Source organism: Micromonospora sp. NPDC004551, from assembly GCF_040609975.1.
GTDB lineage: Bacteria > Actinomycetota > Actinomycetes > Mycobacteriales > Micromonosporaceae > Micromonospora.
This window is the reverse complement of sequence record NZ_JBEXLM010000030.1, coordinates 1-55,582: the sequence shown is the minus strand read 5'-3', so window position 1 is coordinate 55,582 and position 55,582 is coordinate 1. Positions and strand designations below refer to the sequence as shown.

Below are 55,582 nucleotides of genomic sequence, written 5' to 3'. Positions count from 1 at the left end.
AGTGGGCGCTCGGCGTGCTCGACTTGGTCGACGGCCGGCACGCCGACGCGACCACCCGGCTGGCCTCGCTGGCCCGCACCGGCACCGGCCGCGGCCAGGTTCTCGTGCAGGTGATGGCCACGCCGCACCTCGTGGAGGCCGCCGCCCACGACGGCCGGCGGCCCACCGCCGCGCTCGCCGTCTTCGACCGCTGGGCCAGCAGCACGGCGAGCCCGTCGCGCCGGGCCCTCTCGGCCCGCTGCCACGCGCTGCTGGCGCCCCGCGGCAGTGCCGAGGCCGAACGGGAGTTCCGCACGGCGCTGCGGCTGCACCCCACCGACACCGACCGATTCGAGCGGGCCCGCACCGAACTGCTGTTCGGCCGCGAACTGCGCCGGGCCCGCCGGCCGCGGGACGCCCGGGCGTACCTGCACCGGGCGCGGGAGACGTTCACCCTGCTCGGGGCCACCGTCTGGGCCGAGCGGGCGGGCGCGGAGCTGCGCGCGGCGGGGGAGTCGGTCGGCACGCCGCAACGGCCGGCGGCGCAGCTGCTGACCGGCCAGCAGCTGCACATCGCCCAGCTGGTCGCCGAGGGGGCCACAAACCGGGAGATCGCCATCCGGCTGTCGCTCTCCACCCGGACGATCGACCACCACCTGCGCAACATCTTCCACCGGCTCGGCGTCCGCTCCCGCACCGAACTGGCCCGGCTCTTCGCCTGAGCGCGCGCCGGCCCGTCGCGGGGTAGGGTGCTGGTCGAGCCCGGGTTCCTGCCGCCGAGCCGGTCGTCCAGGGGGTGTGGTGGCACACGACGTCGAAGCGCACCGCGACGAGCCCGTCCACGGTGACCACGACTACGACGAGGTCTACCGCGACACCGCCGACTCGGGCGGGCCGCCCTGGGACATCGGCGGCCCGCAGCCGGCCCTCGCCGAGGTGCTCGACCACGAGGTCCGGGGCCCCAAGGTGCTCGACATCGGCTGCGGCACCGGCGATCTCGCGATCGCCCTGGCCCGGCGCGGGCACCAGGTGACGGCGGTCGACATCTCCGGGGTGGCGATCGACGTGGCCCGCGCCAAGGCCGCCCGCGAGGGCCTGGCCGTGCACTTCGAGGTCCAGGACGCCACGAACCTGTCGCTGCCCTCGGCGCCGTTCGACTCGGTGTTCGACTCCGGCCTGCTGCACAGCATCCACCGCAACGGCGGCGCCGTGGACCGCTATCTCGCGTCGCTGCCGGGCCTCGCCGCGCCGGGCGCGACCGTCTTCGTGCTGGTCGTGTCACCGGCGGCGGGCCACGGCTGGGGCGTGACCGAGCCGGAGCTGCGGGCGGGCTTCCCCGAGCCGGCGTGGACCGGCACGCGGGTCACGGAGATCGACGTGGTCGCGGAGACCGGCGACGAGCGCCTCGTCCTGGCCGGCTTCCTGCTCCGTACGGTCCGGGCCGCCGGCGCCTGAGCGGCGCCGGTCAGCCGCTCTCCACCACGCGGTTCTCCCACGCCCAGGCGGCGACCTCGACCCGGTTGCGCAGCCCCAGCTTCGTCTGGATGCCGGAGAGGTGGCTCTTGACGGTGCTCAGCGAGATGAACAGCTCGGCGGCGATCTCCCGGTTGGTACGCCCCCGCGCGATCGCCCGGACCACCTCGATCTCCCGGTCCGACAGCTGCGGCGCCGGCCTGTCGCGGGGCGGCCCACCGGTCGCGGTGACGTGCCGGAGCAGCCGAAGGGTCACCGACGGCGAGACCAGCGCGTCGCCGTTGTGGGCGGCGCGCACCGCCTCCACCAGCAGCGCCGGCCCGGCGTCCTTGAGGAGGAAGCCGACCGCACCGTTGCGCAGCGCGCCGTAGACGTACTCGTCGAGGTCGAAGGTGGTCACCACGATGACCCGCATCGGGTGGGGTACCCCCGGGCCGGCCAGCGCGCGGGTCACCTCGATGCCGTCCAGCCGGGGCATCCGGATGTCGACCAGGCAGACGTCCGGCCGCAGCCGGCGGGCCTCGGCCACGGCATCGACGCCGTCGGACACCTCGGCCACCACGTCGATGTCCGGCTGGTCCTCGAGAATCAGCCGCAGGCCGCCGCGGACCATCGCCTGGTCGTCGGCGAGCAGCACCCGGATGGTCATCGTGGCGTCCTGGTGGGGAGGGGGAGGGTGGCCAGCACGGCCCAGCCTCCGTCGGGGCGGGGACCGGCGCGCAGCGTGCCGCCGAGGGTCTGGACGCGCTCGCGCATCCCGATGAGACCGTACCCGCCGCGGTGGCCCTTCCGGACGGGGGTCGGCGGCGCGTCGTCCACCACCTCCACCGAGATCCCGTCCGCGTCCCGGCCCACGGTGACGGTGACCGACCGCGCCTGCGGGGCGTGCCGGGACACGTTGGTCAGTGCCTCCTGGACGATCCGGTGGACGGTGGTGGTCACCTCCGGAGGCCACTCCGTGGGCGGTCCGGCCAGGTGCAGCCGCACCGGCGGGCCGTGCCGGTTGAAGCGCTCGACCAGGGCGTCGAGCTGCTCCGGGCCGGGCGAGGCAGGTGCGGCGTCGGCGGTGTCGCGCAGCAGCCCGACCACCCGGCGCATGGCCGCGAGGGCGTCCGAGCCGGCCAGCTCGATCCCGGCCAAGGTGGCCGGGAGCTTCTCCGGGTGCCGGCCGGCGACCAACCGGGCGGCCTGGGCCTGCACCACGATCCCGGTGACGTGGTGGGCCACCACGTCGTGCAGCTCGCGGGCCAGCTCCAGCCGCTCGTCCTGGCGTACCTTCTCGGCGGTGGCCTGGTTGCGGGCGTCGACCAGGCGCAGCGAGAGCCCGACCGCGACGGCGGCCAGCCAGGCCGGCCCGGCCAGGGCGGCCACCGACGAGATCCCGGACGGGGACGGGCGGGCGGCGAGCTGGCCGCCCACCACGAGGGCGAGGCCCGCGGCGCCCACCGCACCGGCCGGCACCGGCGGAAGGGTACGCACCGCCGCGCCGACGAGCACCGCCAGCGCGAGCGCCAGGGCCGGACCCGGCTCGGCCGGCAGGTGGGCCAGCCGGGCGACCAGCACGGTCACCGCCGCGACGACGAGCCCGGCGACGGCCAGCCGGCCCCGGTGCCACCGGCGCAGCAGCGCGAGCACGCCGGTCACCACGGCGGCGAGCCCGCCGAACACCCAGTACCGGGCGCCCCAGCTCTGCGCGACGGCGACCGCCTCCACTGCGAGCGCGACCAGGAACGCCACGGCGAACCCGAGGTCGGGGGCGGCGCCGGCGAGCCGGTTCCAGATCCTCACCCCGCCCACGGTACGGAGGTCCACCGACGACGGCCCGCGCCGCGCGCCGTCCTAGCGGTGTCCCGTCCCCGCGGCGTCACCGGGCCGGGACGTCGCGGCGGCCGCCGGTGACGGACGGTTGACGCGACCTCCGGCAGGGTCGCAGCGCGACGACGTGATGGCCGGCCCACCCGGCCGCGACAGTTCCACCGTCTCCCGCAGGCCGTCGAAGGGGACCTCATGATCAGGACGATGCTCCGGCTGCGCGCGCATCCGGGCTGCGAGCCCGCCGTGCGGTCCGCGTGGCGGACGGTCGCGGGGCAGGTCGGTGGATCGGCCGGCAACCTCCGGCACGAGCTGCTGCTCGACGCCCTGGACCCGCGCGGGTTCGTCGTCGTCACCGAGTGGGCCGACGAGGCGGCGCTTCGCGCGTACCGGGACGGGCCGGTGGCCGCGCGGCTGGCCGAGCTGGTCCGGCCGCTCACCGAGCCGGCCGGACCGGCCGACTACCCGGTGCTGCGGGAGCACGGGACGGGCGACTCGACGGTCTACGTGGACGTGGAGCTGACCGTGCCGACGCCCCGGCTCGCCGAGTTCCACCGCGGCTACCCGGAGGTCCGGGCGCGGATGGCCGGGATACCGGGGTACCGGCGCGAGCAGTTGCTGCGCGAACCCGGGTCGGACGTGCACCACATCTTCGCCGAGTGGAACAGCGCGGGGGAGTTCCTCCGCTGGATCGCCGACCCGGCCCACGCCTCCGCGCAGGCCGGGCCGATCGCGCCGTTCCTTCTCGACATCCGGCGCCGCCTGTTCCACGTCGTGCCCGACGGGGACGGCGGGCGACAACCCACCACGGGCAGGGAGGCCGACGTGCACAGGACAACGGACGTACTCGTCGTCGGGGCGGGGCCCGCCGGGCTCACCGCCGCCGTCGAGCTGGCCCGGCGGGGTGTCGACTGCCGGGTGATCGACAAGCTGGCCACCCCGGCCGGGCAGGCCGACAAGGCGATCGGCGTGCACTGCCGCACCATGGAGATCTGGGAGGAGCAGGGCGTCGTCCGGGAGGCCATGGACGCCGGCATCTGGCTCACCGGCAACATGGTCTTCGTTAACGGGGCGGAGACGCACCGGATGAGCTGGGAGCTGCCCGGCCTGCCGTACGCCCACCTCGGCCTGCCCCAGTACGAGACCGAGCGCATCCTGACCGCCCGGCTGGCCACCCTCGGGGTACGCCCTCAGCGCGGCGCCGAGCTGGTCGACTTCACCCAGGACGACGAGGGCGTGACGGCCACCGTCACCACCGCCGACGGCGGCACCGAGACGGTCCGCGCACAGTACCTGGTGGGCTGCGACGGCGCGCACAGCCGGGTGCGGGAACTGCTCGGGCTGACCTTCACGGGCGGGCTCGGCCGGTTCCCCCAGCTGTTCATGCTCGGCGACGTCGACGTGGACTGGGACATGCCCGACGGGCACCTGCTGCGGTTCCTGCACGAGACCGACGGCCGGATGGACGGCATGCTGGTCTGCGTCCCGCTGCGCGGCGAGCGCCGCTACCGGATCGCCACCCTGGCCCCGCCCCGCTTCTTCGCGCAGACCGGCGGGCAGGACGCCCCGCCCGGGTTCAGCGCGGAGCTGGGCGCGCCCACCCTGGCGGACGTCCAGGCCGCCCTCGACCATCTCGCCCCGCCCGGCACCCGCGCCGCGAACCTGCGCTGGTCGTCGGTGTTCCGGATCAGCCACGGCATCGTGGACCGCTACCGCGACGGCCGGGTGTTCGTGGTGGGCGACGCCGCCCACCTGCACCCGCCGGCCGGCGGCCAGGGCATGAACACCGGCATCCAGGACGCCTGGAACCTGGCCTGGAAGCTGGCCCTGGCGGTCCGCGGGATCGCCGCGCCCGGCCTGCTGGACAGCTACGAGACCGAGCGGCGGCCGGAGGGCGAGGAGATCGTCGGCCGCGCCGTCCGGATGGCGTTCACCGACGAGCTGGACCGCGAGGACCTGAAGCGGCAGTTCCTCCAGGAGATGTCCATGCTGCTCAGCTACGCGGGCAGCCCGCTGGTCGGCGAGTGCCTGTCCGATCCGGACGCACTGGGCGAGGCGCCCCGCCCCGGGGACCGCGCCCCCGACGTGGACGGGTTGCTGCGCCGCGGTGTCGGCCACCCGCTGCGGCTGCGCGACCTGACCCGCGGCACCCGGCACACGCTGCTGCTCTACGCCGACGCGTCGGCCGACGAGCCGGCGCTGCGCGCGATGGCCGAACTCTGCGCCGACGTGCGGCGGCAGGCGGCCGGGGAGGTCGACGCGTACCTGCTGCTCAGCCCGGACGCCGCCGAGCCCCGGCTGCTCGACCCGCCGGTGCTGTGCGACGCCGAGGGCCGGTTCCGCGCCACGTACGGGCTGACCGGCACCGGGCTGTACCTGGTCCGCCCGGACGGGCACGTCGGGTTCCGCAGCCAGCCGGTCGACGCCGACGCGCTCCGCAAGCACCTGCACCTGGTGTTCGGTGGTGCCCGGTGACCCGGGTACGCACGGTGCTCGCGATGCGGACCCGGGAGGGCTGCGAGGAGCGCTTCGAGGCCGAGTGGCGCACCGCGGCCGAGGAGATCCGCACGCTGGACGGCTGCCTGCACCAGGACCTGGTCCGCGACGCCGACGACCCGCGCAGCTATCTGATCATCAGCGACTGGGCGGACCGCGAGCGGCTGGACGCCTTCGGCCGCAGCGAGCACCGGGACCGGCTGCTGCGCATCATCCGCGAGCTGCGCGAGTCCGCGCAGCGGCACACCTACCAGGTGCTGCACAGCGTGGGCAGCGCATCCGAGGAGGACCGATGACCGAGGACGCCGTGCCGGCGGGCGAGCTCTACACCGACGGGTTCGCCGCCGACCCCTACCCGACCTTCGCCCGGCTGCGCACCGACCGGCCGGTGTGCCCGGTCAGCTCCCCGCGCTTCGACTCCTGGCTCATCACCCGGTTCGACGACGCCCGGACGGCGCTGACCGACCCGCGGCTGTCCAAGGACCTCTACGGTCCCGGCCAGCACTACCTGCGGATCTTCGGCCCGAACTCGGAGGGGTTGAACCGCAACATGCTCAACTCCGATCCGCCCGAGCACACCCGGCTGCGCCGGGTGGTGTCCCAGGCGTTCGCGCCCCGGCGGATCGAGGCGCTGCGGCCGCGGATCGCGCAGGTCGTCGACCACCTCATCGACAAGATGCTCCCGCAGGGCCAGGCCGAGCTGATGCGCGACTTCGCCATCCCGCTGCCCATGACGGTCATCTGCGAGCTGCTCGGGGTGCCGCCGGAGGACCACGACCGGGTGCTCGACTGGACGCAGGTCATCCGCACGTCCGGCTCGACGCGGCGGCCACCGGCGGAGGAGCGGGCGGCCGTGCAGGAGGCCCAGCTGCGCCTGCACCACTACTTCGCCGACCTGGTGCGCGCCAAGCGCGGCGACCGGGCCGACGACATCATCGGCGCGCTGATCGACGCGGTCGACCGCGACGGGACGCTCTCCGAGGCGGAGCTGGTCACCACGACCTTCCTGCTGGTGTTCGCCGGGCACCAGACCACCGCGGACTTCCTCGGCAACGCGGTGCTCGCCCTGCTCACCCACCCCGAGCAGCTGGAGCTGCTGCGGGCCACGCCCCAACTGCTGCCGGCCGCCATCGAGGAGCTGCTGCGGTTCGACGGCCCGCTGCCGGTGGCCAGCCCGCGGATCGCCACCGAGGACATCGAGTACGAGGGCGTGTGCATCCCCCGCGGGTCGATCGTCGGCGTGGCGATCAACGCGGCGAACCACGATCCCGCCCACTTCACCGACCCCGACCGGCTGGACCTGCGCCGGGTCCGCGGCCCGCACCTGGGCTTCGGGCACGGCGTGCACTACTGCCTCGGCGTCTCGCTGGCCCGGATGGAGGCGCAGATCGCGCTCGCCGCGCTGCTGCGCCGGCTGCCCGGGCTACGGCTCGGCGTACCCGTCGACGAGGTGCGCCGGCTGCCGGCCGCGTCGCCGTTCCGCGGCCTGCTGGAGCTGCCCGTCACCTTTGCCGCCTGAGCCTCTCCCCGCACACCCGAACCCACCCAAGGAGCAGCCATGGTCTTCCGGAACGTGATCGTCTGCCACATGGTCCCCGGCAGCGACAAGATCGTCGGGGATGTCTTCGGCCACTACGACCAGGCCACCCGGCCCCAGGACCTCGGGGTCATCGGACGCATCCTGCTGTCCCACCACGACCTCTACATCCACGTCATCGAGCGCGAACAGGACCCGAGGATCTCGGGCCAGACCCGGGGGCTGCCCGCCTTCCAGAAGATCGCCGAGGCCATCGGCCCGTACGTGACGCCGTACCCGAGGTACTGGAAGAACCCGTCCGACTCGGTGGCCAAGGAGTTCTACCACTGGGCCCCGGAGGGAGAGCCGCCCGCGGAGACCACGCTGACCGTGATCGTCGGGCGGATCAAGCCCGGCGCCGAACCGGACGTGGCCCGGGTCTTCGCCGAGTCCGACGCCGGCTCGCTGCCGGCCGAGCTGGGCGTCACCGGGCGCTGGCTGTACTCGATCGACGACGTCTACGTCCACCTGCTCGAACAGGAGGCGTCGGCCGCCGAGGCGACCCGGAACAACCACGACGAGAAGCCGGTCTTCGCGAAGGTGATGCAGGACCTCGCGCCCTACGTCAGCCCGTACCGGCCGGAGGAGTGGCACGGGCCGCAGGACTCGGTGGCCACGGTGTTCTACCGCTGGCAGGCCGAGGACTGAGCCGTGCGGCGGGGGCGTCGGAAGGCGCCCCCGTCTACTCGTCGCCGACGGGCTCCGTCTCGCCGTCGTGCTCGTAGCGGGGTGTCAGGTGCTCGTCGGGCTGCGGCGCCTGGGCCAGGTTGTGGTGCGGGTCGCCGTCCGCCGAGTACAGGACGTCGTCGGTCTTCCTGGTCTTCTCCTGGTCCTCTTCCGGCTCCGTCACGTCCGCTCCTCGCCAGGTGCCGTCGGTGACCGCCCGCCGCGTGCGGGACGGTCCGGTCCGATTCCCACCCTAGGCGCGGCGGAGGGTGGTGGTGGGCGAATGCCGGCGAGCCCGCCGCCGGGGCGGGCCCGGGCGAAAGCCGCCCGCCTGCCGCTCCGATGCGACAGGGTGGTGCTGCGGACGGCGCGCGCGGGGCGCCGCCGGCGGCGCGGGGGTGACGGGTGCCGACGAAGGAGCTCATCCAGCACATCGGCGCGTTCCTGGACCTGGCCGGGGTGCTGGTCATCGCGGTGGGCGTCGCGACCGCCACGGTCGTCTTCGGGCTGCGCTGGTGGCGCACCCGGCAGGTCGTCGAGCACTACCGGTCCTACCGGCAGGGCGTCGGGCGGGCCATCCTGCTCGGCTTGGAGTTCCTGGTCGGCGGGGACATCATCCGGACCGTGGCCGTCTCGCCCACCTTCACCAGCGTCGGGGTGCTGGCGCTCATCGTGCTGGTCCGCACGTTCCTCAGCTTCTCGCTGGAGGTGGAGCTGGACGGCCGCTGGCCGTGGCAGGGCAAGGGACCGGTCGGCGGCTCCGGCGTCGCGGCCCGACCCCGTGAGGATTCGTAGCCGAGTTCAGATGTTGGCCGAGTCCGCGGGCACCCCGCCCGGCAGCGACGGTGCGCCGCCCGCCGGCTGCTCGCCCCGACAGCGCAGCCCGAGGGTGTACGCGGTCATCGAGAGCGACCCGTACGCGTAACCGTCGACCAGCACCTCCGGGCGGTCCGCGGTGGCGCCGGCCAGCCCGGCCAGGTAGAGCAGCGGGATGAAGTGGTCCGGTGTCGGCACCGCGAGGTCGAAGTCCCGGTGCCCGTCCAGCCGGGCCACCTCGGTCGGCGCGTCCTGGACCGTCTCCCGGGCGGCGTCGTCGAAGCGGCGCGCCCAGTCGAAGCCCTCGTCGGCCAGCCGCGGGTCGACGCCGCCCAGGTTGTGCACGACGTTGCCGCTGGCCACCACCAGCACGCCCCGCTCGCGCAGCGGGGCGAGCCGGGCGCCGAGGTCGAGGTGGTAGTCGAACGGCTTGAACGCGTTGATGCTGAGCTGCACCACCGGGATGTCGGCGTCGGGAAACGCGTGCGTCAGCACCGACCAGGTGCCGTGGTCGATGCCCCAGGAGTCCACGTCGGCGCCGACCCAGGTGGGGTGCACCACGTCGCTGATCTCCTCGGCCAGCTCCGGCAGCCCGGGCGCCGGGTAGCGCACGTCGAAGAGCTGCTGGGGGAAACCGTAGAAGTCGTGGATCGTGCGTGGCCGCGGCATCGCGGTGACCGCGGTGGCGCCGATGTACCAGTGCGCGGAGACCACCAGGATGGCCCGCGGCCGGGGCACCGAGCGGCCGAACTCCCGCCAGGCGGCGCTGTAGCGGTTGACCTCCAGCGCGTTCATCGGGTTGCCGTGCCCGAAGAACGCCGCCGGCAGCACCGTCTGGGTGTTCTGCTCGCTCATCTCGCTCCCGGGGCCGGCCCTGCCCCCGAGGCTAACCCGCGGGGCCCTCGCGTGTCCGGCCGCCGGCCGGGCCGGCACCGGCGAGTTGGCATATACCCCCCAGGGGTATATGGTGGTGGCGGAGGTGGAGTTCGATGCAACCCGAACATGGGCACCACGGCACCGGCCACGACACGCAGACCGGGCACGACGAGCACGACCCGCACGCCGGGCACGCGGGGCATGACAAGCACGCGGGGCACGACCCCGAGCAGTTCCGCCGCAAGTTCTGGCTGAGCCTGGCGCTGACCGTGCCGATCGTGCTGACCAGCCACATGGTCATGGACTGGCTCGGCTACTCGCTGGACTTCCCGGGTGTCCGCTGGGTCGGCCCGGTCCTCGGCACGATCGTCTTCTTCTACGGTGGCTGGCCGTTCCTGGTCGGCGGCGTCCGCGAGGTTCGCGACCGGGCGCCGGGCATGATGCTGCTGATCTCGATGGCCATCACGGTCGCGTACCTGGCGTCGGCGGCCACCAGCCTCGGCCTGTTCGACCTGGACTTCTGGTGGGAGCTGGCGGCCCTGGTCACCATCATGCTGCTCGGCCACTGGCAGGAGATGAAGGCGATCGGGCAGGCCCAGGGGGCCCTCGCGGCGCTGGCCGCGCTGCTGCCCGACGACGCCGAACGCCTCGACGACTCCGGCGCCACGCACCGCGTGCCGGTGGCCGACCTGCGTGTCGGCGACCTGGTGCTGGTGCGCTCCGGCGGCCGGGTGCCGGCCGACGGCCGGATCGTCGACGGCGCCGCCGAGCTTGACGAGTCGATGATCACGGGGGAGTCCCGGCCGGTGCCGCGCGCCGTCGGGGACCGGGTGGTCGCCGGCACGGTGGCCACCGACTCGGCCCTCCGGGTACGCGTCGAGGCCGTCGGCGAGGACACCGCGCTCGCCGGCATCGGCCGCCTCGTCGCCCAGGCGCAGTCCTCCGGCGGGCGTGCCCAGGTGCTTGCCGACCGGTTCGCCGCCCTGCTGTTCTACGTCGCCGCCCTCGCCGGCCTGGCCACCTTCGCGGCCTGGCTGGTGGTCGGCGACACCGACCAGGCCGTGGTACGGACCGTGACGGTGCTGGTGATCGCCTGCCCGCACGCCCTCGGGCTGGCCATCCCGCTGGTCGTGGCGCTCTCCACGGCGCTCTCCGCCCGCGCCGGCATCCTGGTGAAGGACCGGCTCGCCCTCGAACGCATGCGCACCGTCGACGCGGTGCTGTTCGACAAGACCGGCACCCTCACCAAGGGACGGCACACCCTCACCGGGGTGGCGGCCACCGGCGGGCTGGACGACGACGCAGCGCTGCGCCTGGCCGGCGCGGTCGAGGCCGACAGCGAGCACCCGCTCGCCCGGGCCCTGGTGACCGCCGCGCAGGACCGGGGCCTGCGGGCGGCGGCCCGGGACTTCCGCTCGCTGACCGGCCGGGGCGTACGCGCCACGGTGGACGGCGCCGACTGGGCGGTGGGCGGCCCGGCCCTGCTGCGCGAGCTGGGCGCCGACGTCCCCGGCGACCTGGCCCGCGCGGCGGAGGGCTGGTCACGACGGGGCGCCGCGGTGCTGCACCTGGTGCGGCTGTCCGAGGCCGGCCGCCCCGAGGTGGTCGGCGCGTTCGCCCTGGAGGACGAGGTGCGCCCGGAGGCCCGGGCGGCCATCGCGGAACTGCGCGAGCAGGGGGTGAAGAAGATCGTGATGATCACCGGGGACGCGCGGCCGGTCGCCGAGGCGGTCGCCGCCGACCTGGGCTTCCGCCCCGGCGTGGACGAGGTCTTCGCCGAGGTCCTGCCCGCCGACAAGGACAAGGCGGTCAGCGAACTCCAGTCCCGCGGGCTGACCGTGGCCATGGTCGGCGACGGGGTCAACGACGCCCCGGCGCTCGCCCGCGCCGACGTGGGCGTGGCCATCGGCGCCGGCACCGACGTGGCGATCGAGTCCGCCGGGGTGGTGCTGGCCTCCTCCGACCCGCGCGGCGTGACCGGCGTGATCCGGCTGTCCCGGGCGTCGTACCGGAAGATGCGGCAGAACCTGGCCTGGGCGGCCGGCTACAACGTGGTGGCCATCCCGCTCGCCGCCGGGGTGCTGGCCTGGGCAGGTGTCGCGCTCAGCCCGGCGGTGGGTGCGGTGCTGATGTCCGCCTCCACCATCGTGGTGGCGCTCAACGCCCAGCTGCTCCGCCGGGTCCGGCTCACACCGGCGGACGACTGACGGCAGTCGCAGCTACGACCGGCGTGGCCCCTCCATCCTGGCGGATGCGAGGGGCTGCGCCGCTTCCCACCCGCACCTGCGAAACGCTAGGGTGGCCGCGTGACGGTGTTCCGGATTGGCGAGGCCGCCGAACTGCTCGGGGTCAGCGCGGACACGGTCCGCCGCTGGATCGACGCCGGGCGCCTGCCGGCCACCCGCGACGAGCACGGCCACCGGGTGCTCGACGGCGCCGACCTGGCCGCGTTCGTCCGTGCCCCGGGCCACCCCGAGCTCAGCTCGGCCCGCAACCGCCTGCGCGGCATCGTCACGGCCGTCGTCAAGGACACCGTGATGGCCCAGGTCGACATCCAGGCCGGGCCGTTCCGGATCGTGTCCCTGATGAGCCGCGAGGCGGTCGACGACCTCGACCTCCAGGTCGGCTCGGTCGCCGTCGCGGTGATCAAGTCGACCACCGTCGTGGTGGAGCGGGCGCCCGCGCCGAAGGGAAGGACCAGCCCGTGACCGCACGGTGGATCCGCGCCGCCCTCGCCGGGCTGGCCGTGCTGGGACTGACCCTGACCGGCTGCGGCGGCGCCGACGACGACGGGTCGCGCGCCGGCACGGGCGGCACACTGACGGTGTTCGCCGCCGCCTCGCTCACCGAGACCTTCACGAAGCTCGGCAAGGACTACGAGGCCGCCCACCCCGGCACCCGGGTCGTCTTCAACTTCGCCGGCAGCTCGGCCCTCGCCACCCAGATCACCCAGGGCGCGCCCGCCGACGTGTTCGCCGCCGCCTCGCCGGCCACCATGAAGACCGTCACCGACGCGGGCGACGCCGACGGGACACCGGCCGTCCTGGTCCGCAACCAGCTCGTCGTCGCCGTACCCAAGGGCAACCCGCACCAGATCGGCGGCCTGGCCGACCTGGCCCGGCCCGGGGCGAAGGTGGCGCTCTGCGCCGAGCAGGTGCCGTGCGGCGCCGCGGCGAAGACCGCCCTCGCCGCGGCCGGCGTGCGCCTCACCCCCGCCACCCTGGAGCAGGACGTCAAGGGCGCGCTCGCGAAGGTGAAGCTCGGTGAGGTCGACGCGGCGCTGGTCTACCGCACCGACGTGCGCGGCGCCGCCGCCGAGCTGGACGCCGTCGAGTTCCCCGAGTCGGCCCGGGCGGTCAACGACTACCCGATCGTGGTCCTGAAGCACGCCGGCAACCCGGACGGGGCCCGCGCGTTCGTCGATCACGTCCGCTCCGACGCCGGCCTGGCCGTGCTCACCGCCGCCGGGTTCCAGGCGCCACCGAACCGGTGACCCGCCCCGCGCGCCGCCGGCAGCGGGTGCCGCTGGCCCTGCTCCTCCCGGCCGGGCTCGGCCTGCTCTTCCTCGTCCTGCCGCTGGCCGGGCTGCTGGTCCGGGCGCCGTGGACCACGCTGCCCCGGCGGCTCACCCAGCCCGGGGTGCTCACCGCGCTGCGGCTGTCCCTGGAGACGGCCACCGCCGCCACGCTGCTCTGCGTCGCGCTCGGCGTACCCCTGGCGTGGCTGCTGGCCCGGGTCGAGTTCCCCGGCCGGCGGCTGGTCCGCGCGCTGGTCACCGTGCCGCTGGTGCTGCCCCCGGTGGTCGGCGGGGTGGCGCTGCTGCTGGTCTTCGGCCGGCGCGGGCTGCTCGGGTCCTGGCTGGACGCCACCTTCGGGGTGAGCCTGCCGTTCACCACGGCCGGGGTGGTGCTGGCGGAGGCGTTCGTGGCCATGCCCTTCCTGGTGATCGCCGTCGAGGGCGCGCTGCGCGGCGCCGACCCCCGCTACGAGGAGGCGGCGGCCACTCTCGGCGCCGGCCGGTGGACCACCTTCACCCGGGTCACCCTGCCGCTGGTCGCCCCCGGGGTGGCGGCCGGCGCGGTGCTCTGCTGGGCCCGCGCGCTCGGCGAGTTCGGCGCCACGATCACCTTCGCCGGCAACTATCCGGGGCGGACGCAGACCATGCCGCTCGCCGTCTACCTGGCGCTGGAGACCGACGTGCAGGCCGCCATCGTGCTCAGCCTCATCCTGCTCACCGTCTCCGTGGCCATCCTGGCCGGGCTGCGCGACCGCTGGGTCGGAACGGCGTGACGGCACCCCTGCTCGACGCGCACCTGGTCGCCGGCCGGGGCGACTTCCACCTCGACGTGCGGCTGCGCATCGGCGCCGGGGAGGTGGTGGCGCTGCTCGGCCCGAACGGGGCCGGCAAGACCACCGCCCTGCGGGCCCTGGCCGGGCTGCACCCGCTCAGTGCCGGGCATCTGACCCTCGGCGGCGTCGACCTCGACCGTCCCGACCGGCGGGTGTGGACCCCGCCCGAACGGCGGCCGGTCGGCGTGGTGTTCCAGGACTACCTGCTCTTCCCGCACCTGAGCGCGCAGGACAACGTGGCGTTCGGGCCCCGCCGCCGGGGCGCCGACCGGCGGGCCGCCCGGGCCCGGGCGCAGGAGTGGCTCGACCGGGTCGGCCTCGGCGGGCAGGCCCGGCACAAGCCGCGCCAGCTCTCCGGCGGGCAGGCCCAGCGGGTCGCCCTCGCCCGCGCGCTCGCCGTCGAGCCCACCCTCCTGTTGCTCGACGAGCCGCTCGCCGCGCTCGACGCCCGGACCCGGCTCGACACCCGCGCCGAACTCCAGCGGCACCTGGGCGCGCACCCCGGCGCCACCCTGCTGGTCACCCACGACCCGCTGGACGCCCTGGTGCTCGCCGACCGGCTGGTGATCGTCGAGCAGGGGCAGGTGGTCCAGGAGGGCGACGCGGCGACCGTCACGGCCCGCCCCCGCACCGACTACGTGGCCCGGCTGGTCGGGCTCAACCTGCACCGCGGGCACGCCGACGGGCACGCCGTCACCGTCGGCGGCCTCACCCTCACCACGGCCGACACCGTGCACGGGGAGGCGTTCGTCGCGTTCCCGCCGGCCGCCGTCGCGCTGCACCCGGCGCGCCCGGACGGGAGCCCCCGCAACGTCTGGCCGGCCACCGTGACGGGGGTGCAGCGGCACGGCGACAACCTGCGGGTGCAGCTCGCCGGGCCGGTCGACGTGGCCGCCGACGTCACCCCCGCCGCGGCGGCGCACCTCGGGCTGCGCCCCGGCCAGCCGGTCTGGGCGGCGGTCAAGGCCGCGGAGACCCGCGCGTACCCGACGTGACGCACACCGCTGGTCGCTCCACCCGGGCCGGTGGGAGGTTTGAGGCCGGCCCACCCGGTCACTGAACAGGGGGAGCGATCACGAAGGGGGAACGGGGTGCCCGAGACGACACGGTTCCGGTCCAGTCAGGACGCCGCGCTGCCGGACGACGTCACCGATCCGCTGCTGTGGCGGGCCGCGTACGACGTGGCGGTCGCGCACCAGCCCGATGCGACGGGACGCTGTCCCAGCCTGCTGTGCGCCGGGCGGAGCGGGCCGTGCGAGCCCATGGTCAACGCCCGCCGGGCGATGCGGCTGGCCCGCGGCGGCGCCCGGCGCGCCGAGTTCGGCGAGACACCCGGCCGGACCGCCCGGGAGCGGCGCCGGGCGGCCTGAGCCCGAGCGGGGCGCGGGACCAGAGTCAGTGCGCCGGGGAGAACGCGGCGAGGAAGCGGTCCCGGAAGGTGTCCATCCGCCACACCGGGGCCTGCGGGCCGGGGCGCAGCCCGTCCTGCCAGCCCCAGCCGGCGACCCGGTCCAGCACGGCCGGGTCCTTCGCCACGATGGTGATCGGCACGTCCCGCCCGGCGCCCTCGCCGGTGACCGAGGCCGCCGGCTGGTGGTCGCCGAGCACGACCAGCACCAGGTCGTCCCCGCCGTGGGTCAGCACGTACGACACCAGGGTGCCGAGGCTGTACTCGATGGAGTGCGCGTAGTCGGTGCGGATCTGGGCGGCGTCCCGCTGGAGCACGTCCCGGCTGCCACCGGTGTGGGTGGCCGCGGTGTGGAAGATCGTGCCGTCGCCCACCGCCGCCCAGGGCACCGGCTTCGGGATGGCCGACCAGGGGGAGTGGCTGGACACCAGCGGGATCTCCGCCATCAGCGGGGCGTGCGGGTGGTCCCGCTCCAGCCGCTGGAAGGTGGCCAGGGTGTACTGGTCGGGCATCGGCGCGTAGCTGAACTTGGGGCCCCGGTAGGCCAGCTTCCCGGCGTCGTAGTAGCGGTCGTAGCCGAAGAACCTCCCCTCCGGCCAGGGTTCGGTGGCCGCGGGGAACACGCCGACGGTCTGCCAGCCGGCCCGGTGGAACGCGCCGTTGAGGGTGAGTCGGTCCCCGGCCAGCAGGTCCCGGTGCCGCTGGTCGTTGTCGATCCACAGCCCGGAGAGCAGGGTGGCGTGGGCCAGCCAGCTGCCGCCGCCGAAGGTGGGCGAGGTCAGGAAGCCGCTGCGGGCGTCGTAGCCGGCCGCCCGCAGCCGGCGGTAGCCGTCGTCGAGCACCGCGGTCACCCCGGGCGCGAGGGCGGGGTCCTCCACGGCGTCGCGGCCGTAGCTTTCCACGAACGTGACCAGCACGTCCTTGCCGCGCAGCCCGGTCAGCAGCCGGTCGCCGGGCACGTCCCGCCAAGCGTCGGCCGTCATCTCCCCGGCGAACGCCGCGCGGTCACGCAGGCCGGCCCGCACCTGGCCGACGTGCGACGCGACAAGGGTCGTCGCCGTCCGGTCGGCGACCGGCACGCCGGCGGTGAGGCGTACCCCGAACAGGGCGCAGCCCAGCCAGAGTACGGCCAGCGCGGCGAGCACCCGGGCCGCACCGGTGCGGTGCCGCGCCACGAGCCGGGCCAGCCGCCGCGCCGCGAGCGCCACCAGCACCGGCAGGCCCGCCACCAGCAGCACCGCACCGACCGCCGCGGCGACGGCGCCGGCCCTTCCGACCGAGTCGGTCAGGTAGCCGTAGCCGTCGTCGAACAGACCCCAGTCGAGCAGCACGTCGAACGGGCGGTCCCGGGCCACGAAGAAGCCCGTGTCCAGCAGCTTGACCACGGCCAGCAGGCCCAGCACGGCGCCGAACGCCACGGCGGCCGGCCGGCGGGCCCGGTCCGGCAGGACGAGCAGCAGCGCCACCGCGACCAGGGCCTCCACCGGGATCCGCAGCACCGCGCCCGGCCCGGCCTGGGCCAGCCGGTCCGGTGCGACCAGCGCCGCCACCACGAGCAGCGCCGCCAGCCCGGTGAGGATCGCGCCGGCCACCCGACGGGTACGCGGGGCGTCTCCCGACGGTGTGGCCTCCCCGGGCGAGGGCGGGGACGCTTCGGTGTCCGGGGCGGGGGTGGCCGGCCCGGCCGGCCGGCGGAAACGGATGCGCAGTGCCACGGCGGGGTCCTTCGGCGAGGGGGAGGGAGGGGTCAGGCCGGCTGGTGGGCGACGATCCGGACGGCCACCGGTACCGGAGGCGCGGGCGGGTCCGCCGCTCGTGCGCCGGGACCGCCCGCGCCGGCGGGCGCGAGCCGCACCGGCCCGGCCGCCGCGGGACCGGCCACGCGGGCCGGGAGGTCGGCCGGGCCGGTGCCGCCGGTCCAGGACGGGACGGCGCCCGTGCCGGGGCGAAGCGGTCCGCGGCCCAGGGCGGGCAGGGCGGTCGCGGCGGGTCGGATGCCCAGCGCGGGGAGCGCGGTCGCGGTGGGTGGACCGACGGCCGTCGCCGGGACGAGTTCGACGGCCGGGACGGGGCGGGCCGCCGGGGCGGCCGGGCGGTGCCGCCACAGCCAGGCGACGTCGCGGCCGAACGACTCGACCAGCAGGGCCAGCGCCCCGGCCACCAGCGCGGCGGTCGCCGCCGGCGGTAGCAGCCCGCTCGCCGCCGTCGCCAGCACCACGCCCTGCGCCGCCGCGACCACCTTGCGCCAGAACCGGGGCGGCAGCACGCCGTCCATCCAGGGCAGCGGCCAGCTCGCCGCCACGAAGGCGTACCGCATCCCGCCGATGAGCAGCACCCACGCGCCGGCCGAGGGGGTCAGGTGGACGCTGAGGACCAGCAGCAGGAACGAGTCGACCTCCATGTCGAAGCGCGCGCCCAGCGCGCTCACCGTGCCGGTGCGCCGGGCAACCTGGCCGTCCACCGCGTCCAGCGCGAGCGCCACCGCGGTGAGCGGGACCAGCACGGCCACCGGCGCCGGGCCGCCGTCGACGACCAGGGCGAGCACCCCGCCGACCAGCAGCGCCCGGGCCAGCGTCACCCGGTCGGCGGGGCCGAGCCGGTCCGCGCCGGCCGCCCGCAGGCCGCGCCGGAGCAGCCCGCAGAGCACGGCGGCGTACGCCAGGCCGGCCAGCCAGCCCGCCACGCCGAGGCCCACCGTGCCGGCGAGCCCGGCCAGCAGGACGAACTGCACGATCAACCCGACCAACGGGCCATTTCGAACCGTGGACACCCTGCCTCCGTGTCTATGATCGACAACCCTGCCAGTCATCACGGAAAAATCGGCCGTCCGGTTCGGTCCGGATGCGGGAAGGAGAAGATTTCGTGACCGGTGCGGCCCGCGCCTTCTGGCTCCGCGCCCCCGGCGAGGGTGAGCTCCGCCCGGTCGCGCTCGCCCCGCCCGGCCCCGGCGAGGTGCTGGTCCGTGCCCGCTACTCCGGAGTCAGCCGGGGCACCGAGACCCTTGTCTTCACCGGCCGGGTCCCCGCCGACCAGCACGACACCATGCGCGCCCCGTTTCAGGAGGGCGACTTCCCGGCCCCGGTGAAGTACGGCTACCTGAGCGTCGGCACCGTCGAGGCGGGCCCGGCGGAGCTGCGCGGGCGTACCGTCTTCTGCCTGCACCCGCACCAGACCGCGTACGTGGTGCCGGCCGACGCCGTGGTGGTCGTACCCGAGCAGGTTCCCGCGGCCCGCGCGGTGCTGGCCGGCACCGTGGAGACCGCGGTGAACGCGCTCTGGGACGCCGCGCCGCTGGTCGGCGACCGGGTCACCGTGGTCGGCGGCGGCATGGTCGGCTGCTGCGTGGCCGCCGTGCTGGCCCGCTTCCCCGGGGTCCGGGTGGAGCTGGTCGACGCCGACCCGGCCCGCGCGTCGGTGGCGGCGGCGCTCGGCGTCGACTTCGCGCTGCCCGCCGACGCGACCGGCGACCGGGACCTGGTGGTGCACGCCAGCGCCACCGCCGAGGGGTTGCAGCGGTCCCTGGAGCTGCTCCGCCCGGACCGCAGCGTGCTGGAGCTGAGCTGGTACGGCGACCGCCCGGTCACCCTCGCCCTGGGCGGGGCGTTCCACTCGAAGCGGCTGGGCATCCGCAGCAGCCAGGTCGGCACCGTGTCGCCGCGGCGCGCCGACCGTAGCTATGCCGACCGGCTGGCGGTGGCCCTGGACCTGCTCGCCGACCCGGCGTTCGACGCCCTGCTCACCGGCCGGTCCCGCTTCGCCGACCTGCCCGACGTGCTGGACCGGCTCGCCTCCGGCCGGCTCTCCGCGCTCTGCCACCTCATCACCTACGACGAGGAGTGATCTCTTGTTCAGCGTCACCGTCCGGGACCACATGATGGTCGCCCACAGCTTCCGCGGCGAGGTGTTCGGCCCGGCCCAGCGGCTGCACGGCGCGACCTTCGTCGTCGACGCCACCTTCCGTCGCCCGGAGCTGGACGCCGACGGGATCGTGGTCGACATCGGCCTGGCCACCGAGCAGCTCAGGGCCGTGCTCGGCGCGCTCACCTACCGCAACCTGGACGACGAGCCGGACTTCGCCGGGGTGAACACCACCACCGAGGTGCTGGCCCGGACGGTGGCCGACCGGCTGGCCGAGGCGGTGCACGCCGGGCGGCTCGGCGAGGGGGCGCGTGGCCTGGCGGGGATCACCGTCACCCTGCACGAGTCGCACGTCGCCTGGGCGAGCTACGAGCGGTCGCTGTGACCGGATGACGGTCGTGCACGTGGTGCTGCCGGGCGACATCGACGACCCGGCGAGCCCCAGCGGCGGCAACGGGTACGACCGCCGGGCCTGCCACGGCCTGGCCGCGCTCGGCTGGACGGTGCGGGAACACCCGGTGCCGGGCGGCTGGCCGTACCCGGATGCGGCGGACCGGGCCGCGCTGGCCGGGGTGCTGTCCGCGCTGCCCGACGGCACGGCCGTGCTGCTCGACGGGCTGGTCGCCTCGACCGTGCCCGAGGTGCTGGCCCCGCACGCCGGGCGGCTGCGCCTCGTGGTGCTGGTGCACCTGCCGCGGGAGGACGAGGCCGAGGGCCGGGCCCTCGCGGCGGCGACGGCGGTGGTCGCCACCAGCGAGTGGACCCGCCGCCGGCTGCTGGACCGCTACCGGCTCGCCGCCGGGCGGGTGCGGGTCGCCCCGCCCGGGGTGGACCCCGCGCCGGTCGTCCCCGGGTCGCCGGCCGGCCGGCGGCTGCTCTGCGTCGCGGCGGTCACCCCGCTCAAGGGGCAGGACGTGCTCGCCGCCGCCCTGGCCCGGGTCGCCGACCTGCCCTGGACCTGCGCGTGGGTCGGCCCGCTCACCCGCGACCCGGAGTTCGTGGCGCGGCTGCGCCGGCAGCTCGCCGGCAGCGGTCTCGCCGGCCGGGTCCGGCTGGCGGGCCCGCTGACCGGGGACGACCTGGCCGCCGCGTACGCCGCCGCCGACCTGCTGGTGCTGCCGTCCCGCCGGGAGACCTACGGGATGGTGGTCACCGAGGCGCTCGCGCGGGGCGTACCCGTGCTGGCCAGCGACACCGGCGGCCTGCCCGCCACGCTCGGGCACGCCCCGGACGGCGGCCGCCCCGGCCTGCTGGTGCCCCCGGCGGACCCGGCCGCGCTGGCCGGCGCGCTGCGCCGCTGGCTCACCGACCCGGACCTGCGGGACCGGCTGCGCCGCGCCGCCCGGCAGCGGCGGGACACCCTCAGCGGCTGGCCGGTCACCGCGGACCGGCTGGCCGCGGCCCTCAAGGAGGCCACGGCGGCATGACGACCTCGCTCCTTCCTCCCGACTTCGCCGACTGGCTGCGGCTGCGCGAACCCGCCGACGCGGCGGCCCGCTCGTCCGAACTGCTCGACGCCGTCCGCCACGGGCTGCCCGCCGACCGGCCGCTGATCGTGCATGACCTGGGCAGCGGGACCGGCTCGATGGCCCGCTGGCTCGCCCCGCGGCTGCCCGGCCCGCAGCACTGGGTGCTGCACGAGCGGGACGCCGACCTGCTGGCGCTCGCCGCCGCCGGAGGGGTCGCCGCCGCCGACGGCAGCCCGGTCACCGTGCTGACCCGGGACTCCGACATCACCCGGTTGGGCGCCGCGGACCTGGCCGACGCGCACCTGGTCACCGCCTCCGCGCTGCTGGACATGCTCACGGCCGCGGAGGTCGAGCGGATCGTGGCGGCCTGCGCCGGCCACCCCACCCTGTTCGCGATCACCGTGGTCGGCCGGGTGCGGTTCACCCCCTCCGACCCGCTCGACGCCGAGTTCGAGGCCGCGTTCAACGCCCACCAGCGGCGGACGGCCGACGGCCGCGCCCTGCTCGGCCCGGACGCCGTGGACGCCACCGTGGCGGCCTTCCGCCGCCGCGGCGTTCCGGTGCGGGTCCGGCCCAGCCCGTGGCGCCTCGGCCCCGAGCAGGCCGCGCTGACCGCGGAGTGGCTGGCCGGCTGGCTCGACGCGGCCGTCGAGGAGCGGCCGGAACTGGCCGGCGTGGCCGGGGCGTACCGGGAGCGGCGGCTCGCCGAGTCGGCGGACGGCCGGCTGCGGGTGGTGCTGCACCACGCCGACCTGCTCGCCGGGTGAACCGGATCGGCCCGCGGCACGTGACAACGGATGGACCGAGGGAGGACCGCTCTTGTCACACGCCGCCGTCGCCGGGCCCGTCCCGGCCGCCGCGCCCGCGCCCGCCCGGTCGTTCTGGGCCTGGGCCCGGCCGCTCGCCGGTCTCGCGGTGCTCGCCGCGCTGGTCTGGTCGGTGGGCACCGGCCCGTTCCTGGCCGGGCTGCGGCTGATCGACGCGCCGGCGCTCGCCGCCGCGCTCGGCATCGGCGCGGTCACCACCCTCTGCTGCGCCTGGCGCTGGTCGCTGGTCGCCGGCGGGCTGGGCGTACGGCTGCCGCTGCGGTCCGCCGTCGCGCACTGCTACCGGGCGGTCTTCCTCAACTCCACCCTGCCCGGCGGGGTGCTCGGCGACGTGCACCGCGCGGTCCGGCACGGCCGGGACGCCGGGGACGTGGCCCGGGGCGTCCGCGCCGTGGTGTGGGAGCGCACGGCCGGTCAGGTGGTCCAGCTGGTCATCGCGGTGGCCGTGCTGGCGGCGCTGCCGTCCCCGGTCCGGCCGTACCTGCCGGCGGTGGCGGCCGGGCTGGCGGCCGTCGCGCTGACGCTGGCGGTGGCCGCCCGCGCCGTGCCCCGCTCCGGGGCCTCCCGCTGGGCGCGCGCGGCGCGTACCGCGGTCGGCGACGTCCGGGCCGGGCTGCTCGCCCGGCGCACCTGGCTGGGCGTGGTGACGGCCTCGGCCGTGGTGGTCGCCGGCCACCTGGCCACCTTCGTGGTGGCGGCCCGCACCGCGGGCGCCGACGCGCCGCTGTCCCGGCTGGTGCCGCTGACCCTGCTGGCGCTGCTCGCCATGGGGCTGCCGACCAACGTGGGCGGGTTCGGGCCGCGCGAGGGGGTCGCCGCCTGGGCGTTCGCCGCGGCCGGCCTCAGCGCCGCCCAGGGCGTCGCCACCGGCACGGTGTACGGGGCGCTGGTCCTGGTGGCCAGCCTGCCGGGCGCCGCGGTGCTGCTGGTCCGCCGCCGCCGCCGTCCGGCTCCGGAGCCCGGCGACTGTCGGTGATCCCGCCTACGGTGAGGGTGCGAGGTGTGCGTTGCCGGCCCGCCCGGCAGCCCGGACTGAGGAGAAGCATGGACGAAACCCTGCCCACCGCGACGGTCCGGACCCAGGTCACGGTCCCCATGCGGTTTCCGGACGGCTACGTGACCACCGCCCGGGTGCACTCCTTCCACGGCCTGGTCGACGGCCGTGAGCACCTCGCCATCGGGCTCGGGGAGCGGCGCGACCCGGACACCTCGCCACCGCTGGTCCGCCCGCACAGCGAGTGCCTGACCGGAGACGTGTTCGGCAGCCAGCGCTGCGACTGCGGCCCTCAGCTGCGCGAGGCGGTCGAGCGGATCGCCGACGCCGGCGGCTACCTGCTCTACCTGCGCCAGGAGGGCCGGGGCATCGGCCTCTACGCCAAGCTCGACGCGTACGCCCTCCAGGACGGGGGGCTGGACACCTACGAGGCGAACGTGGCGCTCGGCCGGGGCCCCGACGAGCGCGACTACACGGTGGCCGCGCAGATGCTCGCCGCGCTGGGCGTGACCCGGGTGGCCCTGCTCAGCAACAACCCGGACAAGGCCGCCCAGCTGGAGCGGCTGGGCGTCACGGTGGCCGACCGGGTGCTCACCGGCGTGCACCTGTCCCCGGCGAACGCGGGCTACCTGGCGGCCAAGGTGACCCGCGCCGACCATGCCCTCGACCTGCCGTTCGTGCCGTGACCAGCCGCCCGTACGTGCTGCTCAGCTGCGCGATGTCGATCGACGGCTACATCGACGACGCCACCGCCGAGCGCCTGCTGCTGTCCAACGACGCCGACCTGGACCGGATCGACGCCGTGCGGGCCGGCTGTGACGCGATCATGGTGGGCGCGGCCACGGTCCGCCGCGACGATCCGCGGCTGCTGGTGCGCAGCGAGCGGCGGCGGGCCGAGCGGGTGGCCCGCGGCCTGCCGCCGTGCCCCGTCAAGGTGACGGTGACGGCCAGCGGCGACCTCGACCCGGCCGCCCGGTTCTTCACGATGGGCGACGGGGCGAAGCTGGTCTACTGCCCGACCGGCGTGGCGGACAAGACCCGGGAGCAGGTCGGCGCGGTGGCCACCGTGGTCGACGCGGGCGACCCGGTCACCCCCGAGGCGGTCCTGGCCGACCTGGCCGGGCGGGGCGTCGGCCGGCTCATGGTGGAGGGCGGGGGGAGCCTGCACGGCCAGTTCCTCACCGCCGGTGTCGCCGACGAGCTGCACCTGGTGGTCGCGCCGTTCTTCGTGGGCGACCGCCGCGCGCCCCGGTTCGTCGAGGACGGCCGCTTCCCGTGGCATCCGGGCCGGCGGGCCCGGGTCGTCGAGGCACGCCAGATCGGCGACGTGGTGCTCACCCGCTACGCCCTCTCCGACCGCTGCGACGGGTAGCCGGGCGCCGGGTCTCGGTGCGGTCCGGGCCGCGCCGCCGCTTCGGCGACGGGCCGCCGGGCGGTCAGGACGCCGGTGCCGGCAGGCCGAGCGCCTCGTCGACCCGGTTGAGCACGGCCGCGCCGTCCTCGCCGACCCCGCGCAGCAGGTCGATCGCGGTGGCCCGGATCTGCCCGACGATCATGACCACGGGCAGCGGCGGGTCGGACGCCAGCAGCTCGGCGCCGATCCGGACCGCGTCCAGCGCGGCCTCGTCGGCCCGGGTGACGTGCCGGCCGGCGTCCTGGCCGGTGAGGTCGGTGGCCAGGGCCGCGCCGGCGGCGCGTACCGCCTCGGCGAGGGAGCGGATCGCCGCGCCCAGCTCGGGCGGGGTGGCGGTGTGCAGCCGGGCCAGGGCGGCCCCGTTGCGTGCCAGCACCCGGATGTCACGGGCCGCGTAGTCGAGCTGCCGGACGGTCGCCTCGACCTGTTCGAGCTGGCCGAGGTGCCGGCGGCGGCGGACCCGCAGCCGCAGCGTCTCGGCGCACGCCCGCACCGCGGACCCCAGGCGTTCCACGCAGCCGTCCAGCTCCCGGGCCCGGTCCAGCGCCGCCTGGGCGGCCTCCGCGTCGCAGCGCTCCAGCGCGGCGTTCACCCGGTCGAGCAGGTCGGCGAGGTCGGCGTACGTCCGGCGGGCCTCGGCGACCAGCGGGGCCAGCGGGTCCCGGGCCACCACGAGCTGGCTCGCGGCGAGGGCGACCGCCCCGCCGATCAGCGCGTCGACGAACCGGAACGGGGTGAACTCGCCCTTCGGCGCGGCGACCACCACCAGGTAGAGCGCGGAGACCGTGGTCTGGATGACCAGCGTGCTGCTCGCCCCGGCCGCCACCGTGCCGCCGAGGGTGAGCAGCAGGACGAGGAGCATGGTCGCCGTGCCGGGGCCGAGGGCGTGCACCACGAGGTCGGCGACGAGCACCCCGCCGGCCACCCCGAGCACCAGCTCGATGGTCTGCCGTACCCGCTGGCCCCGCGACTCGCCGAGCACGATCAGCGCCGCGCTCGGCGCGAAGAACGGGTCCGGATGGCCGATCAGCCGCGCGGCGATCAGCCAGGCGACGGTCGCGGCGAGCGCGCCCTCCACCACCGGCACCCACGCCTGTCGCAGCCGCCCCACGGCGGCCTTCCACCAGTTGCGCACCGGCGCCGTCCTCCCACACGGACCGGTGCACCCACGGACTCTCCGCTCCGGCCGTACGGGCTCCTACCCACGATGCTGATCGTCGTAACCGGACCGTCCACTCCGGCGACGACCCCGGGCGGCCCGGGTCAGAGCACCTGGGACAGGAAGCGGCGCAGGCGCGGGTGCTCCGGCGCCTCGAAGACGGCAGCCGGCGGGCCGGCCTCCAGCACGACGCCGCGATCCATGAACGCCACCGTGTCGGCCACCTCGCGGGCGAAGCCCATCTCGTGGGTGACCACCACCATCGTCATGCCGGCGGCCGAGAGGTCGGCCATCACCCCGAGCACACCCTTGACCAGCTCCGGGTCGAGCGCCGAGGTGGCCTCGTCGAAGAGCATCACCTGGGGGCGCAGGGCGAGGGCCCGGGCGATGGCCACCCGCTGCTGCTGCCCGCCGGAGAGCTGCGCCGGCCGGGCATCGGCCTTGTGGGCCAGCCCGACCAGGTCGAGCTGGTCGCGGGCGACCTGCGCCGCCTCGTCCTCGGAGAGCTTCTTGAGCTTGCGCAACGCGAGGGTGAGGTTGCGCAGCACGGTCATGTGGGGGAACAGGTTGAACTGCTGGAACACCATGCCGATCCGCTGGCGCAGAGCGTCTGGGTCGTCGCCCAGCACGCTGCGCCCGTCCAGCAGCACGTCACCCCGGTCCGGTTCGAGGAGCCGGTTGATCGTCCGCAGCAGGGTGGACTTGCCGGAGCCGGACGGGCCGATCACGCAGGCCGTCCCGCCCCGGGCCACGTCCAGGTCGGCGCCGCGCAGCACCTGGTGCTCCCCGAAGGCCAGATGCACGTCGCGGACGGCCAGGCTGACCGAGGTGGCGGTGGCGGTGCTCATCGGGGGTCCTTTCCGGCCGACGCCGGCGCGCCGGCGGGGTCGAGCTCGACGTCGAGGTCGGGAGCGGCCACCGCCCGGCCCTGCCGCAGCCGGCGGTCGATCCAGTTGACCGCGTGGGTCAGCGGCACGGTCAGCACCAGGTAGAACAGGCCGGCCAGCAGCAGCGCGGACTCGTTGCCGGTGGTGGCCGCGTAGTCCTGGCCGATCCGGAACAGCTCCCGCTGGCTGGCCACCAGGCCGAGGAAGTAGACCAGGCTGGAGTCCTTGATCAGCGCGATGAGCTGGTTGACCCAGGCGGGCAGCACCCGGCGTACGCCCTGGGGGACGATGACCAGCCGCATCGCCTCACCCCAGGAGAAGCCGAGCGCCCGGGCCCCCTCCAGCTGGGCGGCCTCCACGCTCTGAATGCCGGCCCGGAAGATCTCGCCGATGTAGGCGGCGGCGATCAGCGACAGCGCCAGCACGCCCAGCGGGTAGGGGTTCGGGCCCCACACCTGCATGCCGAGCGGCGCCAGGCCGACGCCGATGAGCAGGATGGTCGCCGCCGCCGGCAGGCCGCGGAACACGTCGGTGTAGACCCGCGCCGGCCACCGCAACCAGCGGGTACGCGAGATGCCCGCGACGGCCAGCAGCATGCCCAGCACCGAGCCGAGCAGGGCGGCGGAGACCGCCAGGAGCAGCGTGTTGGGCAGCCCGACGGTCACCATCTCGGGCAGCGCCTCGCGCATGGCGTCCCAGTCGAAGAAGGTCTCCCACAGGGTGCTCAGTGGATCCATGTCTCCGTCCGCCCCGCTCGTCCTCGTCGTTCCGGCGTTTCAGTCGTTCCCGGTCAGGAGGCCGCCGACGGCGACGGCACGGCGACCGTGCCGCTGCCCGGCTTGAAGTCGGCCGGGATCGGCCGGCCCGGGTAGTACTGCGCCTGGAGCTTGCTCCAGGTGCCGTCGGCGATCACCTCGTCGAGGGCCTTGTTCAGCGCCTCGCGCAGCTTGTCGTTGCCCTTGGCCACGGCGTACGCGGTGGGGGCCGGGCTGAGCTGCTTCGCGGCCACCTTGATCTTGCCGCCGCTGTCCGCGGCCGACGTGTCGCCGATCTCGGCCGGGGCGATCCAGGCGTCGGCGGTGCCGGCCTTGAGCTGGTTGATCGCGCCGTTGTAGTCGGGCACGCGCACCGGGTTCAGGTTCTCCCGGGTGGCGTAGTCGTCCTGCACGGTGCCCTGCACGACCACCACCCGCTTGCCGGCGAGCTGGTCGAAGCCGCCGATGGAGGAGCCGGCCGGCACGTCGAGGCCGAAGTAGCCGAAGTCGTAGCCGTTGCCGAAGTCGACGGTCTTCTTCCGGGCCTCGGTGATGGTGATCGAGGAGCTGCCCACGTCGAACTTGTGGTTGTTGACCTGGGAGAGCAGGGCGGAGAAGTCGGTGCCCACGAACTCCACCTTGAGGCCGGCCTTGGCGGCGACCGCGGTGAGCAGGTCGTTGTCGAAGCCGGTGAACTTGCCGTCCTTCAGGTAGACGTTCGGCGGGGCGTCGGTGAGCGTGCCGGCCCGCAGCACGCCGGCCTGGAGCAGGCCGTACGGGTTGGCTGCCTCGGTGGTGGAGGCGTCGTCGCCGCAGGCGGTGAGGGCGGTGGCGGCGAGCACGGCGGCGGCGCCGAGCGCGGCGGCGCGGGTCAGGGCGGAACGGAATCGCACAGGTGTCTCCAGGGTCCGGGGCGGCGTGGGCGCACGCCGCCGACGGCGCGCCCGGTGCGGGCGAGCCGGAGGGGATGGTGCGGAAAAGGAGGGGGAGTGGCGCTCAGCGCGCGTCGGCGCGGCGACAGGCGTCGCTGCACACCCGCATCAGGTCGACGTGGCGCCGCTTGACCAGCGCGAAACGCGCCGGGTAGGCGATGCCGTCGGCGGGCGGGGTGCGGAGCTGAGCAGACATGGTTCCCTCTGGTCGGTGATGACCTGGGTACCAGGCCACGCTTGCACCGGCGGCTGCCGGTGCCTGGTCCTCACCCGGGGCACCCCACCGCGGAGGAGGGTTGCCGGCCAGCGAGCCGGGGCTTGGCGCTGGCGCTCATGACCTGCCGAGAAGGCTAGCAGCAGCGCCGCCCCGGTCGTCCAGCCGTTATGACCACGCTCACGCCCGCGCCTTACCGGCGGGCCGGCATGACCGGGGCGTCCCGGCCGGTGCCGTGCCGCGACGGCGTCCGCTGCTCGTGGTAGTCCTGCTCGACGTTGACCGTCCAGACGTCGTGGTCGGCGCCGTGGGCGATGTTCTCGGCGGTCAGCATCGCGGTGAGCATCGAGTGGTCGGCGTTGTTGTAGCGGTGCATCCCGTTGCGCCCCACCGGGTGCACGTTCGGCACCTCCCGGGCCAGCCAGTCCCGGATCACGTCCACGTTGCGCTGGTAGCGCTCGTCGTAGACCGGGTACGCCTTCGGCATCCGGACCACGTAGCCGGCCTCCACGCAGCCGGGGCGCACCAGGCCGAGCCGCTCCAGCTCGGCGGTGGCGAAGGCGACCAGGTCCGCGTCCGGGGTCCGCCACATCTCGTCGTTCTCGAACACGAAGTACTCCAGCCCGAGGCAGGTCCGCCCGTCCTTGACGAGGTACGGCGACCAGGAACCGAAGTTCTGGATGCGGCCCACCTTGGCGGCCGGGTCGTGCACGTAGATCCAGTTGTCCGGGAAGGAGAACTCCTCGGGCACCACCAGCGCGACGGTCAGGAAGTCCCGGTAGCGCAGGTCGTCGGCGGCGGCCCGGACCTCCGGCGGCGCCTCGGGGCGCATGGCCCGCACCAGGGCGGAGATCGGCATCGAGGAGATCACGTGGTCGGCCGGCTCGGTGCGCTCGCCGTCGCCGTCGGACACCGTGACGGCGGTGGCCCGCCGCCGCGCCGGGTCCCGGTGCACCTCGCTCACCCAGGTGCCGGTGCGGACCGTTCCGCCGCGTTTCTCCACCTCCTCGGTGCAGCGCTCCCACATCATCCCGGGGCCGTGCTTGGGGTACTGGAACTCCTCGATCAGGCTGGTCACGTCCTTGCGGTTGCGCTTGGGCAGCAGCGCGTTGAGCACCGCGGTGGACAGCGACAGGTTCTTGATCCGCTGGGCGGCCCAGTCGGCCTGCAACTGGTCGGCCGGCATGCCCCAGACCTTCTCCGTGTACGTCTTGAAGAAGATCGAGTAGAGCCGCCAGCCGAACCGGGCCGACACCCACCCCTCGAAGTGCGACTGGTCCTTCGGCGGGCGCAGCCGGGCCCGCCCGTACGACCCGACGCAGCGCAGCGCCTCCAGGAGGCCGAGGTTGCGCAGGGCGTTGCCGGCGTTGAGCGGGTAGTCGTAGAGCGCGCCCCGGTAGTAGATGCGGCTCATCCGCGGCCGGAGCAGGAAGTCCTCGTCGGGCAGGATCTCGTGCCAGAAGTCCTCCACGCGGGAGACCTTCGTGAAGAACCGGTGCCCGCCGATGTCGAACCGCCAGCCGTCCCGCTCCACGGTGCGGCTGATCCCGCCGACCACGTCGTCGGCCTCGTAGACGCGGACCTCCTCGCCGTGCCCGAGCAGTTCGTACGCGGCGGTCAGCCCCGCGGGCCCCGCCCCGATGACCACGGTCCCGTTGCCGTCACCCATGCCGTCCGCGCCCCCCGCTGCAGCCTGCCGATGCGGCAGCGCCCTTACCCGTCCTGCCCGCCGACTCACCTGAGCCCGCGATTCGCCACTTCCGGGTCACCCGTTCGGGGCCGGGCGGGTGTGAGCCGGGACGGAACGGGGATGCGGGGACGGTTTCCCGGTCCGGGGGTCGGTCGCGGGGGCGACCGGTGGGAGCGGGATGGGCGACGAGCGGCGGGCCGGGGCGACCGGCCGCCCCGCCGGGGCGCGGTGGACGGATGTGCCGGCCCGGCTGGCGTTGGCGGGCCGGCGGCTGGCCGCGCGGCTCCCCGCGCCCTGGGGCTTCGTGCTCGCCGTCTTCGCCGGCTCGAAGGTCGTGCTCAGCCTGCTCGGCGTGCTGGTGCTGACCGCCTGGGACGGGGTGCCCGGCGCGCCACCCGCCGACGAGACGCTGATGCGGACCCAGCAGGACCACATCTCGTCGCACCGCTGGTTCTCGCTCTGGTTCGCCTGGGACTCGTTTCTCTACGACACTCTGGCCCGGGTGCCGCTGGACCGGCCGTGGCACGACTTCGGCTTCCCGCTGCTCTACCCGTTCCTGGCCCGGCCCCTCGCGCCGCTGCTCGGCGGGCACACCGCCTGGGCGCTGCTGCTGGTCGCCAACGTGGCGCTGCTGTTCCAGCTCTACCTCGCGTACCGGCTGGGGGGCCGGCTGCTCGGCGCCGACGGCCCGGGGGAGGCGGCCGCGGACGGCCGCCGGGCCGTGCGGTACCTGCTGCTCCTGCCGACGGCGTTCCTGTTCCAGGCCGCCCTCACCGAGTCGCTCTTCGTCTGTCTCGCCCTGGCGGCGTTCTGGTACGCCGAGCAGCGTCGCTGGCTGGTGGTCGGGATCGTCGGCTACTTCCTGGCCCTGAGCCGCTCGGTCGGCTTCGTGGTGGTGATCCCGCTCGCCCTGGTGCTGCTGCGCCAGCACGGCTGGCGTCTCGACCCGCGCAGCCTCGCGCGCTACCTGCGGCAGGGCTGGCCGCTGCTGCTGGTTCCGGCCGGCTGGCTGACCTTCATGGCGTTCTGCCGCTGGCAGGGCGGTGACTGGTTCGCCTACCAGCACGCCCAGGAGAAGGGCTGGGGGATCAGGGTGCAGAACCCGCTCGGGGTGGCCGGGTCGGCGCTCGTCGGCGACAACTCGGCCAACGCGTTCCGGGTCTGGATCGCCGTGGCGATGCTGCTCGTGGCGATCGTGGGGCTGCGCCGCCGGGCCGACTGGCCGTACCTGGTGTACACGGTGATCGTGGTCCTGGTGCCGCTGTCGATGGGCCCGCCGGTCTACAAGAGCCTGCTGCGCTACCTGCTGGCCGCGTTCCCGGTGGCGCTGGTGCTGGCCCGCTGGGCCCGCCGGCCGGGCCTCGACGGCTGGCTCACCGCCGGGCTGGCGCTGCTCCAGGGTGCGCTGTTCGCCGTCTGGCTGACCTACTGGACCCACCTGATCATCTGAGGCTTGCTATGCAACTCGTTGCATAGCATGATGGCCGGCATGTCGCTGGAGCACGCCATCCTCGTCTCGCTCCTGGAGCAGCCCGCCTCCGGCTACGAGCTGGCCCGGCGCTTCGACCGCTCGATCGGCCGCTTCTGGACCGCCACCCACCAGCAGATCTACCGCGTCCTCAAGCGCATGGAGCACGACGACTGGCTCACCGCCGAGGAGATCGGCCAGGAGGGCCTGCCGGACAAGAAGGTCTGGTCGGTGACCCCCGCCGGGCGGTCCGCCCTGGTCACCTGGCTGCGTGCTCCGGTGCAGCCCGAGGCGGTCCGGCACGAGCTGGCCGTCAAGATCCGCGGCGCCGCCTTCGACGACGCGGCCGGTCGCGCCGCACTGGTCGCCGAGGTCGAGCGCTACCGCGCCGACCACGAGAGCACCCTCGCCGGCTACCTGGCCGGCGAGCGCCGCGACTTCCCCGATCCCGCGGCGCGGGACGCCCGCGCGGCCCTCCAGCACGTCGTCCTGCGCGGCGGCATCGCGTACGAGCGGATGGTGCTGGCCTGGCTCGACGACGTCCTCGACACCCTGCGCGACCTCGACCCCGCCACCTCCAGGAAGGCGAACCCGTGACCGACCCGCTGCTGTTCCACCCGCACCGCTACGACCCCGCCCACCTCGACGAGACCTCCCGCCGGCTGCTGCGCACCACCGTCGACTGGTTCGAGTCCCGGGGCAAGCGGGCCCTGGTGGACAGCTACAACCACCGCGAGTGGTACGCCGACTTCCTCGACTTCGCCGCCAAGGAAAGGCTCTTCGCCACCTTCCTCACCCCGGCCGCCGACGGCGGCGGCGACCCGGACAAGCGGTGGGACACCGCCCGCAACGCCGCGCTCAGCGAGATCCTCGGCTTCTACGGCCTCGGCTACTGGTACACCTGGCAGGTCACCGTGCTCGGCCTCGGGCCGGTCTGGCAGAGCGGCAACGCCGCCGCCCGCGCCCGCGCCGCCGCGCTGCTCGACGAGGGGCACGTGATGGCGTTCGGCCTCTCCGAGCGGCCGCACGGCGCCGACATCTACTCCACCGACCTGCTGCTCACCCCCGACGGGGACGGCGGCTTCCGGGCCACCGGCGGCAAGTACTACATCGGCAACGGCAACGTCGCCGGGCTGGTCTCCGTCTTCGGCCGCCGCGCCGACGTCGAGGGCCCCGACGGGTACGTCTTCTTCGCCGCCGACAGCCGGCACCCCGCGTACCGGCTGGTCCGCAACGTGGTCAACGCGCAGATGTACGTCAGCGAGTTCCGCCTGGAGGACTACCCGGTGCGCGCCGAGGACGTGCTGCACACCGGTCCGGCCGCCTTCGACGCCGCGCTCAACACGGTCAACGTCGGCAAGTTCAACCTCTGCACCGCGTCGATCGGCATCTGCGAGCACGCCATGTACGAGGCCGTCACCCACGCCCACGAGCGGATCCTCTACGGCCGGCGGGTCACCGACTTCCCGCACGTGCGCCGCGAGCTGACCGACGCGTACGCCCGCCTGGTGGCCATGAAGCTGTTCAGCGACCGGGCCGTCGACTACTTCCGCTCGGCCGGCCCGGACGACCGGCGCTACCTGCTGTTCAACCCGATGACCAAGATGAAGGTCACCACCGAGGGCGAGAAGGTCGTCGACCTGCTCTGGGACGTGATCGCCGCCAGGGGCTTCGAGGCCGACACCTACTTCGACAAGGCCGCCAAGGACATCCGCGGCCTGCCGAAGCTGGAGGGGACGGTGCACGTCAACCTGGCGCTGATCCTCAAGTTCATGCCCAACTACCTGTTCCGGCCGGCCGCGCACCCGCCCGTGCCGACCCGCCGGGACCCGGCCGACGACGAGTTCCTCTTCGCCCAGGGCCCGGCCCGGGGCCTCGGCGCGATCCGCTTCCACGACTGGCGCACCGCCTACGACGCGCACGCCCACGTGCCCAACGTGGCCCGGTTCCGCGAGCAGGCCGACGGGCTGGTCGCGCTGCTCGCCGCGCACGCCCCGGACGAGGCCCAGCAGCGGGACCTGGACTTCCTGCTCACCGTCGGCCAGCTCTTCGCCCTGGTCGTCTACGGGCAGCTCATCCTGGAGCAGGCCGAGCTGACCGGTCTCGACGCCGACCTGCTGGACGAGATCTTCGACCTGTTCGTCCGGGACTTCTCCGGCTACGCCACCGAACTGCACGGCAAGGCGGCCACCACCGACGCGCAGGCAGCCTGGGCGCTCGCCCACCTCCGGCGCCCGGTCGTCGACGCCGGACGCACCGCCCGGGTCTTTCAGCGGGTGGTCGCCCTCTCCGGCGCGTACGAGATGAACCCCTGACCATGGCGCGGGGCGCTCCCGGTGCCCCACCCGGTAGGTTGCTCGGGTGTTCGCCCTTCCTCTGACCGACGACGCCGAGCTGCGCCCGCTGATGCCGTGGCACGCCGACGAGTTCCTCGCCAACCTCGACCGCTGCCGGGAGCACATCGCCCCCTGGGTGGGCGCGTCCTTCGTGGCCACCGACGCGGCCTCCGCCCGCCGGGTCCTTCAGAACTACGCCGACCGGTGGGCCCGCGACGACGGCGGGATCTGGGGCATCTGGCAGCGCGGCACCCTGGTCGGCGGCGTGCTGTTCGTGTCGCTGAGCACCACCACCGGGGTCTGCGAGGCCGGCTGCTGGCTGGAAGCGGGCGCCGAGGGGCAGGGGCTGGTCACCCGCGCCGCCCGCGTGATCATCGACTGGGCGGTCCGGGAGCGGGGCATCCACCGCGTCGAGTGGGTGACCAAGGCCGGCAACGACCGCAGCATCGCGGTGGCGCGGCGGCTCGGCATGCGCCGCGACGGGGTGCTGCGCGGGGCCGCGCCGACTCCGACCGGCCGCGCCGACATGGAGGTGTGGTCGGTGCTCGCGCCGGAGTGGACCGCCTGACCGCTGTGCGGGCGGCGCGGGAACTGTCGTACCCGGACGTCAACATGTGTCCATGGCTGTCCCCGCACTGGCCGACCGGTCCCCCCAGCCGCGCGCCCTGCCGCTGCGCGAGGTCCGCACCCGGCTCACTCAGCTCGTCTCCCTCGCCGAGCTGACCGACACCGTGACCGTCGTGACCCGAGACGGCGATCCTCGCCCGATCGCCGCGATCGTGCCCGCCGCGGCGGCGCGCACCGCGGCGCAGGCCCGGGCCGACGCCGACCGGATCGCCGCGATCAGCGCCGGTTGGTCCCGGCGGCTTGAGGAGCTGCACCGGCAGAGCAGCCGGCGGCACGCCGCCGAGCTGCGCACCCTCACCGACGCCCTCACCGAGGCGTGGGCCGAGCTGGATCGCCGCGCCCCGGCCGGCGATCCCGCGCTGGCCCGGCTCCGCGCCGCTCACGCCGACCTGCTGCGCGGCTGACCCCGCGACCTCCGGCCACCTCGGGCCGGAGGTCGCGGGCGGCCGTCAGTCCCGGCCGCGCTGCCCCCGGTAGCGGCGGATCAGCGTGGCGGTCGACGAGTCCACGTCGCCGAGGTCCGGCCCGGCACCGGTGAGCTTCGGCGCGAGCTGGTTGGCCATCACCTTGCCCAGCTCCACGCCCCACTGGTCGAAGGCGTTGATGTCCCAGACCGCGGCCTCGGTGAAGACGATGTGCTCGTAGAGGGCGATGAGCTGGCCCAGCGTCGCCGGAGTCAGCTTCGGCGCGATGATCGACGTGGTCGGGTGGTTGCCCGGCATCACCCGGTGCGGCACCACCTCGGGCGCGGTGCCCTCGGCCTCGACCTGCTCCTTCGTGCGGCCGAAGGCCAGCGCGGCGGTCTGCGCGAAGAAGTTCGACATGAACAGATCGTGCATGTCGCCCAGGTCGTGGTTGGGCTGGCTGAACGCGATGAAGTCGGCCGGGATCAGCCGGGTGCCCTGGTGGATGAGCTGATAGAAGGCGTGCTGGCCGTTGGTGCCCGGCTCGCCCCAGAAGATCTCCCCGGTCGGGCAGGTGACCGGGCGGCCGTCCCGCGTCACCGACTTGCCGTTGCTCTCCATGGTGAGCTGCTGGAGATAGGCGGGGAACCGGTGCAGATACTGCGCGTACGGCAGCACCGCGTGGGTCTCCGCGCCGAGGAAGTCGGTGTACCAGACGTTGAGCAGGCCGAGCAGCGCCGGCACGTTGCGCGCGACCGGCGCGGTCCGGAAGTGCTCGTCCACGGCGTGGTAGCCGGCCAGCAGCTCCCGGAACCGCTGCGGCCCGACCGCCAGCATCACCGACAGGCCGACCGCCGAGGGCAGCGAGTAGCGCCCGCCCACCCAGTCCCAGAAGCCGAACATGTTCTCCGGGTCGATGCCGAAGTCGCGGACCCGCTGCTCGTTGGTGCTGACCGCGACGAAGTGCCGGGCCACGGCGCTGTCGTCGGCGTCCAGCCCGGCGAGCAGCCACCGGCGGGCCTGGTCGGCGTTGGCCAGGGTCTCCTGCGTGGAGAACGTCTTCGAGACCACCACGAACAGCGTGCTGGCCGGGTCCAGGTCGGCGGTCTTGTCGTGGATGTCGGTCGGGTCGATGTTGGACACGAACCGGCAGCTGATCCCCGCGTCCCGGTACGCCTTCAGCGCCTCGTACGCCATCACCGGCCCGAGGTCCGAGCCGCCGATGCCGATGTTGACCACGGTGCTGATCCGCTCGCCGGTGTGGCCCCGCCAGGCGCCGGAGCGGACCCGCTCGGCGAAGGCCGACATCCGGTCCAGCACGGCGTGCACGTCGGCGACGACGTCCTGGCCGTCCACGGTGAGCGACGCGTCGCGGGGCAGGCGCAGGGCGGTGTGCAGCACGGCCCGGTCCTCGGTGGAGTTGATGTGCTCCCCGGCGAACATGGCGGCGATCCGGTCGGTCAGCCGGACGCGGTCGGCGAGCGCGGTCAGCAGGCTCAGCGTCTCGTCGGTGACGAGGTTCTTGCTGTAGTCGACGTACAGGTCGGCGAGTTCGCCGGTGAGCCGTTCGCCCCGTTGCCCATCCGCGTCGAACAGCTCCCGCAGGTGCGTGCCGCGCATCGCCTCGGCGTGCTTGCGCAGGGCCTGCCATTCGTCCGTGGTGGTCACGTCCACAGCCATCGGGTCGATCTTCTCCTTCACGACGGGTCTGCCGGCGGGGCCGGCGTCGCCCCGCTGCCGGCGACCCCACCAGCCTGCCACCCGGAACGGGTACGCGCGACGCGACCCGACATCGCCCACCCCTCGGGAGCGGGGATCCGCCGCCGCGACACGCCTTTGGGACGGGTGTTCGACACGCCGATCACCGGCAGACAGTGGCCGACTGCGGAAAGTAAGCTCCGATGCTGCCCGCGCCGCCGAGGAGGTGCCATGACCACGGTGATCGGCCCGCGTCCGCCGTCCGAGCAGGACGAGCCGGCGGACGGACCGGCGCTGCCGGAGCTGGAAGACCCGCACTGGATGCACCGGGCCACGGAGTTGGCCCACACCGGCTTCTGGGCGGTGGCCCGCCGGCTGCCCGCCCTGGTCCGCGAGGCCGTTGCCCTGGCCTGGGCGACCAGCCGGCGGGACACGCTCGCCTCGATCGGGCTCAACGTCGCCGCCGGCGTGCTCACCACGCTGGGCCTGCTCGCCACGACGGGGGTGCTGCACCAGCTCTTCGCCGCCGGTCCCACGCCCGACCGGATCCGCGCGGCGTTGCCCGCCCTGGCGCTGGCGGCAGCGGCGGTCACCGTCCGCGGCGCCCTCACCGTCGCCGCGGGCTGGGCGCAGGCGCGGCTCATCCCGCAGATCAACTACGCGGTGGAGCTGCGGCTCTTCGAGACCACCTCGGCGGTCGAGCTGGCCGCCTTTGACGACGCCGGGTTCGCCGAGGAGATGGTGCGGGCCCGCGACCGGGGCCTGGCCGAGGCCGGGGCCATCGTGAACGACACGGTCAACCTGGTCACCGGCGTGGTCGGCGTGGCGGCCACCGCCGCGGCCGTCACGGTGATCCATCCGCTGCTGTTGCCCTGCCTGCTGGTCGCCGCCGCGCCCGAGGCCGTGACCGCCGTGCGGATGGCCCGCCGCCAGCACTCCGACTGGCTGGCCCGGATCACCCGCCGGCGACGCAAGTTCATGCTCGGCGACCTGATGGCCGACCGGCACACCGCCGGCGAGGTCCGCGCCTACCAGATGCGGGAGTTCCTGCTGGCCGAGTTCCACCGCGTGGTCAGCCTGGAGACCCGCGCCGAGCTGCGCCTGGCCCGGTCGCAGACGGCGACCCGCGCGGTCGGCCTGTCGGCCACCGGGGTCGCCGCCTTCGGGCTCTACGCGGTCCTCGGCGGGCTGCTGCTGAACGGCGTGGTCGCCCTCGCCGCCGCGGCCACCGCCCTGCTCGCGCTGCAGTCGGCCCGGGCCGGTCTACGGACCGCCGTCTTCGCCACCAACTCGCTCTACGAGGACGCGCTCTACTACCAGGACTACCGCGACTTCCTCGACCGGGCGCGGCAGCGGGTGCCGACCGGCGGCACGCGGCCGGTCGACGGCTTCGACCGGATCGAGCTCGACGGGGTCAGCCTCCGCTACCCCGACACGGAGACGCCGGCCGTGGACGAGGTCAGCCTGACCGTCCGCCGCGGCGAGGTGATCGCGCTGGTGGGTGAGAACGGCTCCGGCAAGACCACGCTGGCCAAGCTCGTGGCCGGCCTCTACCGGCCGAGCGCCGGCGTGATCCGGTGGGACGGCGTGGACGCCGCCGAGCTGGACCCGCGCCAGACCGCCGCCCAGGTGGCGGTGATGAGTCAGGACTGGTCGAAGTTTCCGTTCACCGCCCGGCAGAACATCCGGGTCGGCCGGCACGACCGGCCCGCCGACCGGCCCGGGCCGGGCATCGAGGACGCCGCCCGGGACGCCGCCGCGCACGACATGATCACCGAGCTGCCGTTCGGCTACGACACGCTGCTCGACCGGCAGTTCAAGGACGGCCAGGACCTCTCCGGCGGGCAGTGGCAGCGGCTCGTGGCCGCTCGCGGCCTCTACCGTGACGCCCGCCTGCTGATCTGCGACGAGCCGTCGGCGGCCCTCGACGCGCGGGCCGAGCACGCCCTGTTCCAGCACCTGCGGCGGCACCCCGACCGGGCCGTGGTGCTCATCACCCACCGGCTGGCCAACGTCCGGCACGCCGACCGGATTTTCGTGCTGGACCACGGCCGGATCGTGCAGCAGGGCGACCACGACGAGCTGATGGCCCAGGAGGGGCTCTACCGGGAGCTGTTCGGCCTCCAGGCGGCCGGCTACCTCGCGCAGACCGGGGAGGCCGCGGCCGAGCGTTGACCTCCAGTGCACTCGAACTCCTACGGTGACCGCACCGGCCGCCGCCCGGTCAGCGCGGCGTCACCCCAAGGGAGCCCGCATGCGTTACCGCGTCCTCGGCGGCACCGGCATCCAGGTCAGCGTCCACTGTCTCGGCACCATGATGTTCGGCGCCGTCGGCAATCCCGACCACGACGACTGCGCCCGGATCGTCCATGCCGCCCTCGACCGGGGCATCAACTTCGTGGACACCGCCGACATGTACTCGGCGGGCGAGTCGGAGGTGATCGTCGGCAAGGCGCTGCGGGGGCGGCGCGACGACGTGGTCCTGGCCACCAAGGTGCACTTCCCGATGGGGGAGGGGCCCAACCGGGGCGGGAACTCGCGGCGGTGGATCGTGCGCGCGGTCGAGGACAGCCTGCGCCGCCTCGGCACCGACTGGATCGACCTCTACCAGGTGCACCGGCCCGACCACAGCACGGACGTCGAGGAGACCCTCGGGGCGCTCACCGATCTGGTCCGGGCCGGCAAGATCAGGGCGTTCGGCTGCTCGACCTTCCCGGCCGAGGAGATCGTCGAGGCGCAGCACGTCGCGGAACGGCGGGCGCTCGGCCGCTTCCGCACCGAACAGCCGCCGTACTCGATCCTGGCCCGCGGGATCGAGCGCGCGGTCCTGCCGGTCTGCCAGCGGTACGGCATGGGCGTGCTGGTGTGGGCCCCGCTGGCCTCCGGCTTCCTCTCCGGGAAGTACCGGCAGGGCGCGGACGTCGACCTCACCGCCGGCCGGCCGGCGCGCAACCCGGACCGGTTCGATCCGGCGCTGCCCGGCAACGCCGCCAAGTACGCCGCCGTCGAGGAACTGGTGGCGCTCGCCGAGGAGGTCGGCTGCTCGCTGCCCGAGCTGGCGGTCGCGTTCACCGTGGCGCATCCGGCGGTCACCTCGGCGATCCTCGGGCCGCGCACCATGACGCAGCTGGAGGGGCTGCTCAAGGGGGCCGCGCTGGCGCTGGACGACGCGGTGCTGGACCGGATCGACGAGATCGTCCCGCCCGGCACGAACCTCTACCAGCCGGACGGCGTCTGGTCCCCGCCCGTGCTCACCGACCCGGCCCGCCGGCGCCGTCCGGAAGCCGACCGCGCCGCCGCCTGACCGCCTGGGATCCGGTCGGGAAGGCGGCCGGGTCACCGGTTGTCTCCGGACGGCGCCCTCGGGCAGGATGCGCGGAATGGTCCGTCCGTCCGCTCGCCGCGCCGCCGTCGTCGCGGGCGTGCTCGTCCTGCTCGCCGCCGGCTGCTCCGACCCGGCAGCCTCGCCGGCCGCCGCGCCGGCGCCCACCGGCGGGGTCACCGCGGCTCCGGTCCCGCCGGTCGCCCCGTCGCCCGTCCCGGCCGCCCGGGCCGGGCTCGGCGGCCGGCCGAGCCCGGGCGCCGCACCGTGCCGGGTCTTCCCGGCGGACAACGTCTGGCACGCCGACGTCTCCCGGCTGCCCGTGCACCCGCGCTCCGCGGCGATGATCGCCGCGATCGGCGGCTCGGCCACGGTGCACGCCGACTTCGGCTCCGGGCGCTGGGAGGGCGCGCCGATCGGCATCCCGGTCACCGTCGTCCCCGCCGGGCAGCGGCGGGTGCCGGTCACCTTCGGGTACGCCGACGAGAGCGACCCGGGGCCCTACCCGGTCCCGCCGGACGCGGCGGTCGAGGGTGGACCGAACGGCACCGGCGACCGGCACGTGATCGTCTGGGACCGGACGGCCTGCCGCGCGTACGAGCTGTTCGACGCGCACCGGTCCGGCGCCGGCTGGCGGGCCGGCTCGGGCGCCGTCTTCGACCTGCGATCCAACAGGTTGCGCCCGGCGGGCCGGACCTCCGCGGACGCGGCCGGACTGTCCATCCTGGCCGGTCTGGTCCGCTACGACGAAGTTGCCGCCGGCCACATCGACCACGCCCTCCGGGTGACCGTGCCGCGTACCCGCACGGGCTGGACCTGGCCGGCCACCCACTCCGCCTCGGCGGCCACCGACCCGGCGCTGCCGCAGCTCGGCCCGCGGCTGCGGCTCAAGCGATCGGTGGACCTGTCCCGGCTGCCCCGGCAGGCCCGGATCGTCGCCGAGGCGATGCAGCGCCACGGGCTGATCGTGGCCGACCACGGCTCGGCCTGGTTCGTCTCCGGCGCTCCCGACCCGCGCTGGGACAACGACGCGCTGCACGCCCTCGGCGGCCTGCGCGGCAGCGACTTCGAGGTGGTGGACGTGACGGGGCTGATGGTGCGCGCCGGCTCGGGTGCCACCCGCTGATATCCCTCGCCCCCACCCGTCCGGTGGGTCAGACTGTCGGCGTGGATCATCGTGACCTGGTCCGGGTGAGCAAGCGGATGTCCCTGGCGCTGCGCCACCGCCCCGACCGGTTCCACCTGACGCTCGACCGGGCCGGTTGGGTGCCGGTCGCCGACCTGCTCGCCGCGCTGCGGATCACCCGTGCCGACCTGGACGCCGTGGTGGCCGGCAACGACAAGCAGCGCTTCGCGGTCGAACGCGGACCCGACGGGGTCGACCGGATCCGGGCCAGCCAGGGCCACTCCGTCCCGGTGGAGCTCGGTCTGGCCCCGGCGACCCCGCCGGACCGGCTCTTCCACGGCACCAGCGAGGCCGTCCTGCCCGCGATCCGGGCGGAGGGACTGCACCGGGGCCGCCGGCACCACGTGCACCTCTCCCCGGACGTGGAGACCGCCCACCGGGTGGGCACCCGGCGCGGCGGCGCCGTGGTGATCCTCACCGTCGACGCCGCCGCGATGGCCGGCCGCGGCCACGCCTTCTACCGCAGCGCCAACGGCGTCTGGCTCACCGACAGGGTCCCACCCGCCTACCTCACGGTGCCGGTGGACTGACCAGGGCTCAGTGCGCCGTGACCGGGTGCCGGACGATCGCGTCGAAGAGGTAGGCGAGGGTGTTGGGGGTGGCCCGCTCAGGCTGACCGGCCCCGGTGGCGTCGGTGGCGCGGGCGCGGAGGGTGAACCGGCCGGGCGCCGGGGGGCGCCACAGCGCCGTCCAGCGCTGCCAGGCGCCGCCCCGGTCGGCCGCCACCAGATCGGCCGGGCGCCACCCGTCACCGGTGTCCACCTCGACCCGCTCGATCGGCCCGTTGCCGGACCAGGACCGGCCGTGCAGCAGCACCTCGGCGCCGGCCGGCACACGGGCGTCCCAGGCCAGCTCGAACGCGCTCTTCACCGGCTGGGCCTCCAGCACCGTGCCCCCGTCCGGGTGCCCGGGGCCGAACATCCGGTAGAAGCGGGTGTTCCAGGGGGAGAAGAGGGGTGTGGTGGAGACCTCGACCGGGCCCACCCACTTGATGGAGGAGATGCCGATCCAGCCGGGCACCACCACGCGGACCGGGAACCCGTGGTCGGCGGGAAGCGGCTCGCCGTTCATCTCGTACGCCAGCAGCACGTCGTCGAGGGCCTTGGCGATCGGCAGCGGGCGGCGTACGCGGCCCAGGTTGATCCCGCCGGTCACGTAGTCCGGGTCCAGCCCCTCGGGCATCACGTCGACGGCGTCGTCCCGCAGCCCGGCGAGGCGCAGCACGGTGCCCAGCCGGACGCCCCGCCAGCGGGCCACGCCGACCCCGCCCAGTCCCCAGGCGACACCGGGCGCCGGCTCGCTCTGCTGCTCGGCGAAGAACCGCCGGCCGTTGCCGGCGCACTCCAGCAGCGCGTCGCTCTCCTCGGCGGGCAGCCGGCGCAGGTCGTCGAGGCTGAACTCGACCGGCGCGTCCCGGGTGGGTGCGTCCCGCAGCCCGGTGCCGAACAGGCGCAGCCGCCAGGTGCCGGCGTCCAGCCGGGGAGTCACGGTGTGGTTGCGGACGAAGAAGCGGTCGTTCGGCACCACGTACCCCTGCCCGGCCAGCGCCGTCCAGCGCATCTCGGCGTTGGTGTCGAGCGGGCGCAGCAGCTCCGGCGGCAGCGGCTTGGCGATCGGCGTACCCGGATCGACGCCGACCGGCGCCGATGCCACGGCGACCGGCTCGCGCTCGGCCGCGGCGGCGGTCAGGGCGGCCATGGCCGCCCCGAGTTCCAGCAGCTGGTCGCGGTCGACGCCCGCGCCGCGGGCCTCCCCGGCGAGCCACTGCCGGCTCCGGCGGGTGTCGTGGTCGGCTTCGGCGTGGGGCACGGGTGACCTCCGGAGGTTCGGCGACGCTGCCATTCCTATTCAATCAATAGGAGTTTGGGGCACGTCGCCCGAGGTCCGGGTCAGCCGCTGGGCCGGCTCGCGAGGAAATCGGCCAGCACCCGGGTGTGCGTGGAGAACGCCAGCTCGACCGGCTCCGTGAGGACCAGCCACTCGGTGGCCTCCTCGGTCGGCGCGGACGGGGGCAGGTCACCGACCGGCCGCTCGGGCAGCACGCCGAAGACCATCATGGTGCCGCCGGCCGGCGCCCCGTGCACCGCGAACAGCCGCGCCTCGTCGGCCTCGGCCAGCAGGCCGGTCTCCTCGCGCAGCTCGCGGACCAGCGCCTCGGACCACTCCTCGCCGTATTCGATGAAGCCGCCCGGGAGGGCGAGCTGGCCGCGGGCCGGCTCGATGTCCCGGCGGACCACCACCACGCCGAGGCCGTCGGGGGTGCGGACCGGCAGCACTGCCACCGCGACGGGCAGGGGATTGCGCCACACGGTCTCCCCGCAGGCCAGGCAGACGCGCGGCCACCCGGCCCCGGCCGGGTAGGCCGCGCCGCAGAAGGAGCAGTGCGTGTACGGTGCGGCGGTCACGCCGCTGCACGTTACCCGCCCGGCAGCCCGGCCGCGGCCTTCACCCGCCCGCGCGGAGCGCGGCGCGGGCGTCCATGAGGGCGAAGCCGAGCAGGTTGTCGCCCCGCCACCGCGCCGGATCGGCGGCGCGCGGGTCGTCGGCGGCCAGCCCGATGCCCCAGACCCGGTCCAGCGGGCTGGCCTCGACCAGCACCCGCTCGCCGGTGCCGAGCAGGAACCGGCCCAGCTCGTCGTGCCGGCCGAACTTGGCCACGCTGCCGGCCACCACGATGTCGTAGCGGCGGGCCGCCCAGGTCGCCTCGTCGAAGCCGCGGACCTGCCGGCCCAGCGCCTTGGCCCGCTGCGGGTGTGCGGCGTCGAGGACCCGTTCGGCGATCCCGTCGTCGCCGAAGAGGGTGGCCTTGTGCCACATCATCCAGTGCTCGGCGGTGGCGTAGGTGCGCCCGTCCACGGTGAACGGCGCGGGCCACCACTGGCTCAGGCAGCCGGCGCCGACACTGCCGTCCCGCTGCGAGCGGTGCCCCCAGAAATGCAGGTATCTCACCCGCGCTCCGGAGTGGACGGCGGCGGTCAGCTCGGCGACGGATCGGATCGGCACGGCGGCAAGTCTGCCCGAGGGCACCGACACTCCGCCGCCGCGTTCCCCGGGCCGGGAATCCCCTCGCGGTGCCCGCATCGAGGTGGTGCACGAGTGCCGTGCTGCCTGAGCCTCGCGATCGGACCCGTGCCGGTTCGGCGGGCACGGGCCCGATCGGCGCGGGGGTCAGCTGGCCGGGGCGCCCGTGTAGAAGGCGGTCACCCGGTCACCGGCGGCGCGGGCCTCGTCGGCCGGGGTGCCGGCGGCGATGCTCGCCTCGGTCCAGCGGGCGCTGGCCTCCGTCATGAAGCGTCGGCCCTCGTCGGTGGCCACCCAGGCGGCGGCCTCTTCGGGGCGGATCCCGGAGCCGTCGGCCGCGAGGTGGGAGGCCAGCCCGAGCAGGGCGCCGTCCCAGCCCACGCCGACCGCGCCGGGCCCGAACTCGGCCCACCGCTGGTCGTCGACGTGCGCGACATGCTCCAGCTCGAACCGGGTACGCCCGGCGCCGGCCTCGGTGAGCCGCACCTCGATCCAGCTCACCTCGCCGCCGAACTCCCAGGTCGCGGCGAAGCTGTGCGGCGGGTCGCAGCGCTCGACCGTGCCCCCGGCGTTGCCCTCCAGTTGGTAGCGCCCGCCGACCTTCAGCTCGCCGGAGACCGGCAGGAACCAGCGGGGGATCCGCTCGGCGCTGGTGCAGGCGTCCCAGACGTCCGCCACCGGCGCGTCATAGGTCTGGCTGACGGTCAGCACCCGCGCCTCGCCGGCGGGGAGCGTACGGCTGCCCAACCGGCGCTCGACGGCGCTGATCTGCCCGGTTACGTCGATCATGGTGTGGTCCTCTCGTCGGTTTCGCCCTCGCGCAGCCGCCGTTCCCGCCGGCCCCGGGCCAGTTCGGTGGCGAGCGCCGCCAGCGGCGGCGTCCAGAACCGGCGGAAGCCCGCCAGCCACTCGTCCATCTCGCGCAGCGGGCCCGGGTCCACCGCGTAAAGGCGGCGGGTGCCCTGGGCGCGCACGGTCGCGAAGCCGTGCTCCCGCAGCACCTTGAGGTGCTGGGACACGGCGGGCTGGCTGATGCCGAACTCCCGCTGCACGGTCGCGCCGAGCGTGCCGGCCGGCTGCTCGCCCTCGGCGAGCAGCTCCAGGATCCGGCGCCGGACCGGGTCCCCGAGGACGTCGAAGGCGTGCACGCCCTCTTTCTATCAGACCAGGCTTATATAAGCGAGCGCTGAAACGCCGAGATCCTGGAGAGCCTCGCGCGGAAGCTCTCCAGGAACCGGTCAGGCGCCGAGGCGGGCGGCGACGGTGCTGCGCAACTCCGGGAGGCGGTCGTGCAGCAGGCCGGGGCACTGGGTGTTGTTGAAGTCCTTGTGCCCGTAGATCTCGGTCGGCGGGATGCCGTACTGCTGGCAGGTGAAGGCGCAGAACCACACGAGGCTGTTCCAGAGCGCCTGCGGGGGCTGCACGTCGAGATAGATGCCGTCGTTCTCGATGCCGATGGCCTGGCTGTTCTGCCCGACGCAGTGCGCGCCCTGCACCATGGTCTCCCCGTGCAGCAGCCCGTAGAGGCTGCCGTGCCGGCCCTCGGTGAGGAAGCCGCCCCGGCTGTTGGTGAAGTGCTGCCCGGAGTCGAGCCAGCCGTTGGTGTCCATGTGCAGGTTCTGGATGTCGCGCGAGTTGCGGTAGGCCTGCGCGAGGCTGTAGTCGGTGGTGTTCGGGAACGCCGTGTGGTGGATGATGATCTTGTTGGGCCGGCTCTGCACCACGCTCACCGCCGACGAGGGCGGGCGGGCGCCCCAGGTCGCGCAGTTGGCGATGGTCGGCTGGTCGATCCGCGTGGCGACGGCACGGGCGTCCCGGCCGGCGCCGAACTGGGTCAGCGCGGTGGCGCCGGCGGCGGCGCCGAGCAGGACCGCGCCGCGCAGCACGGCCCGCCGGGGAACGGGGACGGACATCGGGGCCTCCTCGTCGGGGACGGACGCCGCCGGTGGCGGGCGGAGGGCCCGCCCGCCACCGGAGCGGGTCAGCAGGGTCCGTTGCAGGCCAGCACCTTGAGCCGGTCCAGGGTGCCGTTCCAGACGTTCTGGTCACCCGGGAAGACGCCCGAGGAGGACCACTGCCAGAAGGAGTACGTCCCCCAGCCGGCCGGCAGGGTGCCGACGCTGCTGGAGTAGCGCGCGATCCACAGCGGGTTGTTCGCGGCGAACTGCGAGGTGTTGCCCGTGCAGGTGCTCCACCAGTCGGTGGTGGTGTAGATGGTGGCCCACCGGCCGGTGCGCGCGTAGTACTGGTTGACGAACGAGGCGATCCAGCTGCGCATCGAGGCCTGGCTCAACCCGTAGCAGGTGGCGCCGTACGGGTTGTACTCGATGTCGAGCGCGCCGGGCAGCGTCTTGCCGTCCTTGGACCAGCCGCCGCCGTGGTCGACGAAGTAGTTGGCCTGGGTGGCGCCGCTCGAGTTGCCCGGCAGGGCGAAGTGGTACGACCCGCGGATCATCCCGACGTTGTAGGAGCCGTTGTACTGCTGGGCGAAGTACGGGTTGGTGTAGGACGTGCCCTCGGTCGCCTTCACGTAGGCGAACCGGGCGCCGTTGCTCCAGGCGGCGGACCAGTTCACGTTGCCCTGGTGGCTGGAGACGTCCATGCCGGGCAGGCCGGCCGGCGCGGCGCTGGCGGGTGTCGCGCCGACGACGGCCGAGGCGGCCAGGGTGACGGTGGCGAGCAGGGCCGTGGCGGCCGTACGCAGCGCCGATCGCAGGGGACGGTTCATCTTTCCTCCCTGGGGGTTGGGGGAGTGTGACGAAAGGAACTGTCAACATTAGGTCACAGGGTGGAGAAACTTTTCAATAGAGACATGGAAGTTTTTCTCTGCCCTGCGGGTCAGGCGAGGCCGGCCAGCACCTCGGCCGCGGCGCGCTCGCCGGCCGCGACCGCGCCCTCCAGGTAGCCGCTCCACCGGGTGGCGGTCTCGGTGCCGGCCCAGTGCACCCGGCCCACCGGCCGGCGCAGTTCCGGGCCGTAGTCCCGCCAGGAGCCGGGCGGCAGCATGCCGCAGAAGCAGCCCCGGGTCCACGGGTCGGCAGACCAGTCGTACTCGACCAGGTCGTCGGGGCGCGCGGCGGCCGGCCCGACCAGCGCGGCGAGGGCGTCCAGCAGCGCCGCACGCCGCACGTCCGGCGGCATTTGGCGCAGCCGGCGGGCCTCCGTGCCGTAGCTGAACGCGGTGAGCACGCCGCGCGGCGAGCCGGGCAGCGAGTTGTCCACCGTCTCGGTGACCGGGCCGTCGTCCGCGGTCGCCACCCCGGAACGGCCGTCGGCCCGCCAGAACGGCTCCGGGTAGAGCGCGTGCACCTTGATCGCCGCGCCCATCGGCATCCGCTGGGTGAGCCCGTCGCGCAGCGCGGGCAGCGGCGGGTCGTACCGGATCCGCCCGGCCAGCGCCGGCGCCACCGCGACCACCACCGCGTCGGCCGGGTGCACCTCCCCGCCCGCCTGGACCCGCACCCCGGCGGGATCCTCGACGATCCCCTCGACCGGGGCGCCGAGCCGCAGGCAGTCCGCCGGCAGGGCGGCGGCCAGCCGCTCGGCCAGCGCCGCCGGACCACCCACGATCCGGTCCTGCTGGGCGCCGCCGGCCATCCCCAGCAGGACGCCGGTGCCGCCGCCGCTGCGCAGGTAGAACAGCATCTGCAACAGCGACACCTCGTCCGGCGAGGCGGCCAGCAGCCCGCCGGCCAGCAACCGGCCGGCGTAGCGGGCGGTGACCGGATCGGGCGCGGTGGCGGCCAGCCAGCCGCCGAGCGTCGTCCGGTCCCACTCCGCCGCCTCGGCGGCCCGCCAGGGCGCGGCCGGGTCGAGCCGCGCGGCGAGCACGTCGAGCCGGTCGAGCACCCGGGCCACCGACTCGGGCGCCCCGGTCAGCCGCTCCCCGGCCCAGCGCAGGGTCGGCGCGCCCTCGGCCGGTGACGGGAAGGTGGCCAGGCCGTGCGCGGCGACCAGCGCGTACATCCGGTCCTGGGTGGGGCCGATCCACTGCGCGCCGAGGTCGAGCCAGCCGCCGCCGGGCAGCGGCCGGGAGAGCGTCCGGCCGCCCACCCGGTCCCGGGCCTCCAGCAGGCGTACGGCGCAGCCGGCCCCGGCGAGCGCGAGCGCGGCCGCGAGGCCGGAGAACCCCGCCCCGACCACGACCACCCGGTTGCCGCGCACGGCGCGGCATACCCGGATCCCGGTGGAATCCTCTCCGGCCGGCGTGTCGATACCGGCGTCCGCCGTTCGTGTGGAGGGTGAAGGGGCGGCGCCGCGCCGCGGCGGGTGAGGAGACGCACGTGAGGCAGTACCTGATCAGCATGTACCAGCCGGCCGGCGCCGGACGGCCCGACCCGGAGTTCCTGGCCGGGGTGATGCGCGAGGTCGACGCCATCGGCCGGGAGCTGCGGGAGGCCGGCTGCTGGGTCTTCGGCAACGGCCTGCACGCACCGGAGACCGCCACCGTGCTTCGCCCCAGGGGCGACGAGGTGCTCGTCACCGACGGCCCGTACGTCGAGGGCAAGGAGTACCTGGGCGGCTTCACCATCATCAACGCGCCCGACCTCGACGCCGCGCTCGACTGGGGCCGCCGGTACGCCCTGGCCACCACCCTGCCGATCGAGGTCCGCCCGTTCCAGGGCGAGGGATGACCGGCCCCGCCGACGTCGAGCGCGCCTTCCGCGCGGAGTACGGCCGCGCGGTCGCCGTCCTGGTGCGCCTGCTCGGCGACATCGACCTCGCCGAGGAGGCGGTCCAGGAGGCGTTCGCCACCGCGGTCGACCGGTGGCCCGTCGAGGGCCCACCGCCCAGCCCGGCCGGCTGGATCATCACCGCCGCCCGGAACCGGGCGATCGACCGGCGACGGCGTGAGGCGTCCCGCGCCGACCGGCACGCCCAGGCCGCCCTCCTGTACGCCCCCGAGCCACCCGCCGAGGAGGGGCCCGTGCGCGACGACCGCCTCCGCCTGATCTTCACCTGCTGCCACCCGGCCCTCGGCCCGGCGGCGCGAGTCGCGCTGACCCTGCGCCTGCTCGGCGGGCTGAGCACCGCCGAGATCGCCCGGGCGTTCCTGGTGCCGGAGCCGACCATGGCGCAGCGCCTCGTACGGGCCAAGGCGAAGATCCGGGACGCCGGCATCCCGTACCGGGTGCCCCGGGACGCCGACCTGCCGGGCCGGCTGGGCGCCGTGCTGGCCGTGGTCTACCTGATCTTCACCGAGGGGCACACCGCCAGCGCGGGGGAGCGGCTGGTCCGGGACGAGCTGTGCGCCGAGGCGATCCGGCTGGGGCGGCTGCTGGTCGAGCTGATGCCGGACGAGCCGGAGGTGCTCGGACTGCTCGCGCTCATGCTGCTCACCGACGCCCGGCGGGGCGCGCGGACCGGACCGGACGGCGCGCTGGTGCCGTTGAACGCGCAGGACCGCGGCCGGTGGGACCGGGCGCTGATCGCCGAGGGGCAGGCGCACGTGCGGCGCTGCCTGCGGCGGAACCGGCCCGGCCCGTACCAGATCCAGGCCGCCATCAACGCGGTGCACAGCGACGCGCCGACCGCCGCGGACACCGACTGGCGGCAGATCCTCACCCTCTACGACCAGCTCCTGGCACACGCGCCCGGTCCGGTGGTGGCGCTGCACCGGGCCGTCGCGCTGGCCGAGGTGGCCGGCCCGGCCGCGGCGCTCGCCGAGGTCGACCGGCTCGACCTGCCCGGCTACCACGTCCTGCACGCGGTCCGCGCCGACCTGCTGCGCCGCCTCGACCGGCCCGCCGACGCCGCGGTGGCGTACGACGCGGCGATCGCGCGCACCGGCAACGCCGCCGAACGGGAGTTCCTCCGCCACTCCCGCGACCTGTTGAGGAGCCACCCGTGAACGCACCGGAGATCCTGGTCGACGGGCTCGCCTTCGGCGAGTCGCCGCGCTGGCACGACGGGCGGCTGTGGCTGGCCGACTGGGGCGCCGGGGAGGTGCTGACCGTCGACACGGCGGGTCGTACCGAGGTGGTCGCCCGGGTCGACGGGCTGCCGATCTGCTTCGACTGGCTGCCGGACGGGCGGCTGCTGCTGGTCGCCGGGGGCGCCGGGCGGCTGCTGCGCCGGGAGCCCGACGGGGCGCTGCGTACCCACGCCGACCTGGGCGCGCTCGTCCCGCACCCGTGGAACGAGGTGGTCACCGACACCAGGGGCAACGCGTACGTCAACACCATCGGCTTCGACTTTCCCGCCGGGGACTACCGGCCGGGCGCCGTGGCCCTGGTCGCGCCGGACGGCGGTGCCCGGCTGGTCGCCGACGACCTCGCCTTCCCCAACGGCATGGTGCTCACCCCGGACGGGCGCACCCTCATCGTGGCCGAGTCGTACGCCGGCCGGCTCACCGCGTACGACGTGGCCGCCGACGGGACGCTGGGCGGCCGGCGGGTCTGGGCGGCGGTGCCGGACTCCGCGCCGGACGGCATCTGCCTCGACGCCGCCGGCGCCGTCTGGTACGGCGACGTGCCGAACCAGTGCGCCGTACGGGTCGCCGAGGGCGGCCGGGTGCTCGACCGGATCGAGCTGGACCGGGGCTGCTTCGCCTGCGCGCTCGGCGGTCCGGACGGCCGCACCCTCCACCTCGTCACCACACAGTGGAGCCCGGCGGCGCTGTCCGGCGGGCCGCGCACCGGCCAGGTCCGGACCCTGCGGGCGCCCGAGCCGGCCGCCGGCTGAACACGGCCGACGTCGCACGGCGGGTGCAACTTCGGCACCCGCCGCAATCGTGATCACGTCGATATCGCCGTGGCCGTCGGGAGGCATTGACGAACTCCCGCCGAAAAGTACACTCCCGGTGTAATAAGTTTCCCGCTTCGCCCGAGCCGCACCGCGCACCCCCGACGCCGCGTTCTCACCCGAGGTGAAGATGAGCCCACCCCCCACCCCCGCGGACGGCATCGACCTGGCGCTGCGCGATGTCGGCGTCCGGTTCGGCGGGCTGGTCGCCCTCGACGGCGTCTCGCTGCGCGTCCCGCCCGGCCGGATCGTCGGCGTGATCGGCCCCAACGGCGCCGGGAAGACCACCCTGTTCAACGTGGTCTGCGGCTTCGTCCCGCCGACCAGCGGATCGCTCACACTGGACGGCCGGCCCTTCCGGCCCCGCCCGCACCGGCTGACCCGGCTCGGCATCGCCCGCACGCTCCAGGGCGTCGGCCTCTTCCCCGGGCTCACCGTGCTGGAGAACGTGGTGGCCGGCGCCAGCCACACCGCCCGGGCCGGCTTCGCCGCCGCCCTGTTCGGCCTGCCGCGCAGCGACCGCGACGAACGCCGGCTGCGCGGGGAGGCCCACGACCTGCTCGCCGAACTGGGCGTCGCGGCGCACGCCGCCGCCGCACCGGCCACCCTGCCGTACGCGGTGCGCAAGCGGGTCGCCCTGGCCCGCGCCCTGATCGCCCGGCCCCGGCTGCTGCTGCTCGACGAGCCGGCCGGCGGTCTGGGCGCCGACGACGTCGCCGAGCTGGCCGATCTGGTCCGCGCGCTGCCCGAGCGGGCCGGCGGCGCCTGCTCGGTGCTGCTCGTCGAGCACCACATGGACCTGGTCATGGCCGTCTGCCAGGAGCTGGTGGTGCTCGACTTCGGCCGGGTCATCGCCGCCGGCACCCCGGACGAGGTCCGCGACGACCCGCTGGTCACCGAGGCCTACCTCGGCGCCGACGTGCCGGCCGGGACGGCGGGGGCGGAATCGTGACCGCGGTCCTGGAGGTCGAGGCGGTCAGCGCCGGCTACGGGCCGGTGCCGGTGCTGCGGGACGTGACGTTCGCGGTGCCCGCCGGGACCATCGCCGCCGTGCTCGGCGCCAACGGGGCCGGCAAGACCACCCTGCTGCGTACCCTCTCGGGTCTGCTGCGGCCCACCGGCGGCCGGGTCCGCTTCGACGGGGGCGACCTGCGCGGCGTCCGCGTCGAACGGCTGGTCCGGCGCGGCCTGGCGCACGTGCCCGAGGGACGGGGCGTGGTGGCCGAGCTGACCGTGGAGGAGAACCTGCGGCTCGGCGGGCTCTGGCGCGACGACCGGGCCGACGCCCGCCGCGCCCAGGACGAGGTCTACGAGCTGTTCCCGGCCCTGGCCCGCCGTCGGCGGAACGCCGGGCACCAGCTCTCCGGCGGGGAACGGCAGATGCTGGCCCTCGGCCGGGCGCTGATCGCCCGACCGCGGCTGCTGCTGCTCGACGAACCGTCGCTCGGCCTGGCCCCCAAGGTGACCGCGCAGATCATGGCGCTGCTGCGCCGGCTCTGCGACGAGCGGGGGCTCACCGTGCTGCTGGTCGAGCAGAACGTGCGCAGCGCCCTCTCCGTCGCCGACCAGGGCGTCGTGATGTCGCTCGGCCGGGTGGTGACCGCCGCGCCGGCGGCCCGGCTGCGCGACGACGACCAGCTCCGGCACGCGTACCTCGGGTTCTGACGGCCCGGCGAGCAGGAAGGATCCGCGATTGGACCGGTTCTTGTTCCTCACCTTCGGCGGGCTCTCCACCGGCGCGGTCTACGCCGCGTTCGCCCTCGCCCTGGTGCTCATCTGGCGGGCCGCCCGGGTGGTCAACTTCGCCCAGGGCGCGATGGCCGTCGCCACCGCCTACGTCGGCTACGCGGTGGCCGCGGCGACCGGCTCCTACTGGGTGGGCCTGGGGGCCGCCGTGCTCGCGGGCCTGCTGCTGGGCGCGCTGGTCGAACGGGTGCTCATGCGCTTCGTCGGGCACGCCAGCCCGCTCAACGAGGTGATCGTCGCGCTCGGCCTGGTGCTGCTCATCCAGGCGGTGCTCGGCATGGTCTTCGGCAACGGCTACCGGCCGGCCGCCGCGCCGTTCGACACCGACGCGCTCACCCTCGGCGGGGTCGCCGCGCTGTCTCCGTACGACCTGTGGGTGCTCGGCGCGGTGCTGGTGGTCGTGGTGCTGCTGGCGCTGCTGTTCACCCGCACGCCGATCGGCCTGCGGATGCGGGCCGCCGCGTTCGCCCCCGAGGTCTCCCGGCTGCTCGGCGTCGACGTCGCCCGGATGCTCACCCTCGGCTGGGCCCTCGCCGCCGCGGTCGGCGCGCTCGCCGGGATGCTGGTCGTCCCCACCGGTCTGGGGCTGCACCCGCACGCCATGGACCTGGTCTTCGTCGTCGCGTTCACCGCCGCCGTGGTCGGCGGCCTGGACAGCCCGGCCGGTGCCGTGGTCGGGGGCCTGCTGGTCGGCCTGATCCTCTCGTACGTCACCGGCTACCTGGGCCCGGACACCACCCCGCTGGCCGTCCTGGTCCTGCTGCTGGCCGTCCTCCTGGTCCGCCCCGGCGGGCTCTTCTCCAGCGCGAGAGCGAGGCACGTGTGACCGCCACCCGACCCTCCGCCCGGTCCGGGGTGGACCGGCCCGCCGGGCCGTCCCCGCTGCGCCGGCTGCTGCCCGGCGCGCCCGCCACCGCCGGCCCGCGCGGGTCGACCCTGCTGCACCACCTGGCCGGGGCGGTGGTCGCCGGCACCCTGGTCGTGCTGCTCACCAACCAGCTCGCGCCGTACCAGAACCTCCAGGTGGCCCGGGTCTGCGCCTTCCTCTGCGTCACCGCCGGCTACACCGTGCTGGTCGGGCTCAACGGCCAGCTCTCCCTCGGGCACGGCGCGCTGATGGCCACCGGCGCCTACACCGTGGCGCTGGTGCAGCGGGGCTTCGACGAGCGGGGAGTGCAGGGGCGGTGGATCCTGCCGCTGTCGCTGCTGGCCGCCGTGGCGGCGACCGCGCTGGCCGGGCTGGTCATCGGGCTGGCGGCGGCCCGGCTGCGCGGGCCGTACCTGGCCGGTGTGACCCTCGCCGTGGCGACGCTGGTCCCGGCCGTCAGCACGATGTTCACCGGGGTGTTCAACGGCGAGCAGGGGCTGCGCTTCCCGGCCGAGACGCCGCCGGCGTTCCTCGGCGCCTACTTCCAGCCCGAACGGTGGCTGGCCTGGATCGCGCTGCTCGCCGCGCTGCTGACCGTGCTGCTCCTGGCCAACCTGGTGCGCAGCCGCTTCGGCCGGTCGCTGCGCGCCGTGCGGGACGGCGAGGTGGCCGCCCGGCTCGCCGGCATCCACGTCGCCCGCACCCAGGTGCTCGCCTTCGTGGTCAGCGCCGGCTGCGCCGGCCTCGGCGGCGGTGTCTACGCGGTGCTCACCGCCACCGTGGCGCCCGGCAAGTTCCCCCTGGAGCTGTCGCTGTTCCTGCTCATGGCCATCGTGATCGGCGGGCTGGGCAGCCTCGCCGGCGCGGTCTGGGGCGCGGTGCTGCTCGTCGCGCTCCAGGACCTGCCGAGCCTGCTCACCGAGAGCTTCCGCCTGCCGCCCGGGCTGGCCCAGCGGCTGGAGGGCAACCTCGCGCTGGCCGTGTTCGGCCTCATCCTCATCGTCGTCATGCTCGCCGCCCCGGGCGGCCTGCACGGCACCGCCCGCACCCTCGCCGCCCGGCTGCGCGCCCGCCGGCACGCGCCGGAGGACTGACCACCCCGGTTCCGCCCACCCGTTCGCACCGCCGCACCGGAATGGAGAACTATGCGCCCCACCACCCGCCGCATACTCGCGGCCGCCACCGGTCTCGCCCTGCTGGCCGCCGTGCCGGCCTGCGCCGACGACGCGAAGCAGGCCGCCGAGAACGTCCCCGGCGTCACCGACACCGAGGTCGTCATCGGCACCCACCAGCCGCTCACCGGCCCCGCCGCCCCCGGCTACTCGAAGATCTCCGCCGCCACGAAGGCGTACTTCGAGCACGTCAACAGCAAGGGCGGGGTGAACGGCCGCAAGATCGTCTACAAGGTCATGGACGACGGCTACAACCCCGCCAACACCGAGAACGTGGTCCGCAAGCTGGTGCTCGACGACAAGGTCTTCGCGCTCCTCGGCGGGCTGGGCACCCCCACACACACCAACGTGCTGGAGTTCGTGAAGACACAGAAGGTGCCCGACCTCTTCGTCTCCTCCGGCAGCCGCAACTGGAACCAGCCCGACAAGTACCCGACCACCTTCGGCTGGCAGCCCGACTACACGGTCGAGGGCAAGATCCTCGCCACCTGGGTGAAGCAGCAGTTCCCCGGGGCCAAGGTGTGCCACTTCGGGCAGAACGACGACTTCGGGCGGGACTCCCTGGCCGGGGTGGAGAAGGTGCTCGGGGCGGTGGCGGCGAAGCAGACGTACACCACCACCAACCAGCAGGTCGGCCCGGCGATCGGTGCGCTCAAGGCGGCCGGCTGCCAGGTGGTGATCTCGGCGAGCATTCCGGGCTTCACGGCGCTGGCCATGGGTCAGGCCGCCGGGCAGGGGTTCCGCGCGCAGTGGGTGGTGTCCAACGTGGGCGCCGACTACACGACGCTCTCCAACCAGCTCGGCGACAAGAAGGTGATCCTCGAGGGCATGGTCGCCGACAACTACCTGCCGATGGTGGGTGACACGGCCAACCCGTGGATCCAGGAGTTCACCAAGATCCACCAGAAGTACAACTCGGCCAACCCCATCGACGGCAACGCCATCTACGGCTACTCGATGGCGTACACCTTCGTGCAGGCGCTGCTGGCCGCCGGCAAGGACCCGACGCGGGAGAAGCTGGTCGAGGCCGTGCAGAAGGGCGGCTTCCGCGGGCCGGGCCTCACCCCGTTCCGCTACAGCGACGACGTGCACGCCGGCTACAGCGGGGTGCGGCTGAGCAGGGTCCAGAACGGCGCGCAGGCGTACTTCGGCCCGACGTACACCACCGACGACGGCGACGGGGCCGTCACCGAGTTCACCGAGGCGCCGGCCGCCCCGCCGGCGGACGCCATCCCGACGACCTGACCACCACGCCGGGGGGGCCGGCCGCCCGGCGCGGCCGCCCCCCGAGGCGCGGGGAACAGAACGAAAAAGACAAAAACAAAACACAAGAGAAAGA

At 74.9% G+C, this 55,582-nt stretch carries 57 protein-coding genes, 1 pseudogene and 1 riboswitch (1 of these 59 cut by a window edge); of the genes and pseudogenes, 37 read left to right on the top strand and 21 right to left on the bottom strand.

The features are described from left to right. Both ABZW14_RS27765 and ABZW14_RS27760 read left to right on the top strand, forming a co-directional pair. A protein-coding gene (locus ABZW14_RS27765) for a LuxR C-terminal-related transcriptional regulator (protein ID WP_355351867.1) crosses the window boundary here: on the top strand, positions 1-701 show its final stretch. Its footprint begins 2,002 nt before the window's first position; the window shows 701 of its 2,703 coding nt (coding positions 2,003-2,703); the start codon falls outside the window, past its left edge; it ends in the stop codon at positions 699-701. 79 nt (positions 702-780) lie between these two features. Beyond that, positions 781-1,434: a class I SAM-dependent methyltransferase gene (locus tag ABZW14_RS27760; RefSeq protein ID WP_355351865.1), complete on the top strand. Its 654-nt coding sequence runs from the start codon at positions 781-783 to the stop codon at positions 1,432-1,434. Positions 1,435-1,444: 10 nt separating this feature from the next. Here the strand turns inward: ABZW14_RS27760 and ABZW14_RS27755 are convergent, their stop codons facing one another. Continuing rightward, positions 1,445-2,101, bottom strand: coding sequence for a response regulator transcription factor (locus tag ABZW14_RS27755; RefSeq protein WP_355351863.1), 657 nt, complete (start codon positions 2,099-2,101; stop codon positions 1,445-1,447). Next, the gene (locus ABZW14_RS27750) at positions 2,098-3,240 is read right to left on the bottom strand and encodes a sensor histidine kinase (protein ID WP_355351861.1); all 1,143 of its coding nucleotides are present in this window, start codon (positions 3,238-3,240) and stop codon (positions 2,098-2,100) included. Before ABZW14_RS27750 ends, ABZW14_RS27755 begins: the two co-directional genes overlap by 4 nt. Positions 3,241-3,459: 219 nt before the next feature. Between ABZW14_RS27750 and ABZW14_RS27745 the strand changes: the two genes are divergently transcribed. From ABZW14_RS27745 to ABZW14_RS27730, 4 genes are read left to right on the top strand one after another with little or no spacing between them, the layout of a single operon-like run. Then, positions 3,460-5,739 carry an FAD-dependent monooxygenase gene (locus ABZW14_RS27745; RefSeq protein WP_355351859.1) on the top strand — a complete coding sequence of 760 codons (2,280 nt, stop codon included), beginning with the start codon at positions 3,460-3,462 and terminating at the stop codon, positions 5,737-5,739. Continuing rightward, entirely contained in the window at positions 5,736-6,056 is a 321-nt protein-coding gene (locus ABZW14_RS27740) for an antibiotic biosynthesis monooxygenase family protein (RefSeq protein WP_355351857.1), read from the top strand. The genes ABZW14_RS27745 and ABZW14_RS27740 overlap by 4 nt, the downstream gene beginning before the upstream one ends. After that, a complete protein-coding gene (locus ABZW14_RS27735) occupies positions 6,053-7,279 on the top strand; it encodes a cytochrome P450 (protein ID WP_355351855.1) in 1,227 nt (408 codons plus the stop codon). The genes ABZW14_RS27740 and ABZW14_RS27735 overlap by 4 nt, the downstream gene beginning before the upstream one ends. 39 nt (positions 7,280-7,318) lie before the next feature. After that, complete coding sequence (locus ABZW14_RS27730; RefSeq protein WP_355351853.1) at positions 7,319-7,984, top strand: TcmI family type II polyketide cyclase; 666 nt, start codon at positions 7,319-7,321, stop codon at positions 7,982-7,984. A gap of 34 nt (positions 7,985-8,018) precedes the next feature. Here the strand turns inward: ABZW14_RS27730 and ABZW14_RS27725 are convergent, their stop codons facing one another. Beyond that, positions 8,019-8,186 carry a hypothetical protein gene (locus ABZW14_RS27725; protein ID WP_355351851.1) on the bottom strand — a complete coding sequence of 56 codons (168 nt, stop codon included), beginning with the start codon at positions 8,184-8,186 and terminating at the stop codon, positions 8,019-8,021. Between the two features lie 221 nt (positions 8,187-8,407). On the opposite strand from ABZW14_RS27725, the gene ABZW14_RS27720 reads away from it, so the two are divergent. After that, on the top strand, positions 8,408-8,797 hold the full coding sequence (locus ABZW14_RS27720) for a DUF1622 domain-containing protein (RefSeq protein WP_355351849.1): 390 nt from the start codon (positions 8,408-8,410) through the stop codon (positions 8,795-8,797). Between the two features lie 6 nt (positions 8,798-8,803). Here the strand turns inward: ABZW14_RS27720 and ygiD are convergent, their stop codons facing one another. Then, positions 8,804-9,673 carry a 4,5-DOPA dioxygenase extradiol gene (ygiD, locus tag ABZW14_RS27715; RefSeq protein ID WP_355351847.1) on the bottom strand — a complete coding sequence of 290 codons (870 nt, stop codon included), beginning with the start codon at positions 9,671-9,673 and terminating at the stop codon, positions 8,804-8,806. A 134-nt stretch (positions 9,674-9,807) separates the two neighbouring features. Between ygiD and ABZW14_RS27710 the strand changes: the two genes are divergently transcribed. From ABZW14_RS27710 to ABZW14_RS27685, 6 genes are all read left to right on the top strand, one after another. Then, the gene (locus ABZW14_RS27710) at positions 9,808-11,901 is read left to right on the top strand and encodes a heavy metal translocating P-type ATPase (RefSeq protein WP_355351845.1); all 2,094 of its coding nucleotides are present in this window, start codon (positions 9,808-9,810) and stop codon (positions 11,899-11,901) included. A 99-nt stretch (positions 11,902-12,000) separates the two neighbouring features. Then, the gene (locus ABZW14_RS27705) at positions 12,001-12,402 is read left to right on the top strand and encodes a MerR family DNA-binding transcriptional regulator (protein ID WP_148425317.1); all 402 of its coding nucleotides are present in this window, start codon (positions 12,001-12,003) and stop codon (positions 12,400-12,402) included. Beyond that, complete coding sequence (gene modA, locus ABZW14_RS27700) at positions 12,399-13,187, top strand: molybdate ABC transporter substrate-binding protein (RefSeq protein ID WP_355351843.1); 789 nt, start codon at positions 12,399-12,401, stop codon at positions 13,185-13,187. The genes ABZW14_RS27705 and modA overlap by 4 nt, the downstream gene beginning before the upstream one ends. Continuing rightward, a complete protein-coding gene (locus tag ABZW14_RS27695; RefSeq protein WP_355351841.1) occupies positions 13,184-13,984 on the top strand; it encodes an ABC transporter permease in 801 nt (266 codons plus the stop codon). Before modA ends, ABZW14_RS27695 begins: the two co-directional genes overlap by 4 nt. Further along, positions 13,966-15,039, top strand: coding sequence for an ABC transporter ATP-binding protein (locus tag ABZW14_RS27690; RefSeq protein WP_355351929.1), 1,074 nt, complete (start codon positions 13,966-13,968; stop codon positions 15,037-15,039). The genes ABZW14_RS27695 and ABZW14_RS27690 overlap by 19 nt, the downstream gene beginning before the upstream one ends. Positions 15,040-15,135: 96 nt before the next feature. Continuing rightward, positions 15,136-15,414 carry a hypothetical protein gene (locus ABZW14_RS27685; protein ID WP_355351839.1) on the top strand — a complete coding sequence of 93 codons (279 nt, stop codon included), beginning with the start codon at positions 15,136-15,138 and terminating at the stop codon, positions 15,412-15,414. A gap of 25 nt (positions 15,415-15,439) precedes the next feature. Here ABZW14_RS27685 and ABZW14_RS27680 read toward each other — a convergent pair whose 3' ends face one another. Then, positions 15,440-17,167 carry a sulfatase gene (locus ABZW14_RS27680; RefSeq protein ID WP_355351837.1) on the bottom strand — a complete coding sequence of 576 codons (1,728 nt, stop codon included), beginning with the start codon at positions 17,165-17,167 and terminating at the stop codon, positions 15,440-15,442. A gap of 365 nt (positions 17,168-17,532) precedes the next feature. Further along, a pseudogene (locus ABZW14_RS27675) lies at positions 17,533-18,261 on the bottom strand (CDP-alcohol phosphatidyltransferase family protein); the annotation flags it as partial. 53 nt (positions 18,262-18,314) lie between these two features. On the opposite strand from ABZW14_RS27675, the gene ABZW14_RS27670 reads away from it, so the two are divergent. The 7 genes from ABZW14_RS27670 (at position 18,315) to ABZW14_RS27640 (ending at position 23,972) form a co-directional block, all read left to right on the top strand. Next, on the top strand, positions 18,315-19,292 hold the full coding sequence (locus ABZW14_RS27670) for a dehydrogenase (RefSeq protein ID WP_355351835.1): 978 nt from the start codon (positions 18,315-18,317) through the stop codon (positions 19,290-19,292). A 4-nt stretch (positions 19,293-19,296) separates the two neighbouring features. Beyond that, positions 19,297-19,695, top strand: coding sequence for a 6-carboxytetrahydropterin synthase (locus ABZW14_RS27665; protein WP_355351833.1), 399 nt, complete (start codon positions 19,297-19,299; stop codon positions 19,693-19,695). Between the two features lie 4 nt (positions 19,696-19,699). Further along, positions 19,700-20,737: a glycosyltransferase family 4 protein gene (locus tag ABZW14_RS27660; RefSeq protein ID WP_355351831.1), complete on the top strand. Its 1,038-nt coding sequence runs from the start codon at positions 19,700-19,702 to the stop codon at positions 20,735-20,737. Beyond that, entirely contained in the window at positions 20,734-21,546 is an 813-nt protein-coding gene (locus tag ABZW14_RS27655) for an SAM-dependent methyltransferase (protein WP_355351829.1), read from the top strand. Before ABZW14_RS27660 ends, ABZW14_RS27655 begins: the two co-directional genes overlap by 4 nt. 52 nt (positions 21,547-21,598) lie before the next feature. Then, positions 21,599-22,582 carry a lysylphosphatidylglycerol synthase domain-containing protein gene (locus ABZW14_RS27650; RefSeq protein ID WP_355351827.1) on the top strand — a complete coding sequence of 328 codons (984 nt, stop codon included), beginning with the start codon at positions 21,599-21,601 and terminating at the stop codon, positions 22,580-22,582. A gap of 68 nt (positions 22,583-22,650) precedes the next feature. Further along, positions 22,651-23,286: a GTP cyclohydrolase II gene (gene ribA / locus ABZW14_RS27645; protein ID WP_355351825.1), complete on the top strand. Its 636-nt coding sequence runs from the start codon at positions 22,651-22,653 to the stop codon at positions 23,284-23,286. Continuing rightward, on the top strand, positions 23,283-23,972 hold the full coding sequence (locus ABZW14_RS27640) for a dihydrofolate reductase family protein (protein ID WP_355351823.1): 690 nt from the start codon (positions 23,283-23,285) through the stop codon (positions 23,970-23,972). The genes ribA and ABZW14_RS27640 overlap by 4 nt, the downstream gene beginning before the upstream one ends. Positions 23,973-24,036: 64 nt before the next feature. On the opposite strand, the gene ABZW14_RS27635 is transcribed toward ABZW14_RS27640, so the two are convergent. The 6 genes from ABZW14_RS27635 to ABZW14_RS27610 all read right to left on the bottom strand — a co-directional run bounded on the left by ABZW14_RS27635 (position 24,037) and on the right by ABZW14_RS27610 (position 29,630). After that, positions 24,037-25,149 carry an FUSC family protein gene (locus ABZW14_RS27635; RefSeq protein ID WP_355351821.1) on the bottom strand — a complete coding sequence of 371 codons (1,113 nt, stop codon included), beginning with the start codon at positions 25,147-25,149 and terminating at the stop codon, positions 24,037-24,039. Between the two features lie 128 nt (positions 25,150-25,277). Then, a complete protein-coding gene (locus tag ABZW14_RS27630) occupies positions 25,278-26,021 on the bottom strand; it encodes an amino acid ABC transporter ATP-binding protein (protein WP_355351819.1) in 744 nt (247 codons plus the stop codon). Then, complete coding sequence (locus ABZW14_RS27625; RefSeq protein ID WP_355351817.1) at positions 26,018-26,797, bottom strand: amino acid ABC transporter permease; 780 nt, start codon at positions 26,795-26,797, stop codon at positions 26,018-26,020. The genes ABZW14_RS27630 and ABZW14_RS27625 overlap by 4 nt, the downstream gene beginning before the upstream one ends. Positions 26,798-26,850: 53 nt before the next feature. Further along, positions 26,851-27,708 (bottom strand): ABC transporter substrate-binding protein, encoded by an 858-nt coding sequence (locus tag ABZW14_RS27620; protein ID WP_355351815.1) that lies wholly within the window; start codon positions 27,706-27,708, stop codon positions 26,851-26,853. A 103-nt stretch (positions 27,709-27,811) separates the two neighbouring features. After that, positions 27,812-27,943: a hypothetical protein gene (locus ABZW14_RS27615; RefSeq protein ID WP_255509826.1), complete on the bottom strand. Its 132-nt coding sequence runs from the start codon at positions 27,941-27,943 to the stop codon at positions 27,812-27,814. 32 nt (positions 27,944-27,975) lie between these two features. After that, positions 27,976-28,086: riboswitch (SAM riboswitch) on the bottom strand. 68 nt (positions 28,087-28,154) lie between these two features. Then, positions 28,155-29,630, bottom strand: a complete 1,476-nt coding sequence (locus ABZW14_RS27610; RefSeq protein ID WP_355351813.1) for an NAD(P)/FAD-dependent oxidoreductase — start codon at positions 29,628-29,630, stop codon at positions 28,155-28,157. Positions 29,631-29,829: 199 nt separating this feature from the next. Here ABZW14_RS27610 and ABZW14_RS27605 point away from each other — a divergent pair, with 199 nt between their 5' ends. Genes ABZW14_RS27605 through ABZW14_RS27585 form a run of 5 tightly spaced genes read left to right on the top strand, consistent with a single transcriptional unit; the run spans position 29,830 to position 34,486 of the window. Continuing rightward, a complete protein-coding gene (locus tag ABZW14_RS27605) occupies positions 29,830-31,101 on the top strand; it encodes a hypothetical protein (RefSeq protein ID WP_355351811.1) in 1,272 nt (423 codons plus the stop codon). 39 nt (positions 31,102-31,140) lie between these two features. Continuing rightward, positions 31,141-31,716: a PadR family transcriptional regulator gene (locus ABZW14_RS27600; protein WP_355351809.1), complete on the top strand. Its 576-nt coding sequence runs from the start codon at positions 31,141-31,143 to the stop codon at positions 31,714-31,716. Continuing rightward, a complete protein-coding gene (locus tag ABZW14_RS27595; RefSeq protein ID WP_355351807.1) occupies positions 31,713-33,434 on the top strand; it encodes an acyl-CoA dehydrogenase family protein in 1,722 nt (573 codons plus the stop codon). The genes ABZW14_RS27600 and ABZW14_RS27595 overlap by 4 nt, the downstream gene beginning before the upstream one ends. A gap of 46 nt (positions 33,435-33,480) precedes the next feature. After that, a complete protein-coding gene (locus tag ABZW14_RS27590; RefSeq protein ID WP_355351805.1) occupies positions 33,481-34,023 on the top strand; it encodes a GNAT family protein in 543 nt (180 codons plus the stop codon). Positions 34,024-34,075: 52 nt separating this feature from the next. Further along, on the top strand, positions 34,076-34,486 hold the full coding sequence (locus tag ABZW14_RS27585) for a type II toxin-antitoxin system Phd/YefM family antitoxin (RefSeq protein ID WP_355351803.1): 411 nt from the start codon (positions 34,076-34,078) through the stop codon (positions 34,484-34,486). A 45-nt stretch (positions 34,487-34,531) separates the two neighbouring features. On the opposite strand, the gene pgi is transcribed toward ABZW14_RS27585, so the two are convergent. After that, the gene (gene pgi / locus ABZW14_RS27580) at positions 34,532-36,166 is read right to left on the bottom strand and encodes a glucose-6-phosphate isomerase (RefSeq protein WP_355351801.1); all 1,635 of its coding nucleotides are present in this window, start codon (positions 36,164-36,166) and stop codon (positions 34,532-34,534) included. 249 nt (positions 36,167-36,415) lie between these two features. Here pgi and ABZW14_RS27575 point away from each other — a divergent pair, with 249 nt between their 5' ends. The 4 genes from ABZW14_RS27575 (at position 36,416) to ABZW14_RS27560 (ending at position 41,222) form a co-directional block, all read left to right on the top strand. Beyond that, positions 36,416-38,359 (top strand): ABC transporter ATP-binding protein, encoded by a 1,944-nt coding sequence (locus ABZW14_RS27575; RefSeq protein WP_355351799.1) that lies wholly within the window; start codon positions 36,416-36,418, stop codon positions 38,357-38,359. Between the two features lie 79 nt (positions 38,360-38,438). Next, positions 38,439-39,488, top strand: a complete 1,050-nt coding sequence (locus ABZW14_RS27570; protein ID WP_355351797.1) for an aldo/keto reductase — start codon at positions 38,439-38,441, stop codon at positions 39,486-39,488. A 76-nt stretch (positions 39,489-39,564) separates the two neighbouring features. Continuing rightward, entirely contained in the window at positions 39,565-40,632 is a 1,068-nt protein-coding gene (locus ABZW14_RS27565; RefSeq protein WP_355351795.1) for a hypothetical protein, read from the top strand. Positions 40,633-40,673: 41 nt separating this feature from the next. Then, a complete protein-coding gene (locus tag ABZW14_RS27560) occupies positions 40,674-41,222 on the top strand; it encodes an RNA 2'-phosphotransferase (protein ID WP_355351793.1) in 549 nt (182 codons plus the stop codon). 7 nt (positions 41,223-41,229) lie between these two features. On the opposite strand, the gene ABZW14_RS27555 is transcribed toward ABZW14_RS27560, so the two are convergent. From ABZW14_RS27555 to ABZW14_RS27520, 8 genes are all read right to left on the bottom strand, one after another. Continuing rightward, positions 41,230-42,501, bottom strand: a complete 1,272-nt coding sequence (locus tag ABZW14_RS27555) for a sulfite oxidase (protein WP_355351791.1) — start codon at positions 42,499-42,501, stop codon at positions 41,230-41,232. Between the two features lie 80 nt (positions 42,502-42,581). Next, complete coding sequence (locus ABZW14_RS27550) at positions 42,582-43,097, bottom strand: NUDIX domain-containing protein (protein ID WP_355351789.1); 516 nt, start codon at positions 43,095-43,097, stop codon at positions 42,582-42,584. A gap of 40 nt (positions 43,098-43,137) precedes the next feature. After that, positions 43,138-43,725 (bottom strand): NADAR family protein, encoded by a 588-nt coding sequence (locus ABZW14_RS27545; RefSeq protein ID WP_355351787.1) that lies wholly within the window; start codon positions 43,723-43,725, stop codon positions 43,138-43,140. A gap of 135 nt (positions 43,726-43,860) precedes the next feature. Beyond that, entirely contained in the window at positions 43,861-44,502 is a 642-nt protein-coding gene (locus ABZW14_RS27540) for an SRPBCC family protein (RefSeq protein WP_355351785.1), read from the bottom strand. Next, positions 44,499-44,861 carry a metalloregulator ArsR/SmtB family transcription factor gene (locus ABZW14_RS27535; RefSeq protein WP_355351783.1) on the bottom strand — a complete coding sequence of 121 codons (363 nt, stop codon included), beginning with the start codon at positions 44,859-44,861 and terminating at the stop codon, positions 44,499-44,501. Before ABZW14_RS27535 ends, ABZW14_RS27540 begins: the two co-directional genes overlap by 4 nt. 90 nt (positions 44,862-44,951) lie before the next feature. Then, on the bottom strand, positions 44,952-45,626 hold the full coding sequence (locus ABZW14_RS27530) for a peptidoglycan recognition family protein (protein ID WP_355351781.1): 675 nt from the start codon (positions 45,624-45,626) through the stop codon (positions 44,952-44,954). A 68-nt stretch (positions 45,627-45,694) separates the two neighbouring features. After that, positions 45,695-46,441, bottom strand: coding sequence for a lysozyme (locus tag ABZW14_RS27525; protein WP_355351779.1), 747 nt, complete (start codon positions 46,439-46,441; stop codon positions 45,695-45,697). Between the two features lie 110 nt (positions 46,442-46,551). Further along, a complete protein-coding gene (locus tag ABZW14_RS27520; protein ID WP_355351777.1) occupies positions 46,552-47,877 on the bottom strand; it encodes an FAD-dependent oxidoreductase in 1,326 nt (441 codons plus the stop codon). Positions 47,878-47,996: 119 nt separating this feature from the next. Between ABZW14_RS27520 and ABZW14_RS27515 the strand changes: the two genes are divergently transcribed. The 8 genes from ABZW14_RS27515 to ABZW14_RS27480 all read left to right on the top strand — a co-directional run bounded on the left by ABZW14_RS27515 (position 47,997) and on the right by ABZW14_RS27480 (position 55,488). Beyond that, positions 47,997-48,347, top strand: coding sequence for a YciI family protein (locus ABZW14_RS27515; RefSeq protein WP_355351775.1), 351 nt, complete (start codon positions 47,997-47,999; stop codon positions 48,345-48,347). Next, complete coding sequence (locus ABZW14_RS27510) at positions 48,344-49,564, top strand: sigma-70 family RNA polymerase sigma factor (RefSeq protein ID WP_355351773.1); 1,221 nt, start codon at positions 48,344-48,346, stop codon at positions 49,562-49,564. The genes ABZW14_RS27515 and ABZW14_RS27510 overlap by 4 nt, the downstream gene beginning before the upstream one ends. Then, positions 49,561-50,397, top strand: a complete 837-nt coding sequence (locus ABZW14_RS27505; protein ID WP_355351771.1) for an SMP-30/gluconolactonase/LRE family protein — start codon at positions 49,561-49,563, stop codon at positions 50,395-50,397. The genes ABZW14_RS27510 and ABZW14_RS27505 overlap by 4 nt, the downstream gene beginning before the upstream one ends. Positions 50,398-50,587: 190 nt before the next feature. Continuing rightward, entirely contained in the window at positions 50,588-51,409 is an 822-nt protein-coding gene (locus ABZW14_RS27500) for an ABC transporter ATP-binding protein (protein ID WP_355351769.1), read from the top strand. Beyond that, positions 51,406-52,122: an ABC transporter ATP-binding protein gene (locus ABZW14_RS27495; protein ID WP_355351767.1), complete on the top strand. Its 717-nt coding sequence runs from the start codon at positions 51,406-51,408 to the stop codon at positions 52,120-52,122. The genes ABZW14_RS27500 and ABZW14_RS27495 overlap by 4 nt, the downstream gene beginning before the upstream one ends. Before the next feature lie 28 nt (positions 52,123-52,150). Then, positions 52,151-53,029, top strand: coding sequence for a branched-chain amino acid ABC transporter permease (locus ABZW14_RS27490; RefSeq protein WP_355351765.1), 879 nt, complete (start codon positions 52,151-52,153; stop codon positions 53,027-53,029). Continuing rightward, positions 53,026-54,165: a branched-chain amino acid ABC transporter permease gene (locus ABZW14_RS27485; RefSeq protein ID WP_355351763.1), complete on the top strand. Its 1,140-nt coding sequence runs from the start codon at positions 53,026-53,028 to the stop codon at positions 54,163-54,165. The genes ABZW14_RS27490 and ABZW14_RS27485 overlap by 4 nt, the downstream gene beginning before the upstream one ends. A gap of 51 nt (positions 54,166-54,216) precedes the next feature. Continuing rightward, a complete protein-coding gene (locus ABZW14_RS27480) occupies positions 54,217-55,488 on the top strand; it encodes an ABC transporter substrate-binding protein (RefSeq protein ID WP_355351761.1) in 1,272 nt (423 codons plus the stop codon). The last annotated feature ends 94 nt before the right edge of the window (positions 55,489-55,582 follow it).

What these genes read in the sequence shown, in the direction of transcription:
- ABZW14_RS27660 (WP_355351831.1), top strand. Translation starts at nt 19,700, where the DNA reads ATGACGGTCGTGCACGTGGTGCTGCCGGGCGACATCGACGACCCGGCG.
- ABZW14_RS27710 (WP_355351845.1), top strand. Translation starts at nt 9,808, where the DNA reads ATGCAACCCGAACATGGGCACCACGGCACCGGCCACGACACGCAGACC.
- ABZW14_RS27605 (WP_355351811.1), top strand. Translation starts at nt 29,830, where the DNA reads ATGGGCGACGAGCGGCGGGCCGGGGCGACCGGCCGCCCCGCCGGGGCG.
- ABZW14_RS27625 (WP_355351817.1), bottom strand. Translation starts at nt 26,797, where the DNA reads ATGGATCCACTGAGCACCCTGTGGGAGACCTTCTTCGACTGGGACGCC.
- ABZW14_RS27735 (WP_355351855.1), top strand. Translation starts at nt 6,053, where the DNA reads ATGACCGAGGACGCCGTGCCGGCGGGCGAGCTCTACACCGACGGGTTC.
- ABZW14_RS27525 (WP_355351779.1), bottom strand. Translation starts at nt 46,441, where the DNA reads ATGAACCGTCCCCTGCGATCGGCGCTGCGTACGGCCGCCACGGCCCTG.
- ABZW14_RS27570 (WP_355351797.1), top strand. Translation starts at nt 38,439, where the DNA reads ATGCGTTACCGCGTCCTCGGCGGCACCGGCATCCAGGTCAGCGTCCAC.
- ABZW14_RS27610 (WP_355351813.1), bottom strand. Translation starts at nt 29,630, where the DNA reads ATGGGTGACGGCAACGGGACCGTGGTCATCGGGGCGGGGCCCGCGGGG.
- ABZW14_RS27615 (WP_255509826.1), bottom strand. Translation starts at nt 27,943, where the DNA reads ATGTCTGCTCAGCTCCGCACCCCGCCCGCCGACGGCATCGCCTACCCG.
- ABZW14_RS27540 (WP_355351785.1), bottom strand. Translation starts at nt 44,502, where the DNA reads ATGATCGACGTAACCGGGCAGATCAGCGCCGTCGAGCGCCGGTTGGGC.
- ABZW14_RS27630 (WP_355351819.1), bottom strand. Translation starts at nt 26,021, where the DNA reads ATGAGCACCGCCACCGCCACCTCGGTCAGCCTGGCCGTCCGCGACGTG.
- ABZW14_RS27500 (WP_355351769.1), top strand. Translation starts at nt 50,588, where the DNA reads ATGAGCCCACCCCCCACCCCCGCGGACGGCATCGACCTGGCGCTGCGC.
- ygiD (WP_355351847.1), bottom strand. Translation starts at nt 9,673, where the DNA reads ATGAGCGAGCAGAACACCCAGACGGTGCTGCCGGCGGCGTTCTTCGGG.
- ABZW14_RS27745 (WP_355351859.1), top strand. Translation starts at nt 3,460, where the DNA reads ATGATCAGGACGATGCTCCGGCTGCGCGCGCATCCGGGCTGCGAGCCC.
- ABZW14_RS27585 (WP_355351803.1), top strand. Translation starts at nt 34,076, where the DNA reads ATGGCTGTCCCCGCACTGGCCGACCGGTCCCCCCAGCCGCGCGCCCTG.
- ABZW14_RS27510 (WP_355351773.1), top strand. Translation starts at nt 48,344, where the DNA reads ATGACCGGCCCCGCCGACGTCGAGCGCGCCTTCCGCGCGGAGTACGGC.
- ABZW14_RS27755 (WP_355351863.1), bottom strand. Translation starts at nt 2,101, where the DNA reads ATGACCATCCGGGTGCTGCTCGCCGACGACCAGGCGATGGTCCGCGGC.
- ABZW14_RS27600 (WP_355351809.1), top strand. Translation starts at nt 31,141, where the DNA reads ATGTCGCTGGAGCACGCCATCCTCGTCTCGCTCCTGGAGCAGCCCGCC.
- pgi (WP_355351801.1), bottom strand. Translation starts at nt 36,166, where the DNA reads ATGGCTGTGGACGTGACCACCACGGACGAATGGCAGGCCCTGCGCAAG.
- ABZW14_RS27730 (WP_355351853.1), top strand. Translation starts at nt 7,319, where the DNA reads ATGGTCTTCCGGAACGTGATCGTCTGCCACATGGTCCCCGGCAGCGAC.
- ABZW14_RS27655 (WP_355351829.1), top strand. Translation starts at nt 20,734, where the DNA reads ATGACGACCTCGCTCCTTCCTCCCGACTTCGCCGACTGGCTGCGGCTG.
- ABZW14_RS27480 (WP_355351761.1), top strand. Translation starts at nt 54,217, where the DNA reads ATGCGCCCCACCACCCGCCGCATACTCGCGGCCGCCACCGGTCTCGCC.
- ABZW14_RS27565 (WP_355351795.1), top strand. Translation starts at nt 39,565, where the DNA reads ATGGTCCGTCCGTCCGCTCGCCGCGCCGCCGTCGTCGCGGGCGTGCTC.
- ribA (WP_355351825.1), top strand. Translation starts at nt 22,651, where the DNA reads ATGGACGAAACCCTGCCCACCGCGACGGTCCGGACCCAGGTCACGGTC.
- ABZW14_RS27575 (WP_355351799.1), top strand. Translation starts at nt 36,416, where the DNA reads ATGACCACGGTGATCGGCCCGCGTCCGCCGTCCGAGCAGGACGAGCCG.
- ABZW14_RS27530 (WP_355351781.1), bottom strand. Translation starts at nt 45,626, where the DNA reads ATGTCCGTCCCCGTTCCCCGGCGGGCCGTGCTGCGCGGCGCGGTCCTG.